Annotated in this window: 58 protein-coding genes and 1 pseudogene (1 of these 59 running past the window's edge); 28 read left to right on the top strand and 31 right to left on the bottom strand. The window is 73.1% G+C overall.

Annotation, left to right across the window (positions count from 1 at the left end):
• Positions 1–652 (bottom strand): maltotransferase domain-containing protein (locus ACFY9E_RS27475; protein ID WP_390988410.1); only part of this gene is annotated, 652 nt, incomplete at its 3' end.
• Between the two features lie 73 nt (positions 653–725).
• Positions 726–1,094 carry a DUF5133 domain-containing protein gene (locus tag ACFY9E_RS27480; RefSeq protein WP_390988412.1) on the bottom strand — a complete coding sequence of 123 codons (369 nt, stop codon included), beginning with the start codon at positions 1,092–1,094 and terminating at the stop codon, positions 726–728.
• A 363-nt stretch (positions 1,095–1,457) separates the two neighbouring features.
• Here ACFY9E_RS27480 and ACFY9E_RS27485 point away from each other — a divergent pair, with 363 nt between their 5' ends.
• Positions 1,458–1,970 (top strand): pep a2, encoded by a 513-nt coding sequence (locus ACFY9E_RS27485; RefSeq protein ID WP_390988413.1) that lies wholly within the window; start codon positions 1,458–1,460, stop codon positions 1,968–1,970.
• Positions 1,967–4,120, top strand: a complete 2,154-nt coding sequence (gene glgX / locus ACFY9E_RS27490; protein WP_390988414.1) for a glycogen debranching protein GlgX — start codon at positions 1,967–1,969, stop codon at positions 4,118–4,120. The genes ACFY9E_RS27485 and glgX overlap by 4 nt, the downstream gene beginning before the upstream one ends.
• 6 nt (positions 4,121–4,126) lie before the next feature.
• On the opposite strand, the gene ACFY9E_RS27495 is transcribed toward glgX, so the two are convergent.
• Positions 4,127–4,930, bottom strand: a complete 804-nt coding sequence (locus ACFY9E_RS27495) for a VOC family protein (protein WP_390988416.1) — start codon at positions 4,928–4,930, stop codon at positions 4,127–4,129.
• 246 nt (positions 4,931–5,176) lie between these two features.
• Between ACFY9E_RS27495 and ACFY9E_RS27500 the strand changes: the two genes are divergently transcribed.
• Positions 5,177–5,497 (top strand): ANTAR domain-containing protein, encoded by a 321-nt coding sequence (locus tag ACFY9E_RS27500; RefSeq protein ID WP_390988418.1) that lies wholly within the window; start codon positions 5,177–5,179, stop codon positions 5,495–5,497.
• 28 nt (positions 5,498–5,525) lie between these two features.
• On the opposite strand, the gene ACFY9E_RS27505 is transcribed toward ACFY9E_RS27500, so the two are convergent.
• Positions 5,526–6,317, bottom strand: coding sequence for a SigB/SigF/SigG family RNA polymerase sigma factor (locus tag ACFY9E_RS27505; protein ID WP_390988420.1), 792 nt, complete (start codon positions 6,315–6,317; stop codon positions 5,526–5,528).
• A 288-nt stretch (positions 6,318–6,605) separates the two neighbouring features.
• Here ACFY9E_RS27505 and ACFY9E_RS27510 point away from each other — a divergent pair.
• The 3 genes and pseudogenes from ACFY9E_RS27510 to ACFY9E_RS27520 all read left to right on the top strand — a co-directional run.
• Positions 6,606–6,781, top strand: a pseudogene (locus tag ACFY9E_RS27510) (MarR family transcriptional regulator); the annotation flags it as partial.
• 2 nt (positions 6,782–6,783) lie between these two features.
• Positions 6,784–7,302 (top strand): ABC transporter permease, encoded by a 519-nt coding sequence (locus ACFY9E_RS27515; RefSeq protein WP_390988421.1) that lies wholly within the window; start codon positions 6,784–6,786, stop codon positions 7,300–7,302.
• A gap of 191 nt (positions 7,303–7,493) precedes the next feature.
• Positions 7,494–8,015, top strand: a complete 522-nt coding sequence (locus ACFY9E_RS27520) for a hypothetical protein (RefSeq protein WP_283973821.1) — start codon at positions 7,494–7,496, stop codon at positions 8,013–8,015.
• A 24-nt stretch (positions 8,016–8,039) separates the two neighbouring features.
• On the opposite strand, the gene hemC is transcribed toward ACFY9E_RS27520, so the two are convergent.
• The 3 genes from hemC to ligD all read right to left on the bottom strand — a co-directional run bounded on the left by hemC (position 8,040) and on the right by ligD (position 11,021).
• Positions 8,040–8,975, bottom strand: coding sequence for a hydroxymethylbilane synthase (hemC, locus tag ACFY9E_RS27525; protein ID WP_283973820.1), 936 nt, complete (start codon positions 8,973–8,975; stop codon positions 8,040–8,042).
• A 149-nt stretch (positions 8,976–9,124) separates the two neighbouring features.
• The gene (locus ACFY9E_RS27530; RefSeq protein ID WP_390988423.1) at positions 9,125–9,898 is read right to left on the bottom strand and encodes an NPP1 family protein; all 774 of its coding nucleotides are present in this window, start codon (positions 9,896–9,898) and stop codon (positions 9,125–9,127) included.
• A gap of 142 nt (positions 9,899–10,040) precedes the next feature.
• A complete protein-coding gene (ligD, locus tag ACFY9E_RS27535; protein ID WP_390989152.1) occupies positions 10,041–11,021 on the bottom strand; it encodes a non-homologous end-joining DNA ligase in 981 nt (326 codons plus the stop codon).
• Positions 11,022–11,138: 117 nt separating this feature from the next.
• On the opposite strand from ligD, the gene ACFY9E_RS27540 reads away from it, so the two are divergent.
• Complete coding sequence (locus ACFY9E_RS27540; RefSeq protein WP_390988424.1) at positions 11,139–11,654, top strand: MarR family transcriptional regulator; 516 nt, start codon at positions 11,139–11,141, stop codon at positions 11,652–11,654.
• A 4-nt stretch (positions 11,655–11,658) separates the two neighbouring features.
• Here ACFY9E_RS27540 and ACFY9E_RS27545 read toward each other — a convergent pair whose 3' ends face one another.
• Positions 11,659–12,816: an MFS transporter gene (locus tag ACFY9E_RS27545; RefSeq protein ID WP_390989154.1), complete on the bottom strand. Its 1,158-nt coding sequence runs from the start codon at positions 12,814–12,816 to the stop codon at positions 11,659–11,661.
• Between the two features lie 90 nt (positions 12,817–12,906).
• On the opposite strand from ACFY9E_RS27545, the gene ACFY9E_RS27550 reads away from it, so the two are divergent.
• From ACFY9E_RS27550 to ACFY9E_RS27565, 4 genes are all read left to right on the top strand, one after another.
• A complete protein-coding gene (locus ACFY9E_RS27550; RefSeq protein ID WP_390988426.1) occupies positions 12,907–13,668 on the top strand; it encodes a helix-turn-helix domain-containing protein in 762 nt (253 codons plus the stop codon).
• Between the two features lie 50 nt (positions 13,669–13,718).
• On the top strand, positions 13,719–14,099 hold the full coding sequence (locus ACFY9E_RS27555) for a DoxX family protein (protein ID WP_283973818.1): 381 nt from the start codon (positions 13,719–13,721) through the stop codon (positions 14,097–14,099).
• Positions 14,096–14,563, top strand: a complete 468-nt coding sequence (locus ACFY9E_RS27560) for a redoxin domain-containing protein (protein WP_390988428.1) — start codon at positions 14,096–14,098, stop codon at positions 14,561–14,563. The genes ACFY9E_RS27555 and ACFY9E_RS27560 overlap by 4 nt, the downstream gene beginning before the upstream one ends.
• Positions 14,564–14,624: 61 nt before the next feature.
• Positions 14,625–16,967, top strand: a complete 2,343-nt coding sequence (locus ACFY9E_RS27565; protein WP_390988430.1) for a SpoIIE family protein phosphatase — start codon at positions 14,625–14,627, stop codon at positions 16,965–16,967.
• Positions 16,968–16,976: 9 nt separating this feature from the next.
• Here the strand turns inward: ACFY9E_RS27565 and ACFY9E_RS27570 are convergent, their stop codons facing one another.
• Entirely contained in the window at positions 16,977–17,591 is a 615-nt protein-coding gene (locus ACFY9E_RS27570) for a DNA polymerase ligase N-terminal domain-containing protein (RefSeq protein ID WP_390988432.1), read from the bottom strand.
• 38 nt (positions 17,592–17,629) lie between these two features.
• Positions 17,630–18,460: an aldo/keto reductase gene (locus ACFY9E_RS27575; protein ID WP_390988434.1), complete on the bottom strand. Its 831-nt coding sequence runs from the start codon at positions 18,458–18,460 to the stop codon at positions 17,630–17,632.
• Positions 18,461–18,626: 166 nt separating this feature from the next.
• On the opposite strand from ACFY9E_RS27575, the gene ACFY9E_RS27580 reads away from it, so the two are divergent.
• The gene (locus ACFY9E_RS27580; RefSeq protein WP_390988436.1) at positions 18,627–18,944 is read left to right on the top strand and encodes a hypothetical protein; all 318 of its coding nucleotides are present in this window, start codon (positions 18,627–18,629) and stop codon (positions 18,942–18,944) included.
• 178 nt (positions 18,945–19,122) lie between these two features.
• Positions 19,123–20,097 carry a TauD/TfdA family dioxygenase gene (locus tag ACFY9E_RS27585; RefSeq protein ID WP_390988437.1) on the top strand — a complete coding sequence of 325 codons (975 nt, stop codon included), beginning with the start codon at positions 19,123–19,125 and terminating at the stop codon, positions 20,095–20,097.
• A gap of 76 nt (positions 20,098–20,173) precedes the next feature.
• On the opposite strand, the gene ACFY9E_RS27590 is transcribed toward ACFY9E_RS27585, so the two are convergent.
• The 10 genes from ACFY9E_RS27590 to ACFY9E_RS27635 form a co-directional block, all read right to left on the bottom strand.
• A complete protein-coding gene (locus tag ACFY9E_RS27590; protein ID WP_390988439.1) occupies positions 20,174–22,030 on the bottom strand; it encodes an ABC transporter transmembrane domain-containing protein in 1,857 nt (618 codons plus the stop codon).
• A complete protein-coding gene (locus ACFY9E_RS27595) occupies positions 22,027–22,464 on the bottom strand; it encodes a lasso peptide biosynthesis B2 protein (protein WP_390988441.1) in 438 nt (145 codons plus the stop codon). The genes ACFY9E_RS27590 and ACFY9E_RS27595 overlap by 4 nt, the downstream gene beginning before the upstream one ends.
• Complete coding sequence (locus ACFY9E_RS27600; RefSeq protein ID WP_390988443.1) at positions 22,461–22,715, bottom strand: lasso peptide biosynthesis PqqD family chaperone; 255 nt, start codon at positions 22,713–22,715, stop codon at positions 22,461–22,463. Before ACFY9E_RS27600 ends, ACFY9E_RS27595 begins: the two co-directional genes overlap by 4 nt.
• A gap of 46 nt (positions 22,716–22,761) precedes the next feature.
• Positions 22,762–24,612 carry a lasso peptide isopeptide bond-forming cyclase gene (locus ACFY9E_RS27605; protein ID WP_390988445.1) on the bottom strand — a complete coding sequence of 617 codons (1,851 nt, stop codon included), beginning with the start codon at positions 24,610–24,612 and terminating at the stop codon, positions 22,762–22,764.
• A 26-nt stretch (positions 24,613–24,638) separates the two neighbouring features.
• A complete protein-coding gene (locus ACFY9E_RS27610) occupies positions 24,639–24,749 on the bottom strand; it encodes a keywimysin-related RiPP (protein ID WP_107047813.1) in 111 nt (36 codons plus the stop codon).
• Positions 24,750–25,205: 456 nt separating this feature from the next.
• Entirely contained in the window at positions 25,206–26,234 is a 1,029-nt protein-coding gene (locus ACFY9E_RS27615; RefSeq protein WP_390988447.1) for an LLM class flavin-dependent oxidoreductase, read from the bottom strand.
• A 101-nt stretch (positions 26,235–26,335) separates the two neighbouring features.
• The gene (locus ACFY9E_RS27620; RefSeq protein WP_390988448.1) at positions 26,336–27,841 is read right to left on the bottom strand and encodes a metallophosphoesterase; all 1,506 of its coding nucleotides are present in this window, start codon (positions 27,839–27,841) and stop codon (positions 26,336–26,338) included.
• A 48-nt stretch (positions 27,842–27,889) separates the two neighbouring features.
• The gene (locus ACFY9E_RS27625; protein WP_390988450.1) at positions 27,890–28,720 is read right to left on the bottom strand and encodes an MHYT domain-containing protein; all 831 of its coding nucleotides are present in this window, start codon (positions 28,718–28,720) and stop codon (positions 27,890–27,892) included.
• 119 nt (positions 28,721–28,839) lie between these two features.
• A complete protein-coding gene (locus ACFY9E_RS27630) occupies positions 28,840–29,595 on the bottom strand; it encodes a dienelactone hydrolase family protein (protein WP_390988452.1) in 756 nt (251 codons plus the stop codon).
• Positions 29,596–29,749: 154 nt separating this feature from the next.
• On the bottom strand, positions 29,750–30,370 hold the full coding sequence (locus tag ACFY9E_RS27635) for an L-threonylcarbamoyladenylate synthase (RefSeq protein WP_283973810.1): 621 nt from the start codon (positions 30,368–30,370) through the stop codon (positions 29,750–29,752).
• A 168-nt stretch (positions 30,371–30,538) separates the two neighbouring features.
• Between ACFY9E_RS27635 and ACFY9E_RS27640 the strand changes: the two genes are divergently transcribed.
• Positions 30,539–32,032, top strand: coding sequence for a helix-turn-helix domain-containing protein (locus ACFY9E_RS27640; RefSeq protein WP_390988455.1), 1,494 nt, complete (start codon positions 30,539–30,541; stop codon positions 32,030–32,032).
• Between the two features lie 235 nt (positions 32,033–32,267).
• Here the strand turns inward: ACFY9E_RS27640 and ACFY9E_RS27645 are convergent, their stop codons facing one another.
• From ACFY9E_RS27645 to ACFY9E_RS27670, 6 genes are read right to left on the bottom strand one after another with little or no spacing between them, the layout of a single operon-like run.
• A complete protein-coding gene (locus ACFY9E_RS27645) occupies positions 32,268–33,494 on the bottom strand; it encodes a cytochrome P450 (RefSeq protein WP_390988457.1) in 1,227 nt (408 codons plus the stop codon).
• The gene (locus ACFY9E_RS27650; RefSeq protein WP_390988459.1) at positions 33,491–34,729 is read right to left on the bottom strand and encodes a cytochrome P450; all 1,239 of its coding nucleotides are present in this window, start codon (positions 34,727–34,729) and stop codon (positions 33,491–33,493) included. Before ACFY9E_RS27650 ends, ACFY9E_RS27645 begins: the two co-directional genes overlap by 4 nt.
• Positions 34,726–35,352 carry an ATP/GTP-binding protein gene (locus tag ACFY9E_RS27655; RefSeq protein WP_390988461.1) on the bottom strand — a complete coding sequence of 209 codons (627 nt, stop codon included), beginning with the start codon at positions 35,350–35,352 and terminating at the stop codon, positions 34,726–34,728. Before ACFY9E_RS27655 ends, ACFY9E_RS27650 begins: the two co-directional genes overlap by 4 nt.
• Positions 35,324–35,686, bottom strand: coding sequence for a DUF742 domain-containing protein (locus ACFY9E_RS27660; protein WP_390988462.1), 363 nt, complete (start codon positions 35,684–35,686; stop codon positions 35,324–35,326). Before ACFY9E_RS27660 ends, ACFY9E_RS27655 begins: the two co-directional genes overlap by 29 nt.
• On the bottom strand, positions 35,683–36,105 hold the full coding sequence (locus ACFY9E_RS27665) for a roadblock/LC7 domain-containing protein (RefSeq protein ID WP_283973804.1): 423 nt from the start codon (positions 36,103–36,105) through the stop codon (positions 35,683–35,685). Before ACFY9E_RS27665 ends, ACFY9E_RS27660 begins: the two co-directional genes overlap by 4 nt.
• A complete protein-coding gene (locus tag ACFY9E_RS27670) occupies positions 36,102–37,841 on the bottom strand; it encodes an ATP-binding protein (RefSeq protein ID WP_390988464.1) in 1,740 nt (579 codons plus the stop codon). Before ACFY9E_RS27670 ends, ACFY9E_RS27665 begins: the two co-directional genes overlap by 4 nt.
• A gap of 332 nt (positions 37,842–38,173) precedes the next feature.
• On the opposite strand from ACFY9E_RS27670, the gene ACFY9E_RS27675 reads away from it, so the two are divergent.
• Complete coding sequence (locus ACFY9E_RS27675; protein WP_390988466.1) at positions 38,174–38,410, top strand: hypothetical protein; 237 nt, start codon at positions 38,174–38,176, stop codon at positions 38,408–38,410.
• On the opposite strand, the gene ACFY9E_RS27680 is transcribed toward ACFY9E_RS27675, so the two are convergent.
• A complete protein-coding gene (locus ACFY9E_RS27680; RefSeq protein ID WP_390988468.1) occupies positions 38,398–39,081 on the bottom strand; it encodes a hypothetical protein in 684 nt (227 codons plus the stop codon). The two genes, ACFY9E_RS27675 and ACFY9E_RS27680, sit on opposite strands and share 13 nt — an antisense overlap.
• Positions 39,082–39,176: 95 nt before the next feature.
• Between ACFY9E_RS27680 and ACFY9E_RS27685 the strand changes: the two genes are divergently transcribed.
• Together ACFY9E_RS27685 and ACFY9E_RS27690 are read left to right on the top strand one after the other, a co-directional pair.
• Positions 39,177–40,514 carry a hypothetical protein gene (locus ACFY9E_RS27685; protein ID WP_390988469.1) on the top strand — a complete coding sequence of 446 codons (1,338 nt, stop codon included), beginning with the start codon at positions 39,177–39,179 and terminating at the stop codon, positions 40,512–40,514.
• 147 nt (positions 40,515–40,661) lie between these two features.
• Positions 40,662–42,320 (top strand): catalase, encoded by a 1,659-nt coding sequence (locus ACFY9E_RS27690; protein ID WP_390988471.1) that lies wholly within the window; start codon positions 40,662–40,664, stop codon positions 42,318–42,320.
• A 4-nt stretch (positions 42,321–42,324) separates the two neighbouring features.
• On the opposite strand, the gene ACFY9E_RS27695 is transcribed toward ACFY9E_RS27690, so the two are convergent.
• Together ACFY9E_RS27695 and ACFY9E_RS27700 are read right to left on the bottom strand one after the other, a co-directional pair.
• Positions 42,325–43,179: a fructosamine kinase family protein gene (locus ACFY9E_RS27695; protein ID WP_390988473.1), complete on the bottom strand. Its 855-nt coding sequence runs from the start codon at positions 43,177–43,179 to the stop codon at positions 42,325–42,327.
• Between the two features lie 53 nt (positions 43,180–43,232).
• On the bottom strand, positions 43,233–43,688 hold the full coding sequence (locus tag ACFY9E_RS27700; protein ID WP_390988475.1) for a hypothetical protein: 456 nt from the start codon (positions 43,686–43,688) through the stop codon (positions 43,233–43,235).
• 212 nt (positions 43,689–43,900) lie between these two features.
• On the opposite strand from ACFY9E_RS27700, the gene ACFY9E_RS27705 reads away from it, so the two are divergent.
• Entirely contained in the window at positions 43,901–44,224 is a 324-nt protein-coding gene (locus ACFY9E_RS27705; protein ID WP_390988477.1) for a hypothetical protein, read from the top strand.
• Between the two features lie 13 nt (positions 44,225–44,237).
• Here the strand turns inward: ACFY9E_RS27705 and ACFY9E_RS27710 are convergent, their stop codons facing one another.
• Positions 44,238–44,771: a hypothetical protein gene (locus ACFY9E_RS27710; RefSeq protein WP_390988479.1), complete on the bottom strand. Its 534-nt coding sequence runs from the start codon at positions 44,769–44,771 to the stop codon at positions 44,238–44,240.
• The gene (locus tag ACFY9E_RS27715; protein WP_390988481.1) at positions 44,768–45,400 is read right to left on the bottom strand and encodes a hypothetical protein; all 633 of its coding nucleotides are present in this window, start codon (positions 45,398–45,400) and stop codon (positions 44,768–44,770) included. The genes ACFY9E_RS27710 and ACFY9E_RS27715 overlap by 4 nt, the downstream gene beginning before the upstream one ends.
• A gap of 286 nt (positions 45,401–45,686) precedes the next feature.
• Here ACFY9E_RS27715 and ACFY9E_RS27720 point away from each other — a divergent pair, with 286 nt between their 5' ends.
• The 10 genes from ACFY9E_RS27720 to rfaE2 all read left to right on the top strand — a co-directional run.
• Positions 45,687–46,214: a hypothetical protein gene (locus tag ACFY9E_RS27720; protein ID WP_390988482.1), complete on the top strand. Its 528-nt coding sequence runs from the start codon at positions 45,687–45,689 to the stop codon at positions 46,212–46,214.
• A gap of 212 nt (positions 46,215–46,426) precedes the next feature.
• On the top strand, positions 46,427–47,392 hold the full coding sequence (locus ACFY9E_RS27725) for an NAD-dependent epimerase/dehydratase family protein (protein WP_390988484.1): 966 nt from the start codon (positions 46,427–46,429) through the stop codon (positions 47,390–47,392).
• A gap of 61 nt (positions 47,393–47,453) precedes the next feature.
• Entirely contained in the window at positions 47,454–49,130 is a 1,677-nt protein-coding gene (locus ACFY9E_RS27730) for a carbamoyltransferase C-terminal domain-containing protein (RefSeq protein ID WP_390988486.1), read from the top strand.
• Complete coding sequence (locus ACFY9E_RS27735) at positions 49,127–50,200, top strand: glycosyltransferase (RefSeq protein ID WP_390988488.1); 1,074 nt, start codon at positions 49,127–49,129, stop codon at positions 50,198–50,200. The genes ACFY9E_RS27730 and ACFY9E_RS27735 overlap by 4 nt, the downstream gene beginning before the upstream one ends.
• Complete coding sequence (locus ACFY9E_RS27740) at positions 50,197–50,805, top strand: HAD-IIIA family hydrolase (RefSeq protein ID WP_390988490.1); 609 nt, start codon at positions 50,197–50,199, stop codon at positions 50,803–50,805. The genes ACFY9E_RS27735 and ACFY9E_RS27740 overlap by 4 nt, the downstream gene beginning before the upstream one ends.
• The gene (locus tag ACFY9E_RS27745; protein ID WP_390988492.1) at positions 50,802–51,875 is read left to right on the top strand and encodes a glycosyltransferase family 9 protein; all 1,074 of its coding nucleotides are present in this window, start codon (positions 50,802–50,804) and stop codon (positions 51,873–51,875) included. Before ACFY9E_RS27740 ends, ACFY9E_RS27745 begins: the two co-directional genes overlap by 4 nt.
• Positions 51,872–52,837, top strand: a complete 966-nt coding sequence (locus ACFY9E_RS27750; RefSeq protein ID WP_390988494.1) for a glycosyltransferase — start codon at positions 51,872–51,874, stop codon at positions 52,835–52,837. The genes ACFY9E_RS27745 and ACFY9E_RS27750 overlap by 4 nt, the downstream gene beginning before the upstream one ends.
• Entirely contained in the window at positions 52,834–54,111 is a 1,278-nt protein-coding gene (locus tag ACFY9E_RS27755) for a glycosyltransferase (RefSeq protein ID WP_390988495.1), read from the top strand. Before ACFY9E_RS27750 ends, ACFY9E_RS27755 begins: the two co-directional genes overlap by 4 nt.
• 97 nt (positions 54,112–54,208) lie before the next feature.
• Positions 54,209–54,844, top strand: a complete 636-nt coding sequence (locus ACFY9E_RS27760; RefSeq protein ID WP_390988496.1) for an SIS domain-containing protein — start codon at positions 54,209–54,211, stop codon at positions 54,842–54,844.
• Positions 54,841–55,250, top strand: the 5' portion of a protein-coding gene (gene rfaE2 / locus ACFY9E_RS27765) for a D-glycero-beta-D-manno-heptose 1-phosphate adenylyltransferase (RefSeq protein WP_390988497.1). The gene runs 988 nt beyond the window's last position; 410 of the gene's 1,398 nt are visible here — the first part of the coding sequence; it begins with the start codon at positions 54,841–54,843; its stop codon lies off the right edge, out of view. The genes ACFY9E_RS27760 and rfaE2 overlap by 4 nt, the downstream gene beginning before the upstream one ends.

Genomic DNA, 55,250 nt, shown 5'->3' on the forward strand with positions numbered 1-55,250 from the left:
GCGGCTGCTCGCGCGTGCCCTCCGAGCGCGGGAAGAACTCGTACCACGAGCCGTACAGCGCCCGCTCCCGCTCCACCAGCAGCGGCAACGGCTCGGACGTGCTGACCAGGTCCCGCAGCGGATGCCGGGCCAGGACCGCGTCCACCTCCGGCGTCAGCGCCGCCGCGAAGCGGGCCGCCGTGGGCAGCGCGTCGTCGCGCAGCGTCTTCGCCGCGGCGAGCAGCACGGTGCGGCCGGCTTCCTTCGGTACGCCGGCCGCCGCCCGCTCGTGGAGCTCCGCGCCCTCTTCCAGGACCAGGCCCGGGTCGATGCCCGCCGGGATCTTTATGCCCGCCGCGTGGCGCCAGGTGGCCACCGGATCGCTCCAGGCCTCCACCCGGTACGACCAGCGGCCGACGGCGTTCGCGGTGACCTCGGCGCCCCAGCGGTCGCTGCCGGGGGCGAGCTCACGCATCGGCGTCCACGGGCCGGGGCGGCCCTCGGGGTCCTTCAGGACGACATTGGCGGCCACCGCGTCGTGCCCCTCCCGGAACACGGTGGCGGTGACCTCGAACGTCTCACCCACGACCGCCTTCGCCGGCCGGTTGCCGTTCTCCACGGCCGGGCGGACGTCCCGTACCGGGATGCGGCCGATGGCCCGGGTCCTACTCATGGTCCTCACCTCCACCGTGCTCGAAAGCCGGGCCGCCGGGCCCGGTTCAGGGGACAGATGTGCGGGAAGGCAGCTACCTTCCCGCCGTGGATCTCCGCTCGGCGGCCGGGGATCTCCGCTCCGCCGCCGGTGTCCTTCGTCTGACCGCCGTGGCCGGACGGGGCCGTTCGTTCGGTTCCTGCACACAGGTGACGTGCTGCTCCTGCAGGCACGTGATCTGCTGTTCCTCCAGGTAGGCGACCTGGTTCGTGCGCAGGTACCGCTCGGCCGCGTCCGCCGCTTCCCGCGCGCAGCGCTTGCCCATCAGCACGCAGAGCGTGTAGCCGGAGTCCTCGAACGTGGTCCGCACCGTGCGGTCGTTCGGTGCCGCGAGCATCACGCGTTCCCAGGCCCGGTAACGCCGCAACTGCCGGGCGACTTCGGCTTTGGCGGGTAGCAGCATGGCACCGATCACCTTTCGGGGCTCGAGGGACACGGTCTCCCGACGGTCGGACGGCGGCCGTGCGCACAGCGACACGGACCCGTAACGGCGATCGAGTTCTTCACACATGGTGCACGTGTGACGACACAGCGTCTTGTTGGATCTTCAACCAGTGGCGGCTCACTTGGGCCGTCCAGGTCATCCCGGCCCGCTCACTTGTGCCCACTACCGCCTCAGGCGTGCGCTCGTGTTGCACGAACGGGCTAGCACCCTCAGGCTGAGGGTGACTCAGAAGCGATAGGCGCTCACGTTCCGTGTTCGGGGCTCGTCCCGCAGGACCGCGGGAGCGAGAAGGAGCTGAGCTTCGCGGTGAGGAGCCGACCGATGAAGACCGCAGTGCCCTGCTACTACCACCTCGACGTGGAAGTCAGCCCGGAACGGGTGGGACAGGTCAGCCGTATTCTGGCCGCTCACCTGAAGTTCTGGGACCTGGACAACCTGGTCCAGCCCGTCTGCGGCGGTGCCGAGATGCTGCTCAAGGCCATCGACGAACACGCCACGGACAAGAACACGTCGATCGAGATGTGGTGGAACGGGCAGCACCTGATCACCGCCATCGGGGACAACGACCGCGCCCTGCGCCCGGACCAGGAACTGCGAGGCTGCCTCGAGCACCTCGCCGCGATGAGCGACGGCTGGGGCTGCTGCGCCACCGAGACCGGCAGCAAGGTCATCTGGTTCTCGCAGCGCGCCCGCGCCGGGGAACGCGTCCCGCTGGTGCCGACCGCTCCCGCCCCGCGGGAGAGCGAGGGCCTCGATGTCCCCCGCGAGGAGCGGGTCGCGCAGCTGGCCGGACCGGCCAGCACCCCGGGCGACCTCCTGGAGGAGGCCCGGTGACCCGCCGGCAGCCACGGAAAGGGGCGTCCGCCTGGGGCGGGCGCCCCTACCCCCTGGGGGCGGACTACGACGGTGAGGGCACCAACTTCGCGCTCTTCAGCGAGGTCGCCGAACGCGTCGAGCTGGTCCTCGTCGACGACGACGGCACGCACACCCGGGTGCCGCTGAACGAGGTCGACGGCTTCGTGTGGCACGGCTACGTGCCCGGTGTCGGCCCCGGCCAGCGCTACGGCTACCGGGTGCACGGGCCGTGGGCCCCCGCCGCCGGCCACCGCTGCAACCCGGCGAAACTGCTGCTCGACCCGTACGCCCGCGCGGTGGACGGGCAGATCGACAACCACCCCTCGCTCTACGAGCGCAACCCGGAGGGCCCCGACCCGGCCGACAGCGCCGGGCACACCATGCTCGGCGTGGTGACCGACCCGGCCTTCGACTGGGGCGACGACGCCCGGCCCGGCCGGCCCTACGCCGACACGGTGATCTACGAGGCGCACGTCAAGGGCATGACCCGCACCCATCCCGAGGTGCCCGAGGAACTCAGGGGCACCTACGCCGGGCTGGCCCACCCCGCGGTCGTCGAGCACCTGACCTCCCTGGGCGTCACGGCCGTCGAGCTGATGCCCGTCCACCAGTTCGTCCACGACGGGGTGCTGCACGACCGCGGCCTGGCCAACTACTGGGGCTACAACACCATCGGCTTCTTCGCGCCCCACAACGGTTACGCCGCCCACGGCTCGCGCGGGGGGCAGGTCGCCGAGTTCAAGCAGATGGTGAAGACCCTGCACGCGGCCGGGCTCGAAGTGATCCTCGACGTGGTCTACAACCACACCGCCGAGGGCAACGAGAGGGGCCCCACCCTGTCCTTCCGCGGGATCGACAACTCCTCGTACTACCGCCTGGTCGACGGCGACTGGGAGCACTACTACGACACCACCGGCACCGGCAACAGCCTGCTGATGCGGCACCCCTACGTACTCCAGCTGATCATGGACTCGCTGCGGTACTGGGTCACCGAGATGCACGTCGACGGCTTCCGCTTCGACCTCGCGGCGACGCTCGCCCGGCAGTTCCACGAGGTGGACCGGCTGTCGGCGTTCTTCGACCTCATCCAGCAGGACCCGGTGATCAGCCGCGTCAAGCTGATCGCCGAGCCGTGGGACGTCGGCGAGGGCGGCTACCAGGTGGGCAACTTCCCGCCCCTGTGGTCGGAGTGGAACGGCATGTACCGCGACGCGGTGCGGGACTTCTGGCGCGGTGAGGACCACACGCTCGGCGAGTTCGCCTCCCGGCTCACGGGCTCCTCCGACCTGTACCAGCACAGCAGGCGCCGCCCGCGCGCCAGCGTCAACTTCGTCACCGCGCACGACGGCTTCACCCTGCGCGACCTCGTCTCGTACAACGACAAGCACAACGAGGACAACGGCGAGGACAACCAGGACGGCGAGAGCACCAACCGGTCCTGGAACTGCGGCGTCGAGGGGCCGACCCGCGACGCCTCCGTGCTGGAGCTGCGCACGCGTCAGCAGCGCAACTTCCTCGCCACGCTGCTGCTGTCCCAGGGCATCCCGATGCTCTCCCACGGCGACGAGCTCGGACGCACCCAGGGCGGCAACAACAACGCCTACTGCCAGGACAACGCGGTCTCCTGGATCGACTGGCGGCTCACCGAGGAGCAGCGTGACCTGCTGGAGTTCACCCGGTACCTCATCGGGCTGCGCACGGGACACCCCGTGCTGCGGCGGCGCCGCTTCTTCCGCGGCGAGACCCTGACCCGGGCGGACCAGCCGCTGCCCGACCTGGTGTGGCTGGCGCCGGACACCCGCGAGATGACCGACGACGACTGGCAGCGCGGCGACGCGCACTCGGTCGGTGTCTTCCTCAACGGCGACGCCATCGCCGAACCCGACCCGCGCGGCCGTCCGGTGGTCGACGACTCCTTCCTGGTGCTGTTCAACAGCCACTGGGAGCCGGTCGACTTCCGCCTCCCGAACGCCTCCTACGGCGACCGGTGGACGGCCCTCATCGACACGGCCGACCCGGAGGGCACGCCCGACGAGTCGGAGCACAAGGCGGGGACACGTCTCACCGTCGGGGCCCGCAGCCTGGTCCTGCTGTCCAGGCCGTCCCGGGCGTCGCGCGAGAAGGAGTGAGCCGGGTCAGCGGTCGCGGCGCGCGGTCACCGTGAACTGCGCGCCGTCGTGGTCCCGCAGCACCGCCTCGTCGCCGCCCTTGGACAGGACGCTGCCGCCGTGCAGTTCGGCCGCCCGGGCGCAGGCCTCGACGTCGTCGACGGAGAAGTGGATCTGCCAGTGCGGCCGGATCGCGGGGTCGGGGGCCGCCTCCAGGGCGCCCGACTCGATGCGGGCCACCACGTCCCCGCGGCTGCGCAGCACGACCTCGCCGCCCTCGTAGTGGACCTCGCAGCAGCCCGGGTGCCGGGACGCCCAGTCGAGGACCTCGCCGTAGAAGATCGCCGCGTCGAAGGCGTCACGGGTGTGGAGCGTGATGAAGGCCGGCTGTGCGTTGCGCCAGGTCTCCCAGTCGGTGAAGAGGTCGCCCTCCCAGATGCCGAAGGTCGCTCCGTCCCGGTCGGCCAGCAGCGCCGCCCGCCCCGGGGGCAGTGAGATCGGCCCGACGGCGACGGTGCCCATACGTTCCTGCACCCGCGCCACCGCGTCGTCCGCGCTGCGCACCGCGAAGTACGGAGTCCACGCCACGGCCATCTGCCACATGGTCGCCACCCCCGCGATCCCCGCCACGGGCGAGCCGTCCACCAGCGCGATCCGGAACCGGTCGCCGAGCTTGGCCGGCCGCCACTGCCAGCCCAGCACGGCACCGTAGAACTCCTCGGTCGCCTTGACGTCCCGGCTCGTCAGGCTCACCCAGCAGGGAGCACCGAACACGGAGTGTGATGAGACGACGTCCTTCGTGCCGGAGGGGGTGGGCGTGTTGTGGTTCATGGCAGTCGCGTCCTGATCTCGTCGGCCTGGCAGCCACCGGAGGATTGACACCAGTGTCCAACCGGAACCGGTGTGGGCGCCTGCCGAGTACCCCGGCGGTGGCACCGAAACGGCATCCGGCCTGGTCCGCCCCGGTGGCACCGGGCGGTCCGAGTGACGACGATGGATGGGTCGGACACTGCGTCAAGGTACTCAAGCACCCGAGAGGACCTCGGGGGCAGCGGCGCACCGGACCCGGAGGTGACCATGCCCACGGACGGGGGCTCGGATCGGATCTTCGCGTTGCAGGAAGAGGTCCAGCAGCTGAAGGAGGCGGTCGTCTCCCACGCTGTCGTGGACCAGGCGATCGGGATGGTCGTCGTGCTCGGCCGGATCTCCCCCGACCAGGGGTGGGCCGTGCTGAAGGAGGTCTCCCAGCACACCAACATCAAGCTGCGCAACGTCGCGGAACTGATCCTCGTCTGGGGGCGCACGGGCGTGATGCCCGAGGAGATCCGGGCCGCCCTGGAGGACGCCCTCGACCGCGCCGGACCGACGCAGATCCCCGGCTCGCCGCCGGAGGCGTGACCCCCGGCGGCACGGAGTGGCCCCCGTTTCACGGGGTCTCGGTCAGCAGCTCCTCACGCAGATGGGCGAAGCAGCTGCTGAGCAACCGGGAGACGTGCATCTGGGAGATGCCGAGCTGCTCCGCGATGCGGCTCTGGGTCATGCCCTTGAAGAACCGCAGGTAGAGAATGATCCGCTCGCGCTCCGGCAGCGCCTCCAGACAGGGCCTGACGGCCACGCGGTTGACGACGATGTCGAAGGCCGGGTCGGGCCCGCCTATCGCGTCCCCGAGGGCGTAGCCGTCGGTCCCGGGCATCTCCGCCTCCAGCGAGAGGGCGGAGAAGCACTCCAGGGCCTCCATGCCGGTGCGGACCTCACCCTCGGTGAGCTGGGCGTACTCCGCGATCTCGGCGACCGTGGGGGAGCGGCCCGGGGTGGTCTGCGACAGCTCCTTGGCGGCGTGCCGCACGCGGTTGCGCAGGTCCTGTACCCGGCGGGGCACGTGCAGGGTCCACATGTGGTCACGGAAGTGCCGCTTGATCTCACCGGTGACCGTCGGCACCGCGTACGCCTCGAAGGCGTTGCCGCGGGCGGGATCGTAGTGGTCCACGGCCTTCACGAGGCCGAGAGCCGCCACCTGGTACAGGTCCTCCAGGGCCTCGCCACGGCCCCGGAAGCGGACGGCGATCCGCTCCGCCATGGGGAGCCAGGCCTCGACCAGTTCGTCCCGCAGGGCCTTGCGCTCGGGCCCCTCGGGCAGCCGCACGAGACGCGCGAACGCCTCGGCGGTGTCGGGGGCGTCGTCGTGGGGGTGCGTTCGGGTGCTTCCGGCGATACGCATGGTGCGCACCTCCCTGAGCAGGTGCTGAATGGACAGACACCGTGGGAGTGCCGACTCGGGCCTCAGGAGAGCACTGGGGCCCAGCCTGCGGCTCCCACGCGCGTGCCTCCTGTCCGAAGCACTTCCCTGCCCATTCCCGGGCAGGGGCATAGCGAAACAATTAAGACAATACGGCAATCGGGGGCCTCGGGCTCCCCCAGTCCCGCTCGTCCTTCCCGGTGCGTCTCTTGACCTCTCTTGACCACGCCTTGGGCCGATTGCCTCTGCTACAGAGCTAATCTCGCCCGAATGGAGCCGGAGACCTTCCCCGAGAGCTGGCCGACGCGCTCGTCGGCGTCCAGCGGCTGATCCGGCGGCGCCTGCGGCGGCAGATGCCCGACCCGCGGCTGCGCGGCGCCGAGGTGGAACTGCTGCGTCTGGTGGTGGCGCGGCCCGGCATCGGCATCTCCGACGCGGCCGAGGAGTCATGACCCCGGACACCGCCCCGCCCCGGGCCGACGAGAGCGCCCCACCCGGGGCCGACGCCGTCGCCTGCACCGGGCTCACCTACGCCTTCGGCGACCACCCTGCCGTGGACGGACTCGATCTCACCGTCCGGCAGGGTGAGGTCTTCGGGCTGCTCGGCCCCAACGGCGCCGGCAAGACCACCGTCGCCGCGATCGTCGTCCTCGGTTCGGCCTTCTTCTCCTGCCTGTCGATGACCATCGCCGGCATCGTCCTCAGCCGCGACCGCCTCATGGGCATCGGGCAGGCGATCACCATGCCGTTGTTCTTCGGCTCCAACGCCCTCTACCCGGTGTCCGTGATGCCGCACTGGCTCCAGGCCGTCAGCACGGCCAACCCGCTCAGCTACGAGGTCGACGCCCTGCGCGGCCTCCTCCTCGGCACCCCCCACCATCTGGCGTCCGACTTCGCGGTGCTGTTCCTGGCCGCCGCGCTCGGCATCACCGCGGCCTCGGCCCTGCTGGGCCGGCTGGCCCGATGATCTTCACTCCTGGAAGTGATGTGCGGCACGCTCGGGCAAGCGCTTTCTCCACCTGTTTCCGGATAACCGCTGGGCACGGCTTGATCACCGATCAAAACGGATGAACTGCCTGGCCACGGCGCATTCTGCTCATTTGACAGTGCGCTCAGAGCACAGATAGGAAGCAGCTTCCAGAGGTCGAGAGGTGCAGCGTGTACGAGCCGAACGTGGTCGGGGACTGGCAGGAGTACGACGAGCATGCCGGTCTGCGTGTCCGCGTCCACCGTCTGGAACTGGCCGAGCCGCCCCGCGGCCGGGACGACGCCGCCGAGGGGCTGACCTACTTCTGCCTCCGCGTGACGGTCGAGAACCGCGGCAGCCGCCATCTCGGCGTCCACCTCGAGGACGGCCAGATCGACGTCCGGCTCGGCCCGGACGGGGAGAGCGCCTTCATCGACTGGCGCAACTCGCAGTTCATCGAGGGCTTCGACGTCTACCCGCTGCGCCGGGCCACCGCCGTGCTGTACGCGGCCGGGGCCGAGGCGTCCCTGGGTCTCGTGGACGTCCAGGTGCAGTTGCGCGTCGAGGAGGAGTGGACCGACCGCCGGCTCTGGGCGGGCGGCATCGGGGCGCACGAGGGCCCTGCCGGGGCTCCGCAGGGCGCGGTGCGGGACAGTCTGGCGCACCAGGTGAGCGTCTTCCTGCGGGACCAGGCGGAGGAAGGCACCGCCTGATCCCGTGTCAGGGCGTCGCGGAGGTCAGTGCGGGATGCCGTCGATGATCTCGCGGGCGCCCTGACGGAGCAGGGCCACGGCGACCGAGGTGCCGAGCGTCGCCGGGTCGAGCCTGCCCGCCCACTCGTGGGCGTTGAGCCGGGTCTTGCCGTCCGGGGTGAACACACAGGCCCGCAGGGACAGTTCGCCACTGCGGTCCACCCGCGCGAATCCGGCGATGGGGCTGTTGCAGTGCCCCTGCAGCACGTGCAGGAACATGCGCTCGGCGGTGGTCTCCCGGTGGGTGTCCGGGTCGCCGAGACCGCTCACCGCGTCGATCAGCGCGGCGTCGTCCTCGCGGCACTGGAGGGCCAGCACGCCCGCGCCGATGGGCGGCATCATCGTCTCGGTCGAGAGGATCTCGCTGATCACGTCCTCGCGGCCGATGCGCTCCAGGCCGGAGACCGCGAGCAGCAGGGCGTCCGCCTCCCCGGCGGCCAGCTTCGCCAGACGCCGGTTGGCGTTGCCGCGGAACGGCACGCACTCCAGGTGGGGGTGCGTGGCGGCCAGTTGGGCGACGCGGCGCACCGAGGAGGTGCCGATCCGCGTGCCGGCCGGCAGCTCGTCCAGGGTGAGTCCGCCCGGGTGGATCAGGGCGTCGCGGATGTCGTCCCGCTTGAGGAACGCGGCGAACACCGTGCCCGCGGGGAGCGGCCGGTCGGCGGGCACGTCCTTCACACAGTGCACGGCGAGGTCGGCCTCGCCGGCCAGCAGCGCCGCGTCGACCTCCTTGGTGAACGCGCCCTTGCCCTCGACCTTGGACAGATCGCCCATCCACTTGTCGCCGGTGGTCTTCACCGGCACGACCTCGGTGCGCACTCCGGGGTGGGCGGCGGCCAACTCGGCCCGGACGCGCTCCACCTGGGCCAGGGCCATGGGGGAATCGCGGGAGACGATGCGGATCAGTTCGGGGACGGACATGCGGACACGATAGACCCTCCCGAGGGAGCGTTCGTGCCGTACCTCCACCGACGGCCCTGCTTCGGGCGTCAGTTCGGGACGAGCTCCCCGGTACGGCCCGGACCGGTTCGGTGACGCGGCGGTCCGGGCCGGGTCGGGGGCCGGTGCCGTCAGGCGTACGGGTCGAAGGCGATGCCGGAGGGCTTGGCCGATGCCAGGTGGTTGGCGAAGTTGGCGTCCTTCAGGCCGAAGTTGGCGCTGCCGAAGTTGTAGGACGTGAGCTTGTCGCGCACCCCGGCCGGGTAGCCGTTCCAGCCGACCAGCGCCGGGTACTGCCAGGTGTGCTCGTGGTTCTCCGGCGGCTCGTCGTTCGCGTTCGCGGCGCGGAAGCAGTGCGTGCTGATGCCGTCCTTGTGGTAGACGATCTTCGCGTGGGTGCCGTCGAAGCGGATGGCGGACGCCGCGTGCACGGTGAACGAGCCGTGGTTGGACGTCGAGACGTACTTGACCTGGTTGTCCTGCACGAACACCGCGACGTGCTCGAAGTCGTGCCGGTGGCCGCCGATGCTGCTGCCGGCCACGGCCTGGTCCTTCTCGAAGTAGAGGGCGTAGAGGATCGCGCACCAGCCGTTGTTGCACTTGGAGCGCGCGTAGCCGTTGGTGTTGTCGAGGTCCGAGGCGTCCCGGCAGTTGCCGTTCAGTGCGCCGGTCGGGTTCAGCCCGCCGTTCACGGTGCCGTCGGGGCCGATCGCGGGTGTGGAGTAGCACCCGTCGGTGTCGTAGTCGTAGGCGGGCTGGTACGTCTGCTCCAGTGCGTCCGCGTGGGCGGGCAGCGCCGACGGCGGTGCCGCGAAGGCCGTGGCGGGGAACGCCAGGACGAGAGCGGCGGCACCGGCCGCTCCGGTGAGCCATCTCCTGCGGTGGGCGAACGGGCGTGACGACACTGCGTCCTCCTTGGTCCGGGCGCAGCCCAACGGCTGTGGGGGAAAGGGAGGTTCAGCTTCCAGGTTGAACGCGTCCATGCCAAGAGGGGCGGAGGATCCCAGGGGTGAATCACAGCCCAACAGCCGGGGGCGGACGCCGTTTTCAGACCAGGTCGTCCGGGATGTCGGCCGCCGCCTCCTCGGGCGCGAGATCGGGCCGCAGCCGCAGCCAGGACGGCTGGCGCAGCATCCCCTCCCGGGTGCGGGTGCTGTAGCGCACCTCGCCGACCAGGCGGGGCACGACCCAGTGCGCGCCCGGAGCGCGCGGGGCGGGGTCGAAGGGGCAGACATCGGTCGCGGCGGCCCGCAACAGCCCGGCGAGTTCCGTGCGTTCGGCCTCGCTCCAGCCGGTGCCCACGCTTCCGACGTAGCGCAGCCGCCCCGCGGCACGCTGCCCGACCAGCACCGCGCCGGGCAGGCCGGTGAGCCGTCCCCTGCCGGGCTGCCAGCCGCCGACCAGGACGTCCTCGGTGCGCATGTTGCGGATCTTGATCCAGGCCCGCGAGCGCACCCCCGGTTCGTACAGCGAGTCCAGCCGCTTGCAGACCAGTCCCTCCAGGCCGTGCTCCTGGGTGGCGCGCAGGGCCTCGGCGCCGTGGCCCACGAGTGCGCGCGGCGTCGACCAGGAGGCTCCGGCGAGACCGAGGTCCTCCAGCGCCGCGCGGCGGCGCGTGTAGGGGAGCCGCAGGAGGGAGCGGCCCTCCAGGTGCATCAGGTCGAACAGCACGAGATGGACCGGGACCTCCGCTGCCCGTCGCGCGGCCCTGGCGGGAGCGTGGGCCAGGCCCATGCGGGACTGCAGCAACTGGAAGCTGGCGCGGCCCTGTTCGTCCAGGGCCATGATCTCACCGTCCAGTACGGCGGGTGTGGCGCCGAGGGCGGTGCCCAGCGGCCGCAGTTCGGGGTAGGCGGCCGTGATGTCGTCCCCGGAGCGGGCGCGCAGCAGCACGCTGCCGTCCCCGGGCAGATAGGCCACCACGCGCTGGCCGTCCTGCTTGGTCTCGTAGGCCCAGCGCGTGTCCTGCGCGGCGGGCGGCAGGGGGCCGGACGTGGCGAGCATCGGCGGGATCAGCGGCAGGTCCACGGGTGAGGTGTCGACGAACCGGCGGGCCCTCACGCGCGATTCGGGCCTGGTTCCCCTGAACGGCTGGTTCTCCGGTCGATTTACTTGAGTTACGCAACTAGATGGTAGCGTGCGCCCATGTCCACACCACCGCTCCCCGATGCTTCCTCCGCGGAAGTGATCGAGATCGAGCGCGCGCTCACCCGCATCACCTACCTGAGCACACGGGCCCGCCGGCACGACCGGCTGATGGCCCTGGCGGGCGTGCCGCTCGACCGCGCCGCCGTTGCGCTGCTGCGGCAGGTCGCCGACTCCGAGCCGCTGCGGCCGGGGGAGCTCGCCGCCCGGCTGGGCGTGGAGGCGTCGCACGTCACGCGCACGGTGCGGCAGTTGCAGACGTCCGGATACGTCACGCGCGTCCCCGACCCGGACGACCGTCGCGCCCAGCGCATCCAGCTCACCGACGCGGGCGGCGAGGCCATCGCCAAGATCCGCGACGCCGGGATCCGCGCCATGCGGGCGGCCCTCTCGGACTGGTCCCCCGGGGACCTGCGGCACCTCGCGACGCTCTTCCACCGCATGGTCGACGACTTCCTCGCCCACGCCCTCGACGAGGAGGGCGGAACCCGGTCGGCTCCGGCCGGCCAGGCCTGAAACGTCACCGCGCGACCGGGTTCTGCGGGTCCGCCCGTCGGCCGGCCGCCGTTCCCGGTGGCGCGGGCTCGCGCAGCCCGCACAGCAGGAGGCGGCCCAGCGCGGGAAGCACGAGGAGAGGGAGCAGGGCCGAGCGGAGGGTCGACGCGTCGGCCAGGGCCCCGAGGGCGGGTGCCGCCAGACCACCGACGCTCACGGTGAGACCCAGCGTGACCCCGCCGGCGGTGCCCGGGCGGCGGGGCAGGGCGTCCTGGCCCAGCGTGATGTGCAGCGAGAACGGCACGTACAGGCCCGCCGACGTCAGCGCCACGAACACGTACACCGGCGGACCGGGCACCAGGACCAGACCGGCCACGGCCAGGACCGTCAGGGCGTACGACCGGCGCACCACCGTCATCCGCCCGTACCGCTCGGCCAGCCGGCCCCCGGCCAGCGTCCCGACCGCGCCTCCGGCGTAGAGCACGAACAGGGCCGCCGTACCGGCCGCCTCGCCGCCACCGGTGCGCTCCCGCACGTAGAGGGAGACGAACGTGCTCAGGCCGACGAAGACCACGGAGCGGCAGACCACCGCCCCCGACAGCCGCAGGAAGGTGCCCCAGTCGTCCTCGCCGACGGCGGCGGACGGGCCAGCGCTCCCGGCGCCGGGCCCCGCCGAGCGCACGGCCGCCGCACACAGCGCCGCCCCCGCCAGGGCCGGTACGGCCAGCAGGGGAGAGGCACGCAGCCCGCCCGTGGCGACCACGGCGGACACCAGCAGGGGCGCCAGGGCGAAGCCGGCGTTGCCGCCGAAGGAGAACCAGCCCATCCCCGTGTGCCGGCCCTGCGCGACGGCCCGCGCCACCCGGGCCGCCTCCGGATGGTAGGCGGCCACGCCCACCCCCGACACGGCCACCACTGCCAGGGTCAGCGCATAGGAGCCGGTCACCCCGCTCAGGGCGACGCCCGCACCGGACGTCAGCGCGCTCAGCGGCAGCAGCCACGGCATCGCCCACCGGTCCGTGAGCACCCCGAACAGCGGCTGCACCAGCGACGACAGCAGCGACGCCGCCAGGACGACACCCGATGCGGCGGCATAGGAGTAGGCACGCTCGGCGACGAAGTACGGAACCAGAGCGGCCACGGCCCCCTGGTAGACATCCACGCAGGCGTGTCCCAGGGACATCAGGGCGACAGGTCGGTCGTGTCTCGAAGCGGTCACCCGGCGATCGTCGTCCGCGGGGCGCCTGGCACGCTTCCGATAATCTGCCGGACTGTGCCGAACATCCGCCACACCCCCACGGCCCCCACCCGAGCCCAGCGGCTGACCGCCGGCGACCGCATCGAAGCGCACCGGCACGACGACCACCAGATCGTCTACGCGGGCACCGGTGTCGTCGCCGTCACCACCGGCGCCGGCACCTGGTTCGCGCCCGGCACCCGCGCCATCTGGGTCCCGGCCGGCACCGTGCACGCCCACCGCGCCCACGGCCGGCTCGATCTGCACCTGGTCGGCCTGCCCGCCGACGAAAACCCCCTCGGCCTGGACCACCCGGCCGTCCTCGCCGTCAGCCCGCTGCTGCGCGAACTGATCCTCGCCTACACCCGCGACCCCGCCGACGACAGCCCCGAGCGCTGCCGGCTGCGTGCCGTCCTGCGCGACCAGCTCCGGGCCTCGCCCCAGCAGCCCCTGCGCCTGCCCACCCCCGCCGACCCGCGCCTGGCCGCCGTCTGCGCGCTCGTGCACGCCGCCCCGGCCGACGCGCGCACCCTCGCCGAGCTCGGCGCCGCGACCGGGGTGGGGGAGCGGACCCTCAGCCGGCTCTTCCGCGGCGAGTTCGGAATGACGTTCCCGCAGTGGCGCACCCAGTCGCGGCTCTACCACGCCCTGCGGATGCTGGCCGACGGCCTGCCCGTCACGACCGTCGCCCACCGCTGCGGCTGGTCCTCCGCCAGCGCCTTCATCGACGTCTTCCGGCGCTCCTTCGGCTACACGCCGGGCAGCCACCACCGGCACTCCCGGGACCCGGTGAACTGACCTGTCTACCGACTGGTAATAATGCGCGGCAGGCCTTCAGAGGAGGAACCGTGTCCCGGTCCGAACGCTCGCCCCTGCTGCTCGCCGGCCTGCTGGCCACCGCGGGTGTCGCCCACTTCGCCGCCCCACGCCCGTTCGACGCGACCATCCCGCGTGGCCTGCCCGGCACGCCCAGAGCCTGGACCTACGCCAGCGGCGCCGCCGAGCTCGCGCTGGCCGCGGGCCTGGCGCTGCCGCGCACCCGCAGGACCGCCGCGCTGGCCACCGCCGCCTTCTTCGTCGGGGTGTTCCCCGCCAACGTCAAGATGGCCGCCGACTGGCGCCACCGTCCCACCCCGCAGAAGGCCGCCGCCTTCGGGCGCCTGCCCCTGCAGGTGCCCCTCGTGCTCTGGGCCCGCGGTGTCGCACGTAACGCGGAGGGCAGGTCGTGACCGCGCGCGTGGAGACCGGCGACACGGTCGAGGACTTCGCCCTGCCCGACGAGACCGGCACCGTCCGCAGTCTGTCCGGGCTGCTCGCCGAGGGCCCGGTCGTGCTGTTCTTCTACCCGGCCGCCCTGACCCCCGGCTGCACGGCCCAGGCCTGTCACTTCCGCGACCTCGCCACCGAGTTCGCCGCCGTCGGGGCACGCCCCGTCGGCATCAGCGGTGACGCCGTCGAGCGGCAGCAGGAGTTCGCCGGACGGCACGGCCTCGGCATGCCGCTGCTGTCCGACGCCGACGGCGCGGTCCGCGAGCGGTTCGGGGTGAAGCGGGGCTTCTCCCTGGCGCCCACCAAGCGCACCACGTTCGTCATCGCGCAGGACCGCACCGTCCTCGACGTGGTACGCAGCGAACTGCGCATGAACGCGCACGCCGACCGGGCGCTCGCCGCGCTGCGCGCCCACGGGGCCTGACACTGTCACGAATGCCGCGCCGCGGTTGATAGCGGGCTGCGCAGGGATAATCCTGGACGATATGGAGGACGCCTCCGCTGCTGCGATCATCGACGCCCGCGGCATTCTGACGGGGTGGAGCCGGGGTGCCCGGCAGCTGACCGGCTATCCCGCCGACGAAGTCGTGGGCCGGGCCGCACGGGAACTGCTCGCGGAGGACGTGCCCCCCGAGGCGGTGTCCGCGCTGTCGGGCACCGTCATGGTGCGGCACCGCGACGGGTACCTCGTCGGGGTCCGCGTCAGTGCCTGCGCCGTGTCGGGCCCGGACGGTGACACGGACGCCTATGTGATCACCGCCGCGCCACCCGGCCGCGAGGAGACGTCCCTCGCGGGCCGCGCCTTCCAGCAGGCGTCCATCTCGATGTCCGTCTTCGACACCGGCCAGCGCTATCTGCGGCTCAACGAAGCCGCCTGCCATGTGATGGGCGTGTCCGAGGAGACCCTGCTCGGCCGGCACTTCCCGGAGACCGTGGAAGAGGCCGAGCACGTGCACGGCTTCGACTGGCATCTCCGGCACGTCGTGGAGACGGGCCGGCCGGTGCGCTACGAGAGCTACACCGGTGCCCCGGCCCTGAACCGGGAGCACGCCTGGGTCACCGAGATGTGGCCGGTCCGGGACGCCGCCGGCGCGCTCGTGGGGACCGCTCTGGCCGCGTTCGACAGCACCGAGCAGTACTGGGCCCGCCAGCGGCTGGCCCTGCTCAACGAGGCCGCGGCCGCCATCGGCACCACACTGGACGTGGTCCGCACGGCCGAGGAACTGATCGAGGTCGTGGTGCCCCGGTTCGCGGACTTCGCGAGCGTGGACCTGTTCGACTGGGTGCTCGGCGCGGACGAGCAGCCCGCGGTGCCCGCCGAAGAGATCACCCTCAGGCGGGTCGCACACGGTTCCGTCACCGAGGGCACCCCCGAAGCGGCCGTGCATCTGGGAGAAGTCGACGTCTACACCGCGTTCTCGCCGATCGCCCGGGCCCTGCGGGAAGGCGGAGCCGTCCTCAGCCAGGCGGGAGAGCCCGCCTTCATGCGCTGGGTCGCCGAGCGCAATTCCCGAGCCCCGGAAGGACGCCCTTACCGCGCAGGCGCCCATTCGATGCTGGCCGTACCGCTGCGGGCCCGCGGCACCACCCTGGGTGTCGCCGTGGCCGTCCGGGTGGCGCAGGCCGACGACTACGGCGCCGACGACGCCGTGTTCGCCGAGGAACTCGCCAGCCGTGCCGCGGTCTGCGTCGACAACGCCCGCCGCTTCGCCCGGGAACGCACCACCGCCCTCGCCCTCCAGCACAGCCTGCTGCCGAGGGGGCTGCCCGGCCAGGCCGCCGTCCAGGTCGCCCACCGCTATCTGCCCTCCGGCTCGGCGGCCGGCATCGGCGGCGACTGGTTCGACGTGATCCCGCTGTCCGGCAGCCGCGTCGCGCTGGTCGTCGGGGACGTCGTGGGGCACGGCATCCCCTCCACGGCGACCATGGGCCGGCTGGTCACGGCCGTCCGCACCCTCGCCGACGTGGACCTCCCGCCGGACGAGCTCCTCACCCACCTCGACGACCTGGTCACCCACCTGGCGTCGGACGACGAGGGGGAGGAGGTCGCCGAGCTCGGCGCGACCTGCCTGTACGCCGTCTACGATCCCGTCACACGCCGCCTGAACGTGGCCGCCGCCGGGCATCCCGCCCCCGCGCTGGTGCTGCCCGACGGCTCGGCCCGGCTCATCCCCATGAGCGCGGGGCCGCCGCTGGGGGTGGGAGGACTGCCGTTCGAGGCGACGGAGCTCCAGCTGCCCGAGGACTCCGTCGTCGCCCTCTACACCGACGGGCTCGTCGAGGACCGTGACCGCGACGTCGACCACGCCACCGAGGAGCTGTGCCGGGCCCTGACCGTGCCGGCGGAATCCCTGGACGCCCTGTGCGACTCGGTGCTGAAGGCCGTCCTGCCGGAGGAACCCGGTGACGACGTGGCGTTGCTGCTGGCCCGAACCCGGGCGCTGGGTGCCGATCAGGTCGCCACCTGGGACATCACCCCGGACCCCGCGGAGGTGGCCACCGCCCGGCAGGCCGCGACCGACCAGCTCACCGCGTGGGGCCTGGACGAGACGGCCTTCGTCACCGAACTCGTCGTCAGCGAACTGGTCACCAACGCCATCCGGTACGGCGCTCCGCCCATCCAGCTCCGCCTGATCCGCGACCGGACCCTCATCTGCGAGGTGTCCGACGGCAGTTCCACCTCCCCGCACCTGCGGCGGGCGCACCAGGACGACGAGGGCGGCCGCGGCCTGCTGCTGGTCGCCCAGCTCACCCAGCGCTGGGGCAGCAGGCAGACCACCCGGGGCAAGACCATCTGGTGCGAGCAGTCCCTCACGCCGCTGTTCTGAGCGGCCGGTTCACTCCGCGGCCGCGTCCGACGCGACCTGGGCGAGCGTACGGCCGGACGTGACCGAGCGGGCCCGGCGGGGATCGGGAGCCCCGCCCCCGCGGCTCGTGTCACCGGCCCGCTTCACGAGCAGCCACGCCTCCTCGCCGTCGCCGCTCCGACCGCCGCGGAACCGGGTCAGGGCGTACTCGCCGTGCAGCTTGGAACCGCTCAGCCGGAACGTGGCGTGCCCGCGCTCCAGGGACTTGGCGAAGTCGACGGGCCGGCCCTCGCGGTCGTGGCTCAGCGGCTCGTACGTGCCATGGTCCCAGACGATCACGGTGCCGCCGCCGTATTCGCCGCGGGGGATCACACCCTCGAACTCCTCGTACTCCAGCGGATGGTCCTCCGTGGGCACGGCCAGCCGCTTGTCCTTGGGGTCCGCCGAGGGGCCTTTGGGGATCGACCAGGACTTCAGCACGTCGCCCACCTGCAACCGGAAGTCGAAGTGCATCGTGCTCGCGTCATGGATCTGCACCACGAACCGGGGCTTGTCCCCGGCCCGCCCACCGCGTCCCCGGGGCTCGCCGGTCCGGTCGGAGTCGCGCTTGCCGCGGTAGTCCCGCAGCCGGTCCCGCTCAGCCACCTGCGGCTCCTTCCCGCCTCGCGGACCCCGGGTACCCGTCAGAACTCCTCGTGCACCTCGGGGTCCCCGCCCACCCGGCGGTGCGCCCGGTCCGCGACGGCCCGCATCTCGTCCTCGCCCAGCTCGAAGCCGAAGACGTCGATGTTGGCGCGCTGCCGCTCGGGGTTGGCCGACTTCGGGATGGGCACCGCCCCGAGCTGGGTGTGCCAGCGCAGCACGACCTGCCCGGCCGTCACCCCGTGCGCCTCGGCGATCCGCGCCACGGCGGGGTCGTCCAGCAGGGGCGTGCCCCGGCCCAGCGGGCTCCAGCTCTCGGTGACGATGCCCTTGCCCGCGTGGAAGGCGCGCAGGTCGTCCTGCGGCAGGAAGGGGTGCAGCTCGATCTGGTTGACGGACGGCAGCACCCCGGTCTCCTTCTCCAGCCGCTCGATGTGCGCGGCCGTGAAGTTCGAGACGCCGATCGACCGGACGAGCCCCTCCTCGCGCAGCTTGATCATGGCCTTCCAGGAGTCGACGTACCGGTCCACGCGCGGCAGTGGCCAGTGGATCAGGTACAGGTCGACGTACTCCAGGCCGAGGCGGGCCCGGGACTCCTCGAAGGAGGCGAGGGTCTCCTCGTAGCCGTGGTGCCGGCCCGGGAGCTTCGTCGTCACGACGATCTCCTCGCGCGGCACCACCCCGGAGGCCACACCGCGGCCCACCCCCGTCTCGTTGCGGTAGTTCGTCGCCGTGTCGATCAGGCGGTAGCCCGCCTCCAGGGCCGTGAGCACCGCCTGCTGCGCCTCGTCGTCACCGAGCGGCCAGGTGCCCAGACCCAGGGCGGGGAGCGTCGTGCCGTCGTTGAGCGTGTGTGTCGGGATGCTGATCACCGTCGGACCTTCCCGTTGACTGCGTCGTCCCCCCAGCGTCACGGATACCGGGAGCAATGATCAACCGGACAGGCGGGGACGAGGGCGGCGGACGACATCGGCGGCGCCGAGGAGAAGCGGCGGCCTTCCGCTGCCCGGCCGGCGCCGGGTGATGTTGCGGAACGCCGTGCTCCTGGTTTTCAAGGTGCAGGACGGCGGCACCGCCCGGCCACGTCTCGGCCTCCTCGAAACCGCGGTCACGGACGACGGGCCGGGAATCCTCCACCGCCTCGGCCCAGTCGTCGATCGCCTCGGGGGAGGTGCGCACGGCGTCGATCAGCTCCTCGACGAGCCGCAGTGTGCCCTCGCGGAGGTTCGCCCGAAGCTGATTCAGCGTCACCTCTTGGCAGGGCATGCCCAGGTGCCACCGGAGCCGCATGAGGTAACGGCACTTCTGCTGGTCGCGGTCGTCGGCGAGCCGGTCGTGATCACACGGCGCACATGACCGCGCTGTTCCTCGTCGCGGAAGCCCGCCGGCAGGTCCGTCAAGGTCATGGGGCCTGACGCCACCGACGGCGGACCGCCCGCCTCGACCGGCTCGTTGCGGCATGGTCGCCCTCGACGGAGATCACTGTCACGATCTTCGGGAAGGCCGGACCACGCCCACGACCAGCGGAGCGCTCATGACGACGGACAGCGGGATGACGGACGAGGCGGCGCGGAGGGCCGGGGTGGAGGTGAAACCCGTCGCCGGGTACATCGGAGCCGAGACCAGCGGGGTCGATCTGGCCGGGGATCTCGATGACACCGTGGTCGCCGCGATCAGGGCGGCGGTGCTGCGGTGGAAGGTGGTGTTCTTCCGGGGGCAGCGGCTGGACCACGCCCGGCATGTGGAGTTCGCCCGGCGGTTCGGCGAGATCGTGGTGCTGCCCCGGCGGGGCAAGGCCTCGCCCGCCGGCTTCCCCGAGATCGAGACGACCGCCGACCGGCTGGAGCTGGGCGGGCGGTTCGGGATGGAGCACGACGAGTGGCTGCGGCGCCGCCGCCACACGCTGCTGCGCGGCTGGCACTGCGATCACGGGGCCCGCGTCGACCCGCCGGCGGCGACGATCCTGCGCGCCGAGACGGTACCGCCCTACGGGGGCGACACGACCTGGGCGAACCTGGCGGCGGCGTACGCCGGACTCTCCGCGCCGCTGCGGCAGTTCGTCGACGGGCTGCGCGCCGAGCACCGGCTCGGGGTCGGCTACCAGCCCAGGCCCGGCGACGACGCGTACATTCGCCATCTGCTCGACCGTCAGGTCGCGTCCCTGCACCCGCTGGTGCGGGTCCACCCCGAGACGGGCGAGCGGATCCTGTACGTCAACGGCTACTACGTCGAGCAGATCGCCGGCCTCTCCCGGCCCGAGAGCGGCGCCGTCCTGGAGATGCTGCTGGAGCAGGCGGTCCGGCCCGAGTACACGGTCCGGTTCCGCTGGGAGCCGGGCAGCGTGGCCTTCTGGGACAACCGAGCCACCATGCATCTGGCCCCCGGCGACACCGCTCACCTCGACCACCCCCGGATCATGCACCGCGTGATGCTCGCCGGGGAGGTGCCCGTCGGGGTGGACGGCAGGCCGTCGGAACCGATCACCGGGACCGCGCCCGGGCGCTGGTGACCCCGGGCCGGACCGGAGGACCGGGCCGCGAGTGCGCCCACGCCGGTACGGGCGCCTGAAGGGCATGAGTCGCCGGTCAGGCGCCTCTGTTCCTGGCCTCCCCGCCCGCCCTGAGTATCTGGCTCGCGGCCAGCTCGCGATAGAGGGCACTGCTGACCAGCAGTTCCTCGTGACGTCCGCCGGTGGCCGTGCGGCCGTCCTGGAGCACCACGATGTGGTCGGCGTGCTGCACGGTGGACAGACGGTGCGCGATCACCAGCAGGGCGCACTCCTGGGCGACATCCTTCATGACGGTGGTGAGCGCCGATTCGTTGATCGCGTCGAGGTGCGAGGTGGGCTCGTCCAGCAACAGCAGCGCGGGCCGGGCCAGCAAGGCGCGTGCGAGGGCGACACGTTGACGTTCGCCGCCGGAGAGGTTGCAGCCGTGTTCACCGATGACAGCGGCCAGGCCTCCGGGCAGCCGGTCGACGACCTCTTCGAGCCGGGCCAGTTCGACGACACGCCGGATCTCCGCCTCGGTGGCGTCCGGCACGGCGTAGGTGATGTTGTCGCGCAACGTGCCGTGCACCACATGGGTGTTCTGGTCGACCACGGCGATGCCTCGGCGGCAGTCACCCCGCGTGAGTTCGGTCGCCGGCCGCCCGCTGAAGAGCAAGGTGCCCGCATCCGGCTCATAGAACCTCGCGACCAGGGCGAACACCGTGCTCTTGCCGGCTCCGGACGGGCCCACCAGGGCCACATGCCGTCGCTGCGGGACGGCGAACGACACACCGCGGAGGACCGGCCGCTCCGGGTCGTAGCCGAAGTGGACCTCGCGCAGGGCGAGGACGGGCTGCTCGCGAGCGCCGGACGGCCGGGTCGGCCGCGGTGTGGGTGCGCGGTCCGTCGGATTCGGGGGTGTGGTGGGCTCCACAGGGAGGCGGAGCGCCTCGTCGATGCGTTGGTAGGCCCCCATCCCGCGCTGGACGAGACCCACCGCGCGAAAGACGGAGGACAACGGCAGGACGAGGTACGAGGCGTACAACAGAAACGCGACGAGGTCACCGAGGGAGCCGGCGTGGCCGCCGACGCGCAGGCCGCCGACGACCAGGACGATGAGAAACGAGCCCTGCACGGCGAGTTCGACGGCGGAGCTCATCACCGAGGCGAGCTTCGCGGTGCGCACCCCCGCGCCGTAGGCCGCCTCGACGCGGGCGCCGATGCCGGCCGCCTCCCGCTCCTCGGCTCGGTGCACTCGGACCATCGGCAGGGCGCTCAGGGCGCGTTCGAGATCGGCGGCGACGGCACCGACCGAGCCCTGCATGTGCGCGGACGCGATCCTGATGCCCGTGAGCAGTGAGGCGACCACCACGGCGGAGGCCGCCACGGTCAGGACCACCAGGAGCAGCAGCAGAGGGTCGAGCCACGCCATGAGGGCGATCGCCCCGGCCGCGACCAGGCTTCCCGTCACGAGATCGACCAGGGCCTGTGAGACGACCTCCCGCAGCAAGGTGGTGTCGGTGGTCACCCGGGAGATGAGGTCGCCGCTCCGGTGGCGGTCGTACTCCCGCATCTCCAGTCGGAGCAGCCGGCCCACCAGCCCGTGCCGGAGCTGGCGTACGACGCCTTCGCCCATCCGTTCCAGAAGGAAGCGCCCCGCCGCCCCCGTCGCCGCCTCGACGACGAACAGTGTGCCCAGGAGGACCAGCAGCGGCCAGATGACCTGTCCGCGGCCGCTCGTGTCCACGACCTGCTTGGCGACGAGCGGCTGCGCCAGTCCCAGGGCGGAACCGACGAGGGTCAGCACGCTGGCGACGGCGATCGCGCTTCGATGCCCGGCGGTGAGCCGGTACATCGTGGCCACCGCCGCCAGGGTGGACTTGCCGGCTTCGGCTTCGGCTTCGGTTTCGGCGATCGCGGCCCGGTCGCCGCGCGGGACCGTCGCGCCGGTCATCGGTCGGCAGCACCGGGCAGCGGGGCGACGGACACCAGCCGGGCGAAGTAGCCCTGTGGGACCCCCTCGCCGACGGGACGGCCTTCAGCCTCGATCCAGGCGTGCGCGGTGAAGGGCGGGGTGACCCGTACACCGGTGCACCAGGTCGGCCATGTTCCGCCGAGCCGGCACAGCAGTGCCGCGCCCAGGGAGCGCGGTAGGCACCCCTTGGGCCCGGCGCAGCGCAGGCTGACGGCGCACATGGCTTCGCGTGCGTTGCGGGCCTGCCCGGTGGTCGCCGCTGCGGCGCCGCGCCGCAGGACGCCGAGCACGGTGCGGATGTGGCGGGGCGGCAGCAGGGCGAGGGCGACGGCGGGGAGCAGGACGAGGCGGGCGGCCAGGCGCCGTGCCAGGGGCACACCGGTGGGCCGCTCCAGGGCGCTGGGCGTCGTCATGAGGCGAGCCCCGAGTCGCGCAGCTCTCGGACGAGCGTCTCGACGTCCTGGAGGGCTTGCGTCTGGTGGATGTCGAACTCCCGGGCCAGGGCGGCGGCCGCGTCCGCTTCCTCGCCGCCGTCCAGCAGCGTCCGCACCACCAAGGTGGCTGTGGGGTTCAACTCCCAGTAGTGGCCGACCTGTTCGTCCAGCAGGACCGTGCCGTAGTCGGTCTCGGCCGTGGAGACGTTGTCGCCGAACCGCAGGGGCATGTGGTGGCCTTTCTGGTGTGTCTGACATGTCTGACGGGGAACGCGGTCAGGGTTGCGGGACGCGGGCGCGGCCGCGGGCGAGCCCGCGCAGCCACACCTCCGCGGCGATCGTGGAGTAGAGGATGGCGTCGGAGAGCCCCGGGGAGGCGGGCCGGCGGGCGAGGCGGCGCAGCTCGGCGCCGTCCACCAGGCCCAGCTCCGCCAGCCGCGAGTCCTCCCACAGGGCCAGCAGGTCGGCACGGTGTTCGCGCAGCCCGTTGGAGGCGTCCATGGAGGCCGTGGCCTTGTTGCTGCGTCGCAGGCACTCCTCGGGCACGATCCCCCGCATCGCGGCGCTCAGGACGGGCTTGTACCGCCAGGGCGTGACGCGTTCGCTCGGACGTACGGAGAGACATGCCTCGACGACGCGGTCGTCCAGGAACGGAGAGGCCATCGGCAAGCCGGCTCGGGCTGCCATCCGGTCCCACTGCCGGATGACGCGGGTGCACGAGCGGATCTGCTCCAGGTCGGTGTGGAGCCCACGGTCCGGATGCAGCGGCGAGGCCGTCGCCGCGGCGTCGAGCAGTGCCCGGCGGGCCATCCGCTCCGCCTCGGGAGTCACCCAGCCGAAGAGGCGCGGGGTCATCCCCCATCCGAGAGCCGTTGCGACGGACGGCGGCAACGGGCCCCGCAGGTCACCGGCGGCGTCGGTGAGCCACCTCCGGTACGGCCGGAAGTCGGTGAGAGCGCGGAATGTGCCGCCGAGCGGCCACTGCCACAGCGCCCGGAACCCGCGCAACTGGCGCAGGGCGAACAGCGGACGGGTGCGCAGCAGCCGGTGGTAGTACGCCTCGGAGCACCACGCCACGTGGTCGCCGCCGATGCCGGTCAGATGCAACCGGCTGCCGCGTGCGGCGAGGCCGGGCAGGTGGTGCAGCACCCGGGAGCGGTCCATGACGCCGATGGTGGGTTCGTCGAGGAGGTCGTCGATGCCGAGCAGGTTCTCGTAGACCAGCGGCGAGGCGTCGGCGTCCCAGACCATGTGCTCGACGTCCGGCAGGTAACGCACCGCCTGTTCGGCCCAGGACAGGTCGGTGTCCGCCGGGTCCCGCCCGGGCCACGTACTGGCCACCACGCGGGCGGGGGAGCGGTCGGCCAGGAAGCAGACGGAGGTGGAGTCCAGGCCGCCGGACAGATCGCAGCTCACCACGCCGCCCTGACGGGTACGCGCGCCGACGGCCTCCTCCAGTGCCGTCCGGATCAGGGGCGCCGCTTCGTCGAGCGGCCGGACCGGCTCCGGCGGCGTCCACCATCGAGTGTGTCGTACGGTGCGCCCGTCCGCGGCGATCACGACGGCGGTGTGCGGGGGAACGGCGGTGACCGCACGCCACATCGATGTCTCGAACAGCGGATACGGGGCGGGCCACAGCAGCCTTACGGCGAGTTCCTCCACGTCGGGCTCCAGGCCCAGGACGGTGGCCAGGGTGTCGGCGCGGGTCGCGGCCACTCGCACGCCGTCGATCTCCGTGTGGAAGACGAGCCGCAGCCCGGAGGCCGTGCCCTGCATCCTGATCCGGCCGTCGAGGGCGCCGACGAGGTGGAAACTGCCGGGGAGGGAACGGGCCAGTGCGTCGAGCTCCGCGAGATCACGCAACCGTGCGGCCCGGTGCCGCAGTTCGTCGGCGTCGATCGGGCAGCAGCCGACGACGGCGAGGGAGGCGCCGCGGACGCCCGCGGTGACGATCTCGTCGTCGTGCCAGTGGCCGACCAGCCAGGGCCGGCCCGACGCGTGCGCGAGCGTCCGGCTTCCGGGGCGGGCGAAGGAGCGGGCCGCGGCGGCCGCGTCCGCACGGTCGGTGAAGACCGCGAAGTGCGCGTCGCCGGGGCCCGTCCCCGCACTTTCGTGCAGTTCAGTCATGACGTCGGGTCAAGGACCGTCGGTCGTCAGTTCTTGCTCAGGATCAGCCGGTCGTTGCCGGAGCGCTGAAGGAGCCCCGTCTCCTTCCGGAAGGTACCGAGCCGGACGAGCGTCGGTGCCTCGTATGCCTTCTTCATGACCACTCCTCACGTGCAGATTCGCCGGCCGCCTCCCTGACCGACGGACCCGGGGAGTGCCCCGGGTGCCGCCGGTCGGCGTCGGGCTCATCGGGAACCCGGGCCGGGAAGCGGACGCGGCAATAGCTAGCTGCAAGGCGTGAGATCAAGGCAAGGGTCCATGCAAAGCTCGGATGATATGCAAAACCGGAACCTATCGGTCCGTGCGCCTGCTCTCGTTCGGCCGGCGCTTCGGCGCGGATCGACGGTACGACCCGGGCGTGCACAGGTTCGAATGAACGTTTCGACCTGCGCCTCCGGCAGTTGCTCCCGGCGCCTGCCAGGACGAGGTCCGCCGACGCCCGGCCGGGCGCCGCCGGGGGCGCACTCCGCTCCCATGACGTGCTCCCCTTGGCCTGGAAGACCCCGTGCCCTCCCCGGTGGCCGGCGTGACCGTTCTCGGGCGGACGAAACCGCCTACGTCCCCGGGTGCCAGCCCAGGGCCGGGCCCAGCCCGGTCGCCATGTCGGTGAGGATCTGAACGTAGTCCTCGTGCTCGAAGGTGAACGGCAGCGCGAAGGCCACCTCGTCCACCTCTCGGAACGCGGCGTGCGCGTGCAGGCGCTCGGCGATCTCCGCCGAGGTGCCCACCAGATCCGGCGCGAAGAGCAGCCGCGCCGGACCCTGGGGCGCGGTCGTGCGGGGGGTGCGCTGGGCGGCGTACTCCTCGTAGCGTGCGCGCTGCCCGGGCGAGGCTGAGTCCGTGGGGATGACGACCAGGCCCTGCGAGACGCGGGCGGCCTCGCCGTCGGGGTGGGCGGCCCGGAAGGCGCGAATCTGGGCGAGCTGGATCTCCGCAAAATCGTAGGGGCCTTCGGGCTCCTCGGCCTTCACGACGCTGCTGGTGAGGAGGTTCATGCCGTGTTCGCCGGCCCAGCGGGCCGACCGCAGGCTGCCGCCGCCGTACCACAGGCGGCGGCCCAGGCCGGGGGAGTGCGGCTGGACACGATCGGAGAAGACCTCGAAGCCCTCGGCCCCGTTGCAGTCCGTCGCCGGCTTGCCCCGCACGAAGTCCAGCAGTCGCTCCACCCGCCCGTGGCCGAAGTCCTCGGCGTCGGCCGTGTCCGGGTAGAGCGCCCCCTTGACCTGGTCGAAGTGCATCGGCGGACCGACGCTGACGCCCGGGTTGAGCCGACCGCCCGACAGCAGGTCGACGGTGGCCAGGTCCTCGGCGAGCCGCAGCGGGTTCTCCCAGCCGAGCGGGATGACCGCCGTGCCCAGTTCGATACGGCGGGTGCGCTGGGACGCCGCCGACAGGACGGCGACGGGGGAGGAGATGCCGTACTGGAGATGCCGGTGACGTACCCACGCGCTGTCGAAGCCGAGCCGCTCGCCCAGCTCGATGATCTCCAGTGTGGACGCGTGGCCCCGGCGCGGGTCCGCCGCGTCGAACAGTCCGATGGTCAGGAAACCCAGCCTGCGCAGTGGTCGTGGGGTCGGCGGCACGGGCCCTCCATCGTTGAAGCTTCAATGGCCTACGGTGATGCCAACCCGGCACCGGACCGTACTGTTCCCGCTCCGCCCGGCCGACGCCGCGTTCCGCCCGGTCAGCGCAGCGGGATCGTCACCTCGTCCTCGACCGGCGGGGCGATCTCCTGGGCCCGGTTGCCGGTGGCCGCGTAGCACCGCAGCCGGACCGACTCCGGGGAGACGTCCAGGCGCAGGAAGCACTTGAAGAACGGCGGGCTGTACGTCGCGGAGCCGGGCGAGAACAACGACGTGTAGATCTTCCGCACGGGCAGCCGGAACCGCTTGGCCCGGTCGGGTCGGCGGCCGGTGCCGAGCAGCCCGGCGACCAGGCGGACGCGCCGGGTGACCCGGGTCGAGGCGTCCGGCGTGCGGGTGGGCCGGATGCCGAGGCGCTCGGCGATCACGGCCGTCGCCTCGGCCTCGCTGAGCGTGAAGAACCGGCGCATCCGCAGCCGGTGGCCGTAGAGCCGGCTGTAGAAGGCCAGGGAGTCGCCGCGCAGCGGATAGCAGCGGAAGTCCTGCTCGGTGACCCCCGCGACGTTGACGCGGGGGATCGTGTGGGTGGCGTGCATGAACGCTCCGCCCCCGCCCGCGACGACGTACTGGAGCGTGCGTCCGTCGTCCAGCCGGACCGGGTAGCGCTGGTAGTTGTGGATGTCGCCGCCGATCGCCGCCACGTAGTGGTGCGCCGGGTCGCGGACGATCGCGTCGACGGTGCCGCCCCCCTCGATGGCGCACGGATCATGGCGGCCGTCCACGTACAGAGGTGAGCCGGTGACCAGGATCTTCGGGCGCGGCCCCCGGGAGACCTCGCGCAGCCAGGCGCCCTGCTCCGCGTCGAGGGTGCCGAGCAGGCCCGTGTCGATGCCGATGATGCGCACCGGGCCGGCGTCGATCGCCCAGTACGGGCCCGGCTGGACGGCCTGTTGAGCGGCGGCGGAGCGCAGGGCGCGTGCCTCGGCCAGGTGACGGCCGTCGTCCGGGCGCGGCCGGTGCCACAGCAGCGACCGCAGCCAGGCCCGCGTCAGGGGGCGCGGCCGGGGCTCGGGCGGCAGGGGCGGCGCGTCGTCGCAGAAGACGCGCATGAAGCCGCCGAGGTCCTCGTACCAGTCGTGGTTGCCCGGTATCGCGTAGATCGGTGCCTGATAGTCCCGGTAGGGGCGGAAGAACTTGGTGGCGTAGTCGTCCGCGCTGCCGACGGGGTAGATCACGTCACTGGCCAGCACGGCGAAGCGGGTGTCCTGACCGGTCTTCAGCAGGCCCGGCACGACGGCGTACTGGGGGTCGTCGCCCTCGCCGGTGTCGCCGATGACCAGGAACGAGAAACGGTCCGGGTCGTCGCGCCGGATCACCTTGTCGGCCGGTGCGCCGGCCGCCGCCCGCTGCGCCACCCACCGGCTGCGCGTCCGGCCGACGGGGTCCCCGAACCAGGAGGCCAGCACGCCGTTGCGGGCGGCCCACAGCATCCTGGGGTCCAGCCAGGAGATCTTCTCGGTCTTCGGCGGCATCAACCGCTGGTACGCGCCCCGTTCGGTGGAACCCCAGCCGGCGCCTTCGGCGGTATCGCGTGAGGAGTCAGACACCGGTGCACCGTAACAATCGAGCCAGGTCCCGCCCGCACGCGGGTTTCCTCACCGCTCGCGCGTGGGCGCGACCGGTTCGCGCCCCGAAGCGCGGCGCGACGTAACGGAGTCGGTGGCCTGGCCCGGCCGCGGGGCGGAGGAGCGTTCGCCCAGCACCAGCAGGGGATCGAACATCACCACGACCCCGGCCAGCAGCAGGAAGACGACCGGCCCCGCCAGCATCGGCAGCAACAGGGACAGGGGCGAGTCGCCCGCCCACGTCCCGCCGGTCGTGTCGTGCACGTGGACGCTGACGGCGGCCATGCCCGTGTAGTGCATCCCGGACACCGCCACGCCCATCACCAGGCTCGCGCCGAGGCTCGTCAGGAAGCCGCGGATGGTGACGGCCGACCACAACGCGGCGGTCGCGGCGCCGATGGCGATCAGCACGGACAGCCCGACACCGACCGGGTCGTAGTCGACGTCGCCGTCCAGCCGCAGCGCGGCCATGCCCAGGTAGTGCATGCCTGCCACGCCCAGGCCGGTGACCGTACCCGCGATCGCCAGCGTGGCGCCGCTCGTGCCGCGGTGGCCGACGAGGAACACGCCGACGCCCACCACGGCGACGGCCACGACGAGACTGAGCACCGTCGTGGCCGCGTCGTACCGGACCCGGGTCTCCTCCACATGGAAGCCGATCATGGCGATGAAATGCATCGTCCAGATGCCGCAGCCGATGGAGGCCGCGCCTAACGCCAGCCAACCCGCCCTCCAGGAACGCGCGTCCAGCAGCGAGCGCACGATGCACCGCAACCCGAGCGCCCCTCCCAGACAGGCCATCAGATAGGCCGCCACCGGAGTCACCGCACCGTAGCGAAACCCGTCGACCGTGCCGTCCATGAGCCAACTCCCCCCGAGTCATGGCTGGTTTCCGCAAGGTCTACGCGCAGGGATCGCGCGAGAGCAAGCCCTTACCGTCGGTAGGCCTGCAACTCGCTTTCAGCACATCCCGATTGGGGTCAGAATGTGCGCTTCAGCAGGTCGAGCAGTGCCGACCAGTGCCGCGCGTCGCCCTCCCGGTGGTACGAGGCGGTGTCGGCCTGCGTGAAACCGTGGGGTGCACCCGTGTACACCTCGCACCGGTGGCGCACGCCCGCCGCCGTCAGGGCCTCCTCCAGACGCTCGACCTGCTCCTCGGGCAGCGAGGGGTCCTGGTCGGCGTGGCCGAAGTAGAGCTCGGCGGTGACCTTGCCGGCCACCAGGTGGGGGCTGTCCGGGGTGTCCGTGGCCAGCCGCCCGCCGTGGAAGCCGGCCGCGGCCGCCACGCGCTCCGGGAAGGTCCCGGCGGTGAGCAGCGAGAGGCGGGCGCCCATGCAGTAGCCGGTCAGCGCCACCGGGCCGTCGGCCACGGCCGGAGATCCGTCCAGCCAGCTCAGATACGCGCCGGCGTCCCGCATCGCCAGGTCGGGCGTCAATGCCTGCATGACCGGGCCGATCCGCTCGAAGATCTCCGGACGCGCCCCCGGGTCGATGAACTCGGGCAGGTCGAACAGCGGGGCACGACCGTGCCGGTGGAACAGGTTCGGCACGAGCACGGTGTAGCCCTCCGCCGCCAGCCGGTCGGCCATGGACCGCAGCTGCGGACGCAGACCGAAGGCGTCCATGAAGACCAGGACCGCCGGGTGGGCGGCCCCGTCGGCGGGGTGGGCCAGATACGCGTCGGCGGTGCCGTCTCCGGTCGGGATGTCGACTGCGGTTCCCTGTACGGCGGTCATGGCTGGGCTGCCTCTCTGCGGGGGTGGGGGGCCAGGAACCCGTCCGCGTGACCGGGCGGATCACGGTCATCGTGACACGCCCGTTCCCGGGGCATTTCGCCCACCCCCGACACACGGTTGAACCGTGAACGGCCCTTGGCCGCCGTTTTACCGTCTACTCGAACCGGGAGGGGTCGCCCGCGCCGTGGCGCACGATCTCTGCCTCCCCGCCGGAGAAGTCGATGACCGTCGTCGGTTCGGTCCCGCAGTCCCCGGAGTCGACCACCCCGTCCAGCACGTGGTCGAGCAGGTCCTTGATCTCCCAGCCCTGCGTCATGGGCTCGTCCTCGCCGGGCAGCAGCAGGGTGCTGGACAGCAGCGGCTCTCCGAGTTCGGCGAGCAGGGCCTGTGTGACGACATGGTCGGGGATGCGCACGCCGACCGTCTTCTTCTTGGGGTGCTGCAGCATCCGCGGCACCTCCTTCGTCGCGGGCAGGATGAACGTGTAGCTGCCGGGTGTCGACGCCTTGATCGCGCGGAACACGTCGTTGTCGATCCGCACGAACTGCCCGAGCTGCGCGAAGTCCTGGCACACGAGGGTGAAGTGGTGCCGGTCGTCCAGCTTGCGGATCGTACGGATCCGGTCGATGCCGTCACGGCTGCCCAGGCGGCAGCCCAGCGCGTAGCAGGAGTCCGTGGGATAGGCGACGAGAGCGTCGGCGCGGATGCTGTCGGCGATCTGGCCGATGGTGCGGGGCTGGGGGTTGTCGGGGTGCACGTCGTAGTACTTCGCCATCCGCCGAGCTTATGCCGCCGCTACGGGTCGGCGGCGCAGGGAGGGGTAGGGGCCCAGGGATGAGCCCCGCCGTCCGGGGGTCGGGCCGGGACGAGCGCCCGGCGGACGTGAGGTAACGTCCCCGACCGGTGTGCCGGAGGCGGCACGAGGAACGAGGGGAAGGCCGAGGTGGCTGGCCGAGCGGACGGGAACCGGCAGCGGGAAGCTCAGACCGGCACGGGACAGGCGTGGGCGGAGCAACTGCTCGAGCATCTGCGCCCGGCCGGGCGGGACGTCCGCAGAGTCGTCGCCTGGCTCTCCGGCACCGTGGGCGCGACCGTGGCCCTGCTGGACGCCGCCGGGGACCTCGTCGCCGGTGATCGGCTTCCCCTGGACGCGGACCTGGTCACGGACATCACCGCCGGCCGGATCGCCTCCGCCGCCTGGGAGGGGCAGGGCAGCCACCTGCGTCTGGTCAGGGTGGAGCACCCGTCCCACGCGTGCGTGCTGGCCGTCTCCCGGCAGGCCCCCTTCGACCGGCGGGCCTCCGACGTCGTCACGCACACCGCCCAGGTGCTCGGGCTGCTGCTGACGGTGAACGAGTCGGCCGCGGCCGGGCACCGGCTGCGGCGGGCCACCGCCGACCTGCGGCTGGCGATCCTGCAACTGCTGATGGTCGAGGACACCATCGCCGCCCGCCGCGTCGCGGCCGGACTCTGGCCCGGACTGCTCGACGCCGAGACGGCATGCGTGTACGTCGTCGAGTCCGACCCCGCCGTACGCGACCGCATCGCCGAGGAGTGCCTGGACCGGACCCGGGAGGACGCCCTGGTCGTGCGCTGCCCGGCCATGGACGGTCATGTGATCGTCGTCAGCCCCCGCGACACCACGGGCGAGGCCCTGCGGTCCCTGGTCGGACGGCACCCGGACCTCTTCCTCGGCGGCAGCGTCCGCCAGAGCCTCGCCCGGACCGCCACCGCCTACGGACAGGCCGTCAGCGCCCTCGCCGTCGCGCACTTCCGTCCCGACAAGACGGCCGTCTACGCGGAGCGCACCCACCCCGAACGCCTGATGGACCCGGTGGCGCTGCGCGGCTGGACGTCCCGGGTGCTGCGCCCGCTCGACACCCTCTCGCACCACACCCGCGCCGAACTCGTGGCCACCAGCCGTCTCGGCCTGGAGTTCACCGCCGTCAACGCCGCCAAGGTCCTCGGCGTCAGCCGCAACACCGTCCGCGCCCGCATGGAACGCGTCGAGACCCTGCTCGGCACCGACTTCGCCGACCTCACGGTCCGGGCGGTCGTCCACCTGGCGCTCAACACCCAGATCGGCCTGCCCGACACCCGGTTCGCCGACGGCAGCGGCGACCCCGGTCTGCGCCTCGCCGACCTGCTGTCCGGCCCCGCGGTACGCGGCTGGGCGCGGGACCTGCTGGGCCGGCTGGACGCCGACGCCAGGAACCCGCGCCGGACGCTGCGCACCTGGATCGCCGCCGGTGGCAACGCCGAACGGGCCGCGCAGGCCCTGGGCGTGCACGCCCAGACCGTGCGCGAGCACGTCCGCAGTGCCGAACCCGTCCTGGAACGCCAGCTGCTCGCGGGGGGAACCGACCTGTACGAGGTCGTGCTGGCGCACCTGGCCGTCGGCGACCTCGACCTGCCGGCTCTTCCGCGTCCCGCGTGAGCTCTTTTGCCTCTGAGGCAACCGGTTCGCCGGGTCGGGGCGGGACGAACCCGGGCCATCCGGACGCGGCTGTGCACGGGTGAGCCCTGCCGGGCGTGCAGCGGGCATCGGCACGGTTCACAAGGCAACGGGCGTGGACGTAGGTTCAACTCACCGCGGGGGCCCGACCGGAACGGGGGACCGGTCGCGCTCCCGCGCGCTGCCCCGTGCGGCGCGTGCCTCGGGTGGCGTGGCGTCAGCCCCGCAGCCGCACCGGGATCTCCCGCCAGCCGAACGCGATGAACGACGGCACCTGCCGCAGTCCCTCGCCGTCGGCGGCCAGGCGCAGGCCGGGGAACCGGTCGAACAGGGCCGGCAGCGCGGTCAGGGCTTCGAGGCGGGCCAGCGGCGCCCCGATGCAGCGGTGGACGCCGATCCCGAACGCCAGATGGTCGTCGGCGGCCCGCGTGGCGTCGAAACGGTCGGCGTCCGGGCCGTAGTGCTCGGGATCGAGCCCGGCGGCGGCGTACGTGGTGATGATGGCGTCCCCGGCCGGAATCGTGACGTCGCCGACCGTCAGATCGGTGACGGCGAACCGCAGCGGCAGGGACGCGATCGACGGGTGCGCGCGCAGCGTCTCGTCGACGACGGCGTCCCAGCGGATCTCCCCGGACCGTACCGCCGCCAGTTGTTCGGGACGGCGGAGCAGGGCGACGACCGCGTTGCCTATCAGGTTCACGGTGGTCTCGAAACCGGCCCCGATCACCAGCAGCAGCGTGTACAGCAGCTCCTCGTCGCTCAGCCGGTCGCCGTCCTCGTCACGGACCCGGATCAGCTCGGTGGTCATGTCGTCCCCGGGATGCGCGGCCCGGTGCGCGATCAGCGCGGGCAGCACCGTGCCGATCTGCCGCTGCACGGACGCCGCGTGTTCCGGGCTCGGGTCGGAGGTGTCCATGATGGCCGCGATGAGCCGGCCGGTGTCCCCCCGCAACTCCTCCGGCACACCCATCAGTTCGCAGATCATCCGCATCGGCAGCGGATGGGCGAGCCCCTCCTTGACGTCCACGACCTCGCCGTCGGCGGCCTCCAGTGCGTCCAGCAGTTCCGCCGTGATCGCCTCCACCCGGGGCCGCATCGCCTCGGTGCGCCGGTGCGTGAAGCTGGGCGCGACCAGCTTGCGCAGCCGGGTGTGGTCCGCGCCGTACGTGGAGAACATGTTGACCACACCGACCCAGCCCAGGATCCAGGCCCAGGACGGGTTCTCGCCGATCTCGGGCCACAGCCGCCAGTGCAGCCGCGGGTCCTTGCTGACCCGCGGGTCGAGGATGAGTTCCTTCAGCGTGTCGTAGCGGGTGGGCGCCCAGGCGGGGAGGGAGCCGGGCAGCTCCACGGGCACGATCGGGCCGAGGGCACGCAGCCGGGCGCTCTCGGCGGCGATGTCGGCGCCTAACGGGTCCAGAGCGATGCGGTCGGTCGTGGTCACGGTCGTCCTCCTGGCTGGTCGGGAGAGCGGGGGCTGAATCGGACGGGCAGGGCTGCCAGCGAGCGGTGGAACGGACCGGGCCGCCACGTGAGTCGCTCGCGGGGCAGTACGGGTTCGAGGTCGGGCAGCCACAGGGTGAGCCGTTCGATCGCCTCGGTGGCGATGAGCAGGGTGTGCTGCTTCACCGGACAGGCGTGCGGACCCGCCGACCAGGACAGGTGGGAGGCGTCGGACGGATGGCGGTCCGCGCCGCGCTCCCGCTCGGCGGCCTGGGCGAGCGCCCCGTACGAGATCACCACCGGCACCGCGGCCCTGATCCACACCCCGTGGAAGGTGACCGGCGTCCGGGCGTAGTGGATGCCGTAGTTGGCGAGGGGCGTCTCGTGGTGCAGCACCTCCAGCACCGCGTCCGTCACGGGACGGGCGCCGCTGGTCAGCGTCGAGTAGTAGGCCGGGTTGCCGAGGATCCTGGACAGCGCGTTGGACACCAGGTTGGCCGTCGGCTCGTGGCCCGCGCCGAGGGTGAGGAACACCTGCCAGGTGACCTCCTCGGGCGTCAGGCCCGCAGGATGGTCCAGCAGCCAGCTCGGCAGGTCGTCGCCGCGCCGCTCCCTCTTGGCCGCGATCAGCTCCAGCACGTACCCGCCGAACTCGGCCTCGCCCGCGGCCGCCTGGGCTCCGCCCTCGATCAGCTTGCCCAGGGCGGAGTCGAGGCGCTCGCTCGCGCTGTCCGGCAGCCCGAACAGGCTGTTGAACACCAGCGCCATCAGCGGCCGGGTGAACTCGCCCACCAGGTCGGCCTCCCCGCGCGGCCCGATCCGGCTCACCAGCAGGTGCACCGCCCGGTGCACCCGGGCCCGCAGATCGTGCGGCTCCACCAGGTCGAAGGCGTCGAGCAGCGAGGTGCGGTAGCGCAGGTGGGCGCCGCCGTCGGCGAACAGGGTGTTGGGACGCCAGCGCATCATGCCCAGCACCGGCGAGTCGTCGGGGACGGTCGCCTCCCACGGCCGGGGATCGTGCGAGAACGTCTCGCTGTCGTGCAGCAGGTCCAGCGCCGCCCGCCGGTCGGTGACGACGTACGCCGGGACACCGGGGGCGAGTTCCGCCCAGCCGACCGGGCCGTGCGCGCGCAGGGCGGCGTAGTAGGGGTGGGGGTCGCGGGCGAAGCCGTCCTCCCACAGACGGACGGGCGCCGCGAGGGAGAAGGCCTGCTCGGCGGGGGACGGTCGGGTCACCGGGGCTCCGGGGGGTGGTGGTCGATCAGGTGCTGCACCAGCGCGAGCAGGGCGTCGACCGAGGAGTTCGCCTCCCGCGCGTCGCAGGTCACCATCGGGGTCGTGGACTCCAGGTCCAGGGCGGCGCGCAGCTGCTCGGGCGTGTGGTGGCGGGGCGCGTCCGGGAAGGTGTTGAAGGCGACCGCGTACGGCAGTCCGCTCTCCTCCACCAGCCCCAGCACGTCGAACGAGGCGTCGATCCGGCGGGCGTCGACCAGGACGAGGGCGCCGAGCGCCCCGTAGGCGATGTCGTCCCACAGCGCCCGGAACCGCTCCTGGCCGGGTGTGCCGAACAGGTACAGCACGACGCCGCCCGGCAGACTGATCCGGCCGAAGTCGATGGCGACCGTGGTGGTCGACTTGTCCCGCACGCCAGCGAGGTCGTCGACCTGTGCGGACGCCTCGGACACCTGCTCCTCCGTGTGCAGCGGGCGGATCTCGGACACCGAGCGGATCAGGGTGGTCTTGCCCACCCCGAAGGGCCCCGTGATCAGGATCTTCACCAAGTCCCGGGCGGTGTCGGGGAGGTGGAGGTCCGCACTCCCCGGCTCGGCGTCAACGGTGCTTGAGGTCGCGGAGGCCATCGGCCACTCTCTTCAGCAGGTCGGGGTCGAAGCGCCGGGCGGGCGGGATCGGCGCGCGGGCCAGTACCAGGTCGCGGTCGAGGAGGTCGGCGGCCAGCACCAGCACCGCGGAGACCGGAAGGCGCAGCAGGGCCGCGGCCTCCAGCACCGTCAGCGACCCGTGCCGCAGCTCCTCCAGCAGGGCCGTCTGGGCGGCGGGCAGTTCGGCGGGGGCCGGCTCACCGCTGCCGGTGAGGACGGACAGCCGCTCCAGATGCGCACGGCTGGGCCGCGCCACCCCGCCGGTCGACAGGTACGCGGGAACCAGGGGACGGCCGCCTCGGCGGCCGGTCATGCCGGCGTGTCGCCGTCGGCACTCCGGGGCCCGGCGGCCATCGCCTTCTCGCCGAGGCGCGCCACCTGCGAGTGCACCCGGTGGGCCAGCAGGTCCAGCCGCACCTCGGGATCGCCGTACGCGGCGACGCACGTGCCGTGGTCCGTCGGCACGATGAGCACATAGCCGTGGTCCGACTCGATGACCACCTGCCGGATGTCGGCCCGGTCGGTGTCGGCGAACGCCGCCGCGGCGGTACGGCAGGCGCCCTGCACGGTGCTGGTGATGGCCGCGACCCGCTCGGCCGACGGCCGTGACAGCGCGTCGGTGTATCCGGTGACGAGTCCGTCCCGGGTGAGAAGGACGGCTGCCACGACGTGCGGCACCTCCAGGACCGGTTCGAGCACCCAGGCCGTGTCCCCCGCTGCGCGGCTGGTCATCGAGCCGTTCCCCCTTCGTGGTCGTTGCTGTCGGTGTCGTCGCTGGCCCCGTCGGCCGTGGTCACGGCCGGGGCACCCTCAGATACGGCCGGGACGGCGTCGGCGTTCGACCCGGCGGCGTTGCGCGCTGCCGCGGTCCCGGACTGGAGGGCGCCGAGGGCGGCGGCGGCGTCCTCGGGGCGGCGGGGACGGCGTGCCGGTGCGGGTTCGGCGGCCTGGCCGGCCGAGGCCGCGGCACGGTTGCGGCGACGCCGCTGGGGGAGGCCGCCGCCGTCGCGCGGCCCGTGATGGCCGGGGACCGGGGCGGAGACGTCGGCGTCCTGCTCGGTGCCGTAGTCGTGGTCGTGGTGGTGGTGCGGGGTGGTGGGGAGCGGCTCGGGCCCCTCGGGCTCGGTGGTCGCGACGCAGTCACCGGACCCGGCGGCCGGGGCGGGTTCGGGCTGGTGCGGCGGGGCGGCCGGGGCGGGTCGGGGTGTGCGGACCGGACCGGGCCGGGCAGGGTCCGAAGCCGGGGGCGGCACGGATGCGCCGGGCACCGTTCCACCGGACGTGGCGGGCTCACCCTGCTCCCGGGCGCGGGACGCGCCGCTGGGCGTGCCGGCCCCGTCCGGTCCCGGACCGCGGGAAGCGCCGGCTGCGCTCCCCGCGGCCCGCGCCACCGTCCTGCGGGTCGAGCGCGGGGCGCTGGCGGCCGGAGGCAGTTCCTCGGGGTCGATCCTCGTCAGCAGATGGCTGTCGATCCGCAGGACCGCCCGCACACCGCCGTACGGGGACGGGGAGGACAGGTCCACGCTCAGATCGAACTGCCGGGTCAGCTGGCCGATGGCCGCGAGCCCCATGCGCGGCGGGTCGCCGAGCTCGGTGAGCAGAATCGGATCGGAACCGGCGACCATCCGCTGGGCCCGAGCCCGTTCGTCCTGCGTCATGCCCAGCCCGGCGTCGTCCACCGTCACACAGACGCCGTGGTGGACCGCCTCCAGGTTGACCACGACGTCGGTGTCGGGTGCGGAGTGCCTCAGCGCGTTGTCGAGGAGCTCGGCGACGATGATGGCGACCGGCTCGACGGCGTGTGACACCAGGGCCGTACCGGGCGCCAGGTGGTTGCCGACCCGGACGCGCCGGTAGCCCGCGAGCCGGGCCTGGCCGCCCGTCACCGCGTCCACCAGATGTGAGTCCTCCCGGGCGAGCCCCACCCAGGCCCCGCACACCACGGCGGCGATCTGGGCGCGCCGCAGCGACTGCTCGTTCTCGTGATCCAGCTCGAACAGGGTCTGCGCCAACTCGGGTTCGTCGTAGCGCTGTTGCAGTCCACGCAGAGCGTCCTGGAGCCGGTACAGCGCCGCCTGGATCTCCCGGGTGGCCCCGCGCATCCCGGCCTGGGCGGCCGCGTCGATGCGGATGCGCTGCGCGGCCAGCTCGGTGTGCAGCCCTTTCAGCACCTGCTCCAGGGCGAGTCCCAGGGGCGACCCGGCCAGCTGCGGGTTCAGCGGGCCGGGCACGGTGACGTGGGAATGCGCCGCCTGCCGGGCCGCGGCGGGCACCCGTCGCGTCGCCAGATGCTCCACCTCGGAGATGAACGACCGCGAGGTTCCGTCGAGTTGCGCCCGCAGCGCGGCCGTTTTCGCGCGCTGTGCCTCCAGTTGCCGTCGTGAGCGCAGGAGCCCGCCGCCGAGGGCGATCGCGGACAGTGTGCCGAGGGCGAGGGCACCGACGGCCAGGTCCGGTACTTCGATCATCGAGTCGATTCCAGGAGGGAGTCGGGCAGGGCTGGGTCCGAGGTGCTCTGGCGAGCCACCCGCAGCACAGTACACACCGTCATCGACCGGTCTCGCACGGTGGAGCACGACTTCGTTCCGAAAGTGATCGCCGCGTGGCCGCTTCCGTGTCAACTGTCTGAATTGCCGTACAGGGGAGGGGAGTTGGTGGTGCGTACGGGTCTGCCCGGCCCGGTTGGGTTCCGCGTGACGCAGTAATCACTCCACGTGTTGAACACGGGCTGTGTGCCCGACCGGAGGGCGGGTACCCGTCCGGCGCCTGAATTGGTCCGCTCCGCGAGAAGGAGACCCGCATGAGCAGTGGATCGGAGACCGGCGGTGTGACCGGTACGCAGGACAAGGACTACAACCTCATCTGGTACGTCGAGGCGTGCCTGAACAACGCCCTGCGCCTGGAGAGCTACATCCAGGACGCGGAGCGCGCCAAGGACACCGAGGTCGCGGACCTGTTCCGCAAGGCCCAGGCGGACAGCCGCAAGGGTGCGGAACTGGGTAAGAGGCTGCTGCGCGCACGCCTTCAGGAAGGCTGAGACGCACCGTCCTTCCCGGGCCCGGATCCCGAACGGGGTCCGGGCCCTGTGCCGTCTCGGAGGCGGAAGACCTCGGCGACCCGTTCGACGAGTTCGTCCTCGGTCATCGTGCCGTCCACCGTGACGACGGGCAGCCCCAGGCGTCCGGTCTCCTCGCGCAGCCGCTCCGTGAACAGGGCGTCCCGTACGGCGAGGTTGTGTTCGGCCCGCTCCGGATCGCGTGTCTTCCGCGTGAAGCGTCCCTCCGGTGTGGCGCGGCTCCTGAGGGCGGCCTGGCGAAATTCCGGCGTGGGCAGCAGCCAGACCGCCTGTCCCGGCCCGGTGAGCAGTGGCTTCACCAGGTGGGGCAAGAGCCGGAACCCCTCGACGACCACAGGCGTCCGACACGGCAGGAGCGCGAGATCCTGGAGGATCAGGCCGAAGGCCTCACCTCTGAACCAGTGGAACGTCTCCAGCATCGTCTCGGGGGACCGTTCGACCCATCGTTCATCCATGTCCATGGCCATGAACGCGTGCAGGAAGGGCGCTTCCCCGGGGGTGGTCCGGCGGGCGTGATCCGCCATCACGTCGTCGGTCGCGTAGAGACGCCAGCCGTGCCGCTCGGCGAGCCGGCGGGCGACCGTGGACTTGCCCGCGCCGCTGCCGCCGCCGATCCAGTAGACGTGCCGCATGTCGCTCCTCTCACCTGGCCGCCGCCGATTGTCAGTGGCGGATGCCACGATGCGGACAGCTCACCCTTCCATCCCCACGCGAGGAGGACGTGATCGTGCGCAGGCCGGTCGAGGGAGAGGTCCATGTGCACTACGGGCAGATCTACGTCGAGAGCGACCCGGACAGCTTCGGGCCGGGTCTCGCCGAGGCGTTCGCCGGGCAGAGCGCGGGGCTGTGCGGCGCGGCGACACCGGGCGCCCTGTGGCTGAACACCGGCCTGCACACCGGCGACGTCGGCTTCACCGTCGAGGTGCACGACACTGCCCCACCGTTGGATCCGCTCTGGGAGGACGTGGTGGAGGTGTCCTTCCGCCCGGCCTCGGCGGACAGCGCGCTCGTGCAGTGGGCGGGGGAGGACTCCTGGCCGCTCGGTCTGGAGGAGACCGACTACCGGGTGCGCTACTGCGCCTCGGGCATGGACCGAGCGAGCGAGAAGGACACCCGGCTCGACGGCGAACCCCCACTGGACCGCTACCTGCTGCAGTTCTGGCCGGCCCCGCCGGAGCGCGACCGGGTGCTGAGGCGGACCTCGCGCAGCGCCGCCTTCTGGCACGACTACGCCCGGAAGCTGCCGCCCCCGCCGACCCCGGCCGAACGCGCCGAGGCCGAACGCCGGGCCCGTCTCGCCGAGGAGACGGCCGAGCGGGAACGCCTCCTCGCCTTCGAACGCCACCGGTGGGGTGGCCGGTCGCCGAGCGCGACACTGCGCGAGCTGCGAGGGAACGTCAGCGGCCTGCTCGAGTTCGACCCCGCCCTCCTGCACGACCTCGACGCCGCGGGACCCGCCATTCAGCGTGCGGTGGCCCGGTGCGCGGCCCACCGGGCCTGTGAGGCCGCGGGTCTCACCGCCCTCGGCTGGGTCGCCGACGCGCTCACCGCCCTGGACGAAGACCGCCCGCTGCCCCCGCCCTTCGACGACGACGCCGGCATGTGGCATGCCCTCAGCTCCGATCCGGACTTCCCGGACCGGACCGTCGGCCGCGCCGTCCCGCCGGAGCGGCCGCCCTTCCAGCCCTCGCCCTCGTCCGCGGGCGCCGTCGCCCTGTCGCCCGAGGAAGCGGCCACGTGGGTGGCCGGTCCCGCGAGGGCCGCCGCACGGCGGATGAGTTCGTCGCCGGACGCGGACCCCGCCGGCGACCGGCCGTCGAGTCCGCCTCCGGACTCGGGGCCCGGCGAGCGCGGCATGTTCGTCATCGTCGGCCCACCGGATCCGTCCGTGCGCCTCTCGCAGCCCCACATGGCCCTCCCCGCCGTGTCCGGAGCCGCCGAACCCGACCCGCTCCGGGCGGCCGTGGACGCGGTGTACGCGGCCGTCGTCACGTACGGCGAGGACTGGCCCGCCCTCCTCTCGGAGATCCGGTCCCTCTGCACGGGCCCGTGTGACGGAGCGTAGTGACGGCGCCGTCCCGGATGAGGTCCCCGGCGCGTGAGTGACCCCGCCCCGCCGGGTACTCGGCCCGTCCCGCCAGGACCGGCCGGGCGGCCGTTCACGGTGCCGACCCGGCCGGCCGCCGGCCACGAGCCGAAGGAGCCCCCACACATGACGGACGTATCCGGAACCGGCCCCGCCCCGGGCGACGACCGCAAGGTACTCACCAACCGCCAGGGCCATCCGGTCTACGACAACCAGAACCAGCGCACGATCGGCGCCCGCGGCCCGGCCACGCTGGAGAACTACCAGTTCCTGGAGAAGATCAGCCACTTCGACCGGGAACGCATCCCGGAGCGCGTCGTGCACGCCCGTGGCGTCACCGCCTACGGCCACTTCGAGGCCTACGGCACCTGGGGTGACGAGCCGATCAGCCGCTACACCCGGGCCAAGCTGTTCCAGGAGCGCGGCAAACGCACGGATGTCGCCGTCCGCTTCTCCACCGTGATCGGCGGCCGCGACTCCTCCGAGGCCGCCCGCGACCCGCGTGGTTTCGCCGTCAAGTTCTACACCGAGGACGGCAACTGGGACCTGGTCGGCAACAACCTGGGTGTCTTCTTCATCCGGGACGCCATCAAGTTCCCGGACGTCATCCACGCCCTCAAGCCGGACCCGGTGACCTTCGAGCAGCAGCCGGGCCGCATCTTCGACTTCATGTCGCAGACGCCCGAGGCCATGCACATGCTGGTCAACCTGTTCAGCCCGCGGGGCATCCCCGCCGACTACCGCCACATGCAGGGCTTCGGCGTCAACACCTACAAGTGGGTCAACGCCGAGGGCGAGACCAAGCTGGTCAAGTACCACTGGATGCCCAAGCAGGGCGTGCGCAGCATGACCGAGGAGGACGCGGCCAACGTCCAGGCCGAGACCCTCGGCCACGCCACCAAGGACCTGTACGAGGCCGTCGCCCGCGGCGACCACCCGGAATGGGAACTGCTCGTCCAGATGATGGACGACCACGACCACCCGGAGCTCGACTTCGACCCGCTGGACGACACCAAGACCTGGCCCGAGCAGGACTTCCCGCCGAAGCCGGTGGGCCGGATGGTGCTCGACCGGATGCCGGAGAACTTCTTCGCCGAGAACGAGCAGATCTCCTTCGGCACCGGCGTCCTCGTCGACGGCCTGGACTTCTCCGACGACAAGATGCTCGTCGGCCGGACCTTCTCCTACAGCGACACCCAGCGCTACCGGGTCGGCCCGAACTACCTGCAACTCCCCGTCAACCAGGCCAAGAACGCGGATGTGCACACCAACCAGCGCGACGGCCAGATGGCTTACCACGTGGACGGCGGAGGAGAGAATCCGCAGGTCAACTATGAGCCGTCCATCACCGGGGGCCTGCGTGAGGCACGCTACCCGACCCACGACGAACAGGGTCCCGAGATCCACGGCCGGGTGACCCGCAAGCGCATCCCGCGCACCAACGACTACCTCCAGGCCGGTCAGCGCTATCTGCTGCTGGAGGACTGGGAGCGCGACGACCTGGTGAAGAACTTCATCGGTCAACTGTCCCAGTGCGACCGGGCGATCCAGGAGCGCATGGTCTGGCACTTCCTGCTGGTCGAGAACGACCTCGGTCTACGGGTCGGCGAGGGACTGGGCATCGGCCCGGAGGACGTGGCCGGTCTGGAGCCGCTGGCGAGCCAGGACCTCACGGACGACGACCGCGAACGCCTGGCCAACCTCGGCAAGAACAAGCCGCGTGACGTCGAGGGCCTCACGATGACCCACTGCGTCCCCGACGAACGGCATGTCGTGACCCGTTGACCGGTCACCCCGACAGGGCCGTACGGGCCACCGCGAGCGCCTGTTCCGCGTAGCCCCGGCCGAACAGCACGGCGTGCACCAGCAGAGGGAACAGCTGGTGCACGCCGACCCGCCCGCCCCAGCCGTCGGCGAGCGGCGCGACCTCCTGGTAGCCGTCCAGGACCTGCTCCAGGTGAGGGCAGCCGAACAGCCGCAGCATCGCCAGGTCCGTCTCCCGGTGCCCGCCGTGCGCGGCCGGGTCGATCAGCCGGACCTGCCCGTCGGCCGCCCACAGCACGTTGCCGCTCCACAGGTCGCCGTGCAGCCGTGCGGGAGGCTCGGCCGGTCCCGCCAGATCCGGCAGCCGCTCGCACAGCCGCTCCACGACGGCCGCCTCGCCGGCCCGGACGGTGCCCTGATCGACCGCCTGCCGCAGATACGGCAGCACACGCTGCTCGGCGTACCAGCACGGCCAGTCGGCAGTGGGCTCGTTGCGCATCCGCGCGAGCCCGATGTACGCGTCCGCCGGCCCGTCCGGCGGCGGCGCCCCGAACGCCGGGGCCGCGGCGGCGTGCAGCGCCGCCAGGTCCCGGCCGAACCGCACGGCCGCCCGCCGGCTCGGCGGCCCTTCCGTCACCCGGTCGATGACCAGCCAGCCCTCTTCATGCCCGTGCACCACCGGTACCCGCACACTCCCGGCGGCGGCCAGCCACCGCAGCCCCGCCGCCTCGGCCCGTGCCGCCCCCGGCGCGTCGGACCGTTTGACGACCACGACCCGCCCGTCGTCCAGGGTGGCCTCGGCGAGAGCTCCCGACAGGGGCCGTTCGCCCCTGACCGCCCTGCCGGTGAGCCGGGCCACGACATCCGCCCGTGCGGTCATCCGTACTCCTTCTCGGCGCCGGTCGAACGGCACCCAGCGTACGACCGCGCCGGTCAGCCTTCCGACCCGCAGTCGACGTCGAGCAGCTGGATCGGCCGCGTGGCGTCGAGGTCGACGTACGCGGTGAAGTCGGCCTTGTCGGACCCGCCGTTCCAGTAGGTGCTCACGGTCGCCCAGCCGACCCGCGCGGACTGGGCCGTGGTGACCGGGCCGATGTCGATGGAGGACGGGATGTTCTGCGCGCAGAGCAGGACGTCGAACTCCGGGTTGCCGGCGACCTTCTCCTTGAGGTGCGGCGAGATGCCGTACGTGCGGGCGAAGTCGCCGGGGCCCTGCTCCCCGTAGAAGTCCTCCAGGAAGGTGTGGATCTCCTGCGCGGTGTAGCGGTCGTCGCCGTCTAGGGCCGACGCGGCGGCGGCCGGAACCGCGGCCGCGGCGATGCCGAGGGCGGCGACACAGCCGACGGCGAAGACACTCCAGCGGTTCGGGCGGGACGCGTTGCGGAACATTCTGATACCCCCGTGTGGTCACTTCTGCGTGCTCCCCGGGGCGTTGCCCGGTGAGCCGATCGCAGGAACAGACCTCTCGACCCCGGCGGCCGTTGCCCCACGACCGAGGCGTGTTTCGATTCCGGGACATTCGCCACGCGCCGGTCACGCGGGACGGTGAAATCCCGCCGTCGGCCGACAGAACCGGCCACCGGCGGGGGAGCAGTCGGGTCATGACGAGTTCACCGTTCCAGCGCACCATCGCCCTGCCCGCCCCCGTGTGCGAACAGGCCGCACAGCACCTGGAGCAGGCCGCGCACCGGGCCATCGACGGCGCGGCGATCCCCCTGAAGGCCTTCCGTACGGCCGCCGACAACGACTTCATCCTGCCCGCCTCGGTCGTCGAGCAGGCGGCGGCCTGCCTGCTCGTCCTCGCCACCGAGACCGCCCAGACCGTCCGTCCGTCCGCCCTGCGCGCCACCATCAGCGTCGCGCTGCGACTGCGCGACGCCGTGCAACTGACCCATCAGCCCGCCCTCAGCAGCAGGTTCTGGTGAGCCGTCCCGTCGCTCAGGCGCCGCGGAAGGCGACCTCGACCTGCCGGTGCCGCAGTTCCTCCAGCGTGGCGTGCTGCCGCCGGGCCCGTTCGATGAGCTCGTCCAGCCGCCCGGCGTCGAGCCGCTCGTCCGTGGCGGCGAGATCACGGAGGGTCTCCCAGCCCGCCAGCTTGCCTTCCACCCCGAGCGCCAGCGCCTCCAGCTCCCACAGGGTGCTGAGCGGAGAGCGCCGTACCAGGCTTCCGTTGCTCTTCAGCCGCCCCACCTGCTCGGCCGCCCGGCCCGCGTAGACCTTGTAGCGGCGTACCGGCACGTCGAGGCGACGCATGATCTGGAACAGGCTCGTCCGGTCGTCGGCGATCTCGGCGGCGACCGGGGCCAGCGCGTCGGCGAGCGGCGAGCCGGTGCACGAGCGCAGCAGGTAGCGCACGCGCGCGGTCCCCGCGGTGGCGCCGGCGAGATGGTCGTTGAGGTAGATGCCCAGCAGGGACATGTCGGTGGCCGTGGCACGCCGAGCGTCCGGGGACTCCGCTCGCTGTTCCGTCATGACGCGACTCCTGTCGTACTCCGGTCCCGCTCCACGGCCACCCTCGTGGTGATCCGCACGAGACAGGGAGGGCGGGGCGTCGAGCCGGTCCCGAAGCGCACGGGAGGCTCGACCGGGGCGAGGGCGCCGAGGCTCTCGCCCTCGCGGGTGACGGTGGCCGAGGTGACCGGGTGCAGGTCCCGGGCGCCGTACCACTGGTGCCGTCCGGGGCGGGCACTGCCGTGGGTGCGCGCTCCCAGCAGCAGACGGGCCGGCCGGTCCCACAGCGCGATCCAGCCCGGGTGGGTGGCGAGCCGGCCCGGCACCGCGCGCAGCGCGAGACCCGGCAGGGTCCGGCGGCCGGTGCTGAAGCGCAGATCGAGCGGCGGGGCCGTGACGCTCCAGTGCCGCCGGCCGGTGATCCGCACCTCGACCGGTACGACCCGTACCTCGTCGAAGACATACGTGCCGGCGACGAAGTCCGCCGTCGCGCGCGTGGGCGCCAGCAGCAGCCGGTGCCCGTCGGCCTCCTCCACCATCACGTCGCTGAACGGGCCGAACGGCGACCGCGGCCAGTGCCCGAGCACCACACGGACGCCGGAGGCCGTGCCGATCCCCGCTATCCAGCCGTCGAAGCGCAGCGTGCGCACCGGCCGGGTACCTGTGGGCCGGGCCGGACCAGCGGATTCGGGTCCGTGAGACGACACGCGGGCCGGGTGCCCGGCCCCTCGGCGGCGAAACGGAGGACGACCGTCGCTCCGCGGGGCCGGTCCGGGGCCCTCATGCCGGGTTCCCGCGGCCCCCGCGCGGCTCCGGGGCGTCGGCGGGTGTGGCCGAGGCCACGTCCCGGACGAGGTCCCGATCACGTCCGGGTGGAGGAAGCGGCGGTTACCGTCTACGACCAGATCCCGCTCCCTTCCTTCGGACGGCCCGGCAGTGCAAGCAGATCTCTCCCCTGTCATCGCGGCGACCGCCCAGTGGCTGACCCGCGCCTTCCCCGCCTCCGGCGGCGCGCTGGCCTCCGCCCTGTGCGAGGTCCAGGCCCGGCAGGCCGTGACCGTAGCGGCCTGGCTGAGGTACCCGACGGCCATGGACGCCGCCCTGCTCGGCATGGCGGGACCCGGCGGCTCCGGGCGGCTCGACTGGGTCACCGGCGCCGACGCGGCCCTCGGCGACGACACGGACGCGCACGCCTGGCGCACCTGGGTGGACGAGGTCGTGGCCAGTTGGGCGGCCTGCCTGCTCACCGATCCGGAGCTGGCCGCCCGGGCCGTGACCGCGCTCGCCGACGGCAGCCACAGCAACGGATCACGGGCCGAGTTCCGCCGGCTGACCGCTCCCGACGACAGCGACCGGAAGGCCGCCGCCCTGCTGCGCCACCCCGACCTGCTCGCCCCCGTCGCCGATCTGCACCAGGACCAGCTCCTCGACCGCCTGAACCCGGGCCGCACGCTGATCGCCTGACACCTCCGCGCTCACCCCGCAGACCTGCGCGGACACTCGTCGGCCGCTCGTCCTCACCCTCCGTGACTCACCGGTTTGCCGTAAGCGACCGTGCCGCGCTCGCACGGTCGGCGGAGGCTGATCGTGGGCTTCGACGGCCCTCCGGTCCGCGTTCACCGGCCCGGGGCGCACCCGTCGTGCCGCGCTGCACCGCCGACGGAGGAGAGACCGACATGGCCACCGCACTCTCGCGCAACTGGGAACACGCCGTCGTCACCGGCGGCGCCGGGTTCGTCGGCTCCCATCTGTGCGCCGCCCTGCTGGAGGCGGGCGCGGCCGTCACCTGCGTGGACGACTTCAGCACCGGCCGGCCCGAGAACATATCGCCGCTGCTCGAACAGCCCGGCTTCACACTGGTGCAGGCGAACGTCACCGAGGGACTGCGGATCAAACGGCCGCCGGACCTCGTCCTGCACTTCGCCTCCCCGGCGTCCCCGGCCGACTACCTGCGCCTCCCGCTGCACACCATGGAGACCGGCAGCCTCGGCACCCGCAACGCCCTGGAGCTCGCCCACTCCTCCCGCGCCCGCTTCGTCCTCGCCTCGACCTCCGAGGTCTACGGCGACCCGCTGCAGAACCCGCAGGACGAGCGCTACTGGGGCAACGTCAACCCCGTCGGCCCGCGCAGCGTCTACGACGAGGCCAAGCGCTTCGGCGAGGCGCTGACCACCGCCCACGCCGACACCCAGGGCACCGACACCTGCATCGTGCGGCTGTTCAACACCTACGGCCCCCGGATGCGCGGCCACGACGGACGCGCGGTGCCGACCTTCGTACGGCAGGCCCTGGCCGGCGAGCCCCTCACCGTGACCGGCGACGGCCGCCAGACCCGTTCGCTGTGCTACGTCGACGACACCGTGCGCGGCATCCTCGCCGCCGCCGCCCACGGCATGCGCGGACCCGTCAACATCGGCAACCCGACCGAGATCACCATGCTCGACCTCGCACGCCTGGTCGTCGAACTCGCCGAATCCTCCTCGGAGATCCGCTACATCGAACGGCCCGTGGACGACCCGGCCGTGCGCTGCCCGGACATCACACTGGCCCGCGACAAGCTCGGCTGGGAACCGCGGGTGCGCGCCGAGGAGGGCCTGCGGCGCACGATCGGCTGGTTCCGCGAGGCCAGTACCGAGGAGTGACCCGCCCGGGCACCCAGCACCGCCGCGTCCGGCTCTCGACCGCCGAAAGGCCCGCCTCCCCATGCGCATTCTCGGAATCAACGCCCTCTTCCACGACCCCGCCGCCGCCCTGGTGATCGACGGACGGACCGTCGCAGCCGCCGAGGAGGAGCGGTTCTCCCGCCGCAAGCACGGCAAGAGACCCCTGCCGTTCTCCGCCTGGGAACTGCCCGAGCGGGCCGCCGCCTGGTGCCTGAAGCGGGCCGGGCTGCGCCCGCAGGACCTCGACGCGGTCACCTACTCCTTCGACCCGGCCCTCGCCCGCCCCGCCGAGGAGATGGGCCTGGACGACCCGTGGGACCACCTGCGGCTGACCTACGCCCGCGAGGCACCCGGCTTCCTGCGGACCGCACTGCCGGGCCTCGACCCGGCCGTCGTCCGCTTCGTGCCGCACCACATGGCCCACGCCGCCTCCAGCGCCTTCGCCGCACCGGACGCCGGGAACTCCTCCGTCCTCGTCCTCGACGGCCGGGGCGAACGCGCCTCCCACCTGGCCGCCCGCCGCGTCGGCGACCGCCTGGAGGCGCTGCACGCCCAGGACCTGCCGCACTCGCTCGGACTGATCTACGAGGAACTCACCGAACACCTCGGCTTCCTGCGCTCCTCCGACGAGTTCAAGGTGATGGCCCTCGCCTCGCACGGCAGGCCCCGCATGCTCGCCGAACTGCGCCGCCACGTGTACCCGACCGGCGACGGCGGCTTCCACGCCACCGGCGTGCCCTGGCACGAGCTGTGTCCGCCCCGCGGGCCGGACGAACCGTGGACGCAGGACCACGCCGACGTCGCCGCCGCCGCCCAGGCCGTGCTGGAGGAGACCCTGCTCGACCTGGTGCGCTGGCTGCACGGCCGGACCCACGACCGGGTGCTCACCCTCGCCGGCGGCGTCGCCCTCAACTGCGTCGCCAACTCCCGTATCGCCCGCGAGGGCCCCTTCTCCCGGGTCTGGGTGCAGCCCGCGGCGGGAGACGCCGGAACCGCCCTGGGCGGCGCCCTGCTGCTGTCCGCCGCGGAGGGCGACGAGCCGGAGGCCATGGCCGGTGCCGACCTCGGCCGGGAGTGGTCCGACGCCGAACTCGCGGCCTGGCTGAAGACCGCGGCCGTACCCTTCGAACGGCCCCCGGACATCGCCGCCACCGTCGCCCGCGCCCTGGCGGACAACGACATCGTCGCCTGGTTCCAGGGCCGCTCCGAGTACGGTCCCCGAGCCCTCGGCCACCGCTCCCTGCTGGCCCACCCCGGGCACGCGGGCAACCTGGAACGGCTCAACGACGTCAAGGGCCGCGAGCAGTTCCGGCCCGTCGCCCCGATGGTCCTCGCCGACCGCGCGGCCGACCTCTTCGACGGCCCGCTGCCCAGCCCGTACATGCTGTTCGTGCACGACGTGGCACACGCCTGGCGGGAGCGCATCCCCGCCGTCGTGCACGTGGACGGCACCGCCCGCATCCAGACCGTCGACCCGGCCCGCGAACCGCTCGTGGCCCGGATGCTCGGCGAGTTCGAGCGGCTCACCGGGGTGCCCGTGGTGGTCAACACCAGCCTCAACACCGCCGGGCGGCCCATGGTCGACGACCCGCGCGACGCCCTCGAGTGCTTCGGTTCCTCGCCCGTCGACCTGCTGGCCATCGGCCCGTACGCGATCCGGCGCAGCGACCTCTTCCGTACCGACTCCCGCAACGACGACGCCGGAGACCCCCGATGACCGCACTCGACGCCCCGGCGGGCGACGCGGAGTACGCCGTCGTGATCCCCACCCTCGGCCGGCCCAGCCTGGGCGCCTGCCTGCACGCCCTCGCCGAGGCGACCGGGCCGGGCCCCCTCCGCGTGGTCCTCGTCGACGACCGGTCCGACGCGGCCGGGGTGCCGCTGACCGCCGACGTCCCGCCCTCCCTGCGCACGCGCACCATCGTCGTGCCCGGCGGGGCGCGCGGGCCCGCCGCCGCACGCAACCTGGGCTGGCGGGCGGCCGGTGACGTGCCCTGGATCGTCTTCCTCGACGACGACGTCGTCCCCGGGCCCACCTGGGGCGACGACCTGACCCTGGACCTGACCGCGGCGACCGAGCGGACCGCCGGGATCACCGCCCGCATCGAGGTGCCCCTGCCCCCCGGCCGGCGCCCCACGGACTGGGAGCGCAACACGGCCGGACTCGCCGGCGCCCGCTGGATCACCGCCGACATGGCGTACCGCAGGGCCGCGCTGACGGCCGTGGGCGGGTTCGACGAACGGTTCCGGCGGGCCTTCCGGGAGGACGCCGACCTGGCCCTGCGCATACTCGACGCGGGATGGACGCTCACCGGAGGCCGGCGCACCACCATCCACCCCGTCCGGCCCGCCGGGCGCTGGGTCTCCGTCCGGCTCCAGGCGGGCAACGCCGACGACGTGCTGATGACCCGGCTGCACGGCCGTCACTGGTGGCGCCGGGCGGAAGCACCCCGCGGGCGTCTGCCCCTGCACCTGGCGGTGACCGGGGCGGGGGTGGCGGCGCTGGGCTGCGCCCTGCTCGGCCGGCCCCGGGCCGCCGCGGCCTGCGCCGCCACCTGGCTGGCCGGCACCACCGAGTTCGCCCTCGCCCGGATCCTGCCCGGACCGCGCACCCGCGACGAGATCCTCACCATGACGGTGACCAGCGCCCTCGTCCCGCCCGCCGCGACCTGGCACTGGCTGCGCGGGCGGCTCGCGCACCGCAAGGCCCGGCCGCTCGCCGCGTCCGGCAACGCCGAGCCGGCGACCGCGCCCCGCCCGGCGGTCCGGGAACGGCTGCGGTCATGACGCCACCCCTCGGCCCCTGGCTGCTCCCCGGGGATGTGCGGCAGCACCCGCACGACCCGGACAGCCCCTTGCCCGCGGCCGTCCTCTTCGACCGCGACGGCACGCTCGTCGCCGACGTGCCCTACAACGGCGACCCCTCGCGCGTCGTGCTCATGCCGGGCGCCCGCGAGGCCGTGGACACCGTGCGCGCCGCCGGGGTGCCCGTCGGTGTCGTGACCAACCAGTCGGGCGTGGCCCGGGGCCTGCTGACCCGCCGAGAGGTGGAGGACGTGCGGCTGCGCGTGGAGGAACTGCTCGGGCCGTTCGCCGTCTGGGCGGTGTGCCCGCACGGCCCGGGGGAGGGCTGCGGCTGCCGCAAGCCGGCACCCGGCCTGGTCCTGGCGGCGTGCCGCCGGCTCGCCGTCGCGCCCGGACGCACCGTGGTGATCGGCGACATCGGAGCGGACATGGCAGCCGCCCGGGCGGCCGGCGCCCGCGGGGTGCTGGTGCCCACGGACGTCACCCGGGCCGAGGAGGTCGTGGCGGCCGACACCACGGCGGCGGACCTGCCGCAGGCCGTACGTCTCGCGCTGGACTCGGCCGTACCGACGGGGGAGGCGCCATGAGCCCCCTGCCGTCCCGTGCCCGCCTTCCCCGCACCCTCGTGGTCCGCCTCGACAGCTCCGGAGACGTGCTGCTGGCCGGGCCCGCCGTCCGGGCCGTGGCCGCCGGGTCCTCCTACACCGCGCTGCTCTGCGGCCCCCAGGGCGCCGCGGCCGGGCGGATGCTGCCCGGCGTCGACGACGTGCTGACCCACGACGCCCCCTGGGTCGGGCTGGATCCGCCGCCGGTCACGCGGGCGGCCACCCGGCAGCTGATGCGCACGCTCACCGCGGGCCGCTTCGACCGGGCGCTGGTGCTGGTGTCGTACCACCAGAGCCCGCTGCCGATCGCCCTGCTGCTGAAGCTCGCCGGGATCGGCTGGACCGCGGCCGACAGCGAGGACTACCCCGGCGCGCTCCTCGACCTCAGGCACCGCCGGCTGCCGCACCGGCACGAGGTACTGGCCGCCCTGGACCTGGCCACCGCCGCGGGTTTCGCCCTGCCGCCCGGCGACGACGGCCGGCCGCGCGTCCTGCCACCTCCGGCCACCACCCACCTCACCGGCCCCGGGCCCTACGTCGTCCTCCACCCCGGCGCGGCCGTGCCCGCGCGGGCGTGGACCCCGGGGCGGGCGGCACGGGCCGTCGCGGCCCTGTCCGCGGCGGGCCACCGCGTGGTCGTCACGGGCGGGCGCGCCGAGCGCGAACTGACCGCACGGGTCGCCGGACGGCACGCCCTGGACCTCGGCGGCGCCACCGACCTGCCGCAACTGGCCGGAGTCCTGGCCGGAGCCCGGGCCCTGATCGCCGGGAACACCGGCCCGGCACACCTCGCCGCGGCTGTCGGAACACCCGTCGTCAGCCTCTTCGCGCCGGTCGTGCCGGCCGAGCGGTGGGCCCCCTACGGCGTACCGCACATCCTGCTCGGCGACCCGCGGGCGGCGTGCGCGGGGACCAGGGCACGGCACTGCCCGGTGCCCGGACACCCCTGCCTCGACGGCGTCGGCGACGACGAGGTGCTCGACGCCGTGGCGGCCTTCACGGACCACTCGGCGGACCGGGGAGAACAGACCGAACGAGGAGCGGCCGTATGAACATCCTGCTGTGGCACGTGCACGGCTCCTGGACGACCGCCTTCGTCCAGGGCCCGCACACCTACCTCGTCCCCGTCACCCCCGACCGCGGCCCGGACGGCCTCGGACGGGCCCGCACCTTCACCTGGCCCGCGTCGGTACGCGAGATCACCCCCGAGGAACTCCGCGACACGCCAGTCGACCTGGTCCTTCTCCAGCGGCCGCACGAGGCGGCACTGGCCGGACGCTGGCTCGGCGGGCGGCGCCCCGGCCGGGACGTGCCCGCGGTGTACCTGGAGCACAACGCGCCCGACGGGGACGTGCCCGACACCCGGCATCCGTGCGCCGACCGCGACGACCTGACGCTCGTGCACGTCACGCACTTCAACCGGCTCTTCTGGGACAGCGGAACCACCCGTACCGAGGTGATCGAACACGGCATCGTCGACCCGGGTCACCGCTACAGCGGCCGGCTCGCCCGTGCCGCCGTCGTGGTCAACGAACCCGCGCGGCGCGCCCGGTACACCGGAACGGACCTGCTGCCCGCCCTCGCCGAGGCCGCCCCGCTCGACGTGTTCGGCATGGGCACCGAAGGGCTGGCCGGACATCTCGGCCTGGCCCCCGGCCGCTGCCGCACCGCCGACCTCCCGCAGAGCGAGCTGCACACCGCCCTGGCCGAACGCCGCATGTACCTGCACCCGGTGCGCTGGACCTCCCTCGGCCTGTCGCTGCTGGAGGCCATGCACCTGGGCATGCCCGTCCTGGCGCTCGCCACCACCGAGGCGGTGGAGGCCGTCCCGCCCGGCGCGGGCGCCCTCTCCACCCGCCTGGACGTCCTGGCCAGCGCCGCCCGCCGCTACCTCCACGAACCCGAGGCGGCGGCCGCGGACGGAGCCCGCGCCCGCCAGGCGGCACTCGAACGCTACGGGCTCAAGCGCTTCCTGACCGACTGGGAGCGCCTGCTCACGGAGGTGTGCTCATGACGCCGTCCCTCAGCCCCTTCCCCGCCGGACCGCTCGGCGGGGACCCGCGCGATCCGGGCGTCCTCGCGATCGCGCTGGTCTCCGAGCACGCCAGTCCCCTTGCCGCCCTCGGCGGCGTCGACGCCGGCGGACAGAACGTCCATGTCGCCTGCCTCGCCGGGGCACTCGCCGACCGGGGGCACCGCGTCACCGTCTACACCCGCCGCGACGCGCCCGACCTGCCCGTCCGGGTGGAGCTGCGCGACGGTGTGGAGGTGCACCACGTGCCCGCCGGGCCGGCCGAACCGCTCCCCAAGGACGCGCTCCTGCCGCACATGGACGAGTTCGGCCGCCACCTCGTCCGCAGCTGGCGCACCCGGGCCCCCGACCTCGTGCACTCCCACTACTGGATGTCGGGCCTGGCCGCGCTGCGCGCCACCCGCGAGCACGGCCTGCCCCTGCTGCACACGTATCACGCCCTCGGCACGGTGAAGCGGCGCCACCAGCGGCTCGCCGACACCAGCCCGCCGGAGCGGATCCCGGGCGAGATCGAGGTCGGGCTGGGCTGCGACCGCGTCATCGCCACCTGCCGGGACGAAGCCCACGAACTGGCCCGCATGGGCATCCCCCCGCACCAGGTGGGCATCGTGCCGTGCGGCGTCGACCCCGACCGGTTCACACCGAAGGGCCCGGCCGCGCCGCGCGGACCGTACCCGCACCGGATCCTCCAGCTGGGCCGGCTGGTACCCCGCAAGGGCGCCGCGGTGACCATCGCCGCCCTGGCCCGGCTGCCCCGGACCGAGCTGGTCGTGGTCGGCGGGCCGCCCGCCGACCGGCTCGACGGCGACCCGGAGGTGCGACGGCTGCGCGGCATCGCCCGGGACGCCGGTGTCGCCGACCGGGTCCGCTTCACCGGTGCCCTGCCGAGCGAGGAGGTGCCGGCGCTGCTGCGCTCCGCCGACGTGGTGGTGTGCCCCGCCGACTACGAACCCTTCGGCATCGTCCCGCTGGAGGCCATGGCCTGCGGCGTGCCCGTGGTGGCCAGCGCGGTCGGCGGGCAGCTCGACACCGTCGCCGACCCCGGCACCGGACGGCTGGTGCCGCCCCGTGATCCGGCGGCCCTGGCCCGCGCCGTCGCCGGGCTGCTCGCCGACCCGCAGGCCCGCGCGGCCTGCGGGTCGGCCGGCCGCCGCCGGGTCCTCAGCCGGTACGGATGGGGCCAGGTCGCCGCGGCCACCGAGGCCGCCTACTGCGAGGTCCTCGACACCGAAACCGCCGCGACCGGCGCCGGCTGACCGCCCCGCCCCGACGACAGCCGACAGCAGCCGACGTCCGACGTCCGAAGGAGGTGTGGGTTCGCCGCCGTCACCGACGGCGGTACGCCCGACCGACATGAGCGAACCCTCCACGCACCACGCCCTGGAAGCCGCGCGACTGCACTGCCGCTCTCTGGAGGAAGCCCTCGCACGGTTCCGCGACAACGGCCTGGACCGGGTCGCGGACTGGGGCGGCCGGCTCGCCGACGTCCTCACCGGCGGCGGCCGGCTGCTCGCCGCGGGCAACGGCGGCAGCGCCGCCCAGGCACAGCACCTCACCGCCGAGCTGGTGGGCCGCTACCGCCGGGAACGCCGCGCCTACTCCGCGCTCGCCCTGCACGCCGAGACCTCCAGCATGACCGCCATCGGCAACGACTACGGCTTCGACCACGTCTACGCCCGCCAGGTCACCGCCCACGGCCGTCCCGGGGACGTCCTGATGGTGCTCTCCACCTCCGGCCGCAGCCCCAACCTCATCGCCGCCGCCGTGACCGCCCGGCAGGCGGGACTGCGGGTGTGGGCCCTGACCGGGCGCGGCCCCAACCCCCTCGCGGAAGCCGCGCACGAAGCCCTGTGCATCGACGCCGGCAGCACCGCGAACGTCCAGGAGACGCACCTCGTCGCCGTCCATCTGCTCTGCGAGTGCTTCGACACGGCCGTGGCCACGCCCCTCGCCCGGCGCGCCGTCCTCACCCACGGGAGCACGTCATGACCGGGCCGCACCCCCTGGCCGTCGTCGGGGACGTCCTCCTCGACGAGGACATCGAAGGCGTCTCCACCCGGCTCTCCCCGGACGCCCCCGCCCCCGTCGTCGACGTCACCGGCGACCGCCGCCACCCGGGCGGTGCCGGCCTGGCCGCCGCCCTCGCCGCCCGCGGCGGCCGGGACGTCGTCCTGGTGACCGCGCTCGGCGACGACGAGGCCAGCGAGGCGGTACGGCACGACCTGCGCGGCCGGGTCCGGCTGCTGGAGATCCCGCTGAACGGCACCCTGCCGGTCAAGACCCGCGTCATCGCGGGCGGCCGGCCCGTCGTCCGCATCGACCGTGGCGGCGGCACCCCCGGAGAACCCGGCGACGCGGTCCGTGAAGCGCTGGCCGGCGCGCACGCCGTCCTGGT

It is taken from the genome of Streptomyces sp. NPDC012466 (genome assembly GCF_042955215.1).
Lineage (GTDB): Bacteria > Actinomycetota > Actinomycetes > Streptomycetales > Streptomycetaceae > Streptomyces.

Coding starts and splice junctions, on each gene's coding strand:
- ACFY9E_RS27480 (WP_390988412.1), bottom strand. CDS start 1,094: ATGCTGCTACCCGCCAAAGCCGAAGTCGCCCGGCAGTTGCGGCGTTAC.
- ACFY9E_RS27485 (WP_390988413.1), top strand. CDS start 1,458: ATGAAGACCGCAGTGCCCTGCTACTACCACCTCGACGTGGAAGTCAGC.
- ACFY9E_RS27495 (WP_390988416.1), bottom strand. CDS start 4,930: ATGAACCACAACACGCCCACCCCCTCCGGCACGAAGGACGTCGTCTCA.
- ACFY9E_RS27500 (WP_390988418.1), top strand. CDS start 5,177: ATGCCCACGGACGGGGGCTCGGATCGGATCTTCGCGTTGCAGGAAGAG.
- ACFY9E_RS27505 (WP_390988420.1), bottom strand. CDS start 6,317: ATGCGTATCGCCGGAAGCACCCGAACGCACCCCCACGACGACGCCCCC.
- ACFY9E_RS27515 (WP_390988421.1), top strand. CDS start 6,784: ATGACCCCGGACACCGCCCCGCCCCGGGCCGACGAGAGCGCCCCACCC.
- hemC (WP_283973820.1), bottom strand. CDS start 8,975: ATGTCCGTCCCCGAACTGATCCGCATCGTCTCCCGCGATTCCCCCATG.
- ACFY9E_RS27540 (WP_390988424.1), top strand. CDS start 11,139: ATGTCCACACCACCGCTCCCCGATGCTTCCTCCGCGGAAGTGATCGAG.
- ACFY9E_RS27545 (WP_390989154.1), bottom strand. CDS start 12,816: ATGTCCCTGGGACACGCCTGCGTGGATGTCTACCAGGGGGCCGTGGCC.
- ACFY9E_RS27565 (WP_390988430.1), top strand. CDS start 14,625: ATGGAGGACGCCTCCGCTGCTGCGATCATCGACGCCCGCGGCATTCTG.
- ACFY9E_RS27585 (WP_390988437.1), top strand. CDS start 19,123: ATGACGACGGACAGCGGGATGACGGACGAGGCGGCGCGGAGGGCCGGG.
- ACFY9E_RS27590 (WP_390988439.1), bottom strand. CDS start 22,030: ATGACCGGCGCGACGGTCCCGCGCGGCGACCGGGCCGCGATCGCCGAA.
- ACFY9E_RS27595 (WP_390988441.1), bottom strand. CDS start 22,464: ATGACGACGCCCAGCGCCCTGGAGCGGCCCACCGGTGTGCCCCTGGCA.
- ACFY9E_RS27600 (WP_390988443.1), bottom strand. CDS start 22,715: ATGCCCCTGCGGTTCGGCGACAACGTCTCCACGGCCGAGACCGACTAC.
- ACFY9E_RS27605 (WP_390988445.1), bottom strand. CDS start 24,612: ATGACTGAACTGCACGAAAGTGCGGGGACGGGCCCCGGCGACGCGCAC.
- ACFY9E_RS27610 (WP_107047813.1), bottom strand. CDS start 24,749: ATGAAGAAGGCATACGAGGCACCGACGCTCGTCCGGCTCGGTACCTTC.
- ACFY9E_RS27625 (WP_390988450.1), bottom strand. CDS start 28,720: ATGGACGGCACGGTCGACGGGTTTCGCTACGGTGCGGTGACTCCGGTG.
- ACFY9E_RS27630 (WP_390988452.1), bottom strand. CDS start 29,595: ATGACCGCCGTACAGGGAACCGCAGTCGACATCCCGACCGGAGACGGC.
- ACFY9E_RS27635 (WP_283973810.1), bottom strand. CDS start 30,370: ATGGCGAAGTACTACGACGTGCACCCCGACAACCCCCAGCCCCGCACC.
- ACFY9E_RS27655 (WP_390988461.1), bottom strand. CDS start 35,352: ATGGCCTCCGCGACCTCAAGCACCGTTGACGCCGAGCCGGGGAGTGCG.
- ACFY9E_RS27660 (WP_390988462.1), bottom strand. CDS start 35,686: ATGACCGGCCGCCGAGGCGGCCGTCCCCTGGTTCCCGCGTACCTGTCG.
- ACFY9E_RS27665 (WP_283973804.1), bottom strand. CDS start 36,105: ATGACCAGCCGCGCAGCGGGGGACACGGCCTGGGTGCTCGAACCGGTC.
- ACFY9E_RS27670 (WP_390988464.1), bottom strand. CDS start 37,841: ATGATCGAAGTACCGGACCTGGCCGTCGGTGCCCTCGCCCTCGGCACA.
- ACFY9E_RS27675 (WP_390988466.1), top strand. CDS start 38,174: ATGAGCAGTGGATCGGAGACCGGCGGTGTGACCGGTACGCAGGACAAG.
- ACFY9E_RS27680 (WP_390988468.1), bottom strand. CDS start 39,081: ATGCGGCACGTCTACTGGATCGGCGGCGGCAGCGGCGCGGGCAAGTCC.
- ACFY9E_RS27690 (WP_390988471.1), top strand. CDS start 40,662: ATGACGGACGTATCCGGAACCGGCCCCGCCCCGGGCGACGACCGCAAG.
- ACFY9E_RS27695 (WP_390988473.1), bottom strand. CDS start 43,179: ATGACCGCACGGGCGGATGTCGTGGCCCGGCTCACCGGCAGGGCGGTC.
- ACFY9E_RS27700 (WP_390988475.1), bottom strand. CDS start 43,688: ATGTTCCGCAACGCGTCCCGCCCGAACCGCTGGAGTGTCTTCGCCGTC.
- ACFY9E_RS27705 (WP_390988477.1), top strand. CDS start 43,901: ATGACGAGTTCACCGTTCCAGCGCACCATCGCCCTGCCCGCCCCCGTG.
- ACFY9E_RS27710 (WP_390988479.1), bottom strand. CDS start 44,771: ATGACGGAACAGCGAGCGGAGTCCCCGGACGCTCGGCGTGCCACGGCC.
- ACFY9E_RS27725 (WP_390988484.1), top strand. CDS start 46,427: ATGGCCACCGCACTCTCGCGCAACTGGGAACACGCCGTCGTCACCGGC.
- ACFY9E_RS27730 (WP_390988486.1), top strand. CDS start 47,454: ATGCGCATTCTCGGAATCAACGCCCTCTTCCACGACCCCGCCGCCGCC.
- ACFY9E_RS27735 (WP_390988488.1), top strand. CDS start 49,127: ATGACCGCACTCGACGCCCCGGCGGGCGACGCGGAGTACGCCGTCGTG.
- ACFY9E_RS27740 (WP_390988490.1), top strand. CDS start 50,197: ATGACGCCACCCCTCGGCCCCTGGCTGCTCCCCGGGGATGTGCGGCAG.
- ACFY9E_RS27745 (WP_390988492.1), top strand. CDS start 50,802: ATGAGCCCCCTGCCGTCCCGTGCCCGCCTTCCCCGCACCCTCGTGGTC.
- ACFY9E_RS27750 (WP_390988494.1), top strand. CDS start 51,872: ATGAACATCCTGCTGTGGCACGTGCACGGCTCCTGGACGACCGCCTTC.
- ACFY9E_RS27755 (WP_390988495.1), top strand. CDS start 52,834: ATGACGCCGTCCCTCAGCCCCTTCCCCGCCGGACCGCTCGGCGGGGAC.
- ACFY9E_RS27760 (WP_390988496.1), top strand. CDS start 54,209: ATGAGCGAACCCTCCACGCACCACGCCCTGGAAGCCGCGCGACTGCAC.